Annotated in this window: 38 protein-coding genes, 4 tRNA genes and 1 other RNA gene (1 of these 43 running past the window's edge); 33 read left to right on the forward strand and 10 right to left on the reverse strand. The window is 42.7% G+C overall.

The annotated features are described in order from the left end of the window. The 5 genes from tamL to PGR74_RS10890 all read left to right on the forward strand — a co-directional run. On the forward strand, window positions 1–2,158 hold the 3' portion of the coding sequence (gene tamL / locus PGR74_RS10870; RefSeq protein ID WP_082027438.1) for a translocation and assembly module lipoprotein TamL. 224 nt of this gene lie to the left of the window's left edge; 2,158 of the gene's 2,382 nt are visible here — the last part of the coding sequence; its start codon lies beyond the left edge, outside the window; its stop codon occupies window positions 2,156–2,158. Between the two features lie 215 nt (window positions 2,159–2,373). Then, window positions 2,374–2,757 carry a helix-turn-helix domain-containing protein gene (locus tag PGR74_RS10875; RefSeq protein WP_052634402.1) on the forward strand — a complete coding sequence of 128 codons (384 nt, stop codon included), beginning with the start codon at window positions 2,374–2,376 and terminating at the stop codon, window positions 2,755–2,757. A 366-nt stretch (window positions 2,758–3,123) separates the two neighbouring features. Then, window positions 3,124–3,537, forward strand: a complete 414-nt coding sequence (locus tag PGR74_RS10880; protein ID WP_041502429.1) for a hypothetical protein — start codon at window positions 3,124–3,126, stop codon at window positions 3,535–3,537. Beyond that, window positions 3,512–4,807 carry a DUF3440 domain-containing protein gene (locus PGR74_RS10885; protein ID WP_041502428.1) on the forward strand — a complete coding sequence of 432 codons (1,296 nt, stop codon included), beginning with the start codon at window positions 3,512–3,514 and terminating at the stop codon, window positions 4,805–4,807. The genes PGR74_RS10880 and PGR74_RS10885 overlap by 26 nt, the downstream gene beginning before the upstream one ends. Then, complete coding sequence (locus PGR74_RS10890; protein WP_041502427.1) at window positions 4,800–5,321, forward strand: IbrB-like domain-containing protein; 522 nt, start codon at window positions 4,800–4,802, stop codon at window positions 5,319–5,321. The genes PGR74_RS10885 and PGR74_RS10890 overlap by 8 nt, the downstream gene beginning before the upstream one ends. Before the next feature lie 383 nt (window positions 5,322–5,704). Here PGR74_RS10890 and PGR74_RS10895 read toward each other — a convergent pair. After that, window positions 5,705–5,792, reverse strand: a tRNA-Ser gene (locus PGR74_RS10895). A gap of 341 nt (window positions 5,793–6,133) precedes the next feature. Here PGR74_RS10895 and PGR74_RS10900 point away from each other — a divergent pair. Next, window positions 6,134–6,667 carry a DUF5063 domain-containing protein gene (locus tag PGR74_RS10900; RefSeq protein ID WP_041502426.1) on the forward strand — a complete coding sequence of 178 codons (534 nt, stop codon included), beginning with the start codon at window positions 6,134–6,136 and terminating at the stop codon, window positions 6,665–6,667. An 18-nt stretch (window positions 6,668–6,685) separates the two neighbouring features. Continuing rightward, window positions 6,686–7,288, forward strand: coding sequence for a 3'-5' exonuclease (locus PGR74_RS10905; protein WP_082027440.1), 603 nt, complete (start codon window positions 6,686–6,688; stop codon window positions 7,286–7,288). Here the strand turns inward: PGR74_RS10905 and PGR74_RS10910 are convergent. Continuing rightward, on the reverse strand, window positions 7,277–8,410 hold the full coding sequence (locus PGR74_RS10910) for a hybrid sensor histidine kinase/response regulator (protein WP_041502424.1): 1,134 nt from the start codon (window positions 8,408–8,410) through the stop codon (window positions 7,277–7,279). The genes PGR74_RS10905 and PGR74_RS10910 overlap by 12 nt on opposite strands. Continuing rightward, entirely contained in the window at window positions 8,400–9,488 is a 1,089-nt protein-coding gene (locus PGR74_RS10915) for a PAS domain-containing protein (RefSeq protein ID WP_041502423.1), read from the reverse strand. Before PGR74_RS10915 ends, PGR74_RS10910 begins: the two co-directional genes overlap by 11 nt. A 217-nt stretch (window positions 9,489–9,705) precedes the next feature. On the opposite strand from PGR74_RS10915, the gene ffs reads away from it, so the two are divergent. From ffs to PGR74_RS10930, 3 genes are all read left to right on the forward strand, one after another. Continuing rightward, an RNA gene (gene ffs, locus PGR74_RS10920) (signal recognition particle sRNA small type) lies at window positions 9,706–9,805 on the forward strand. Between the two features lie 12 nt (window positions 9,806–9,817). Further along, window positions 9,818–9,891 (forward strand) — tRNA-Thr (locus PGR74_RS10925). Between the two features lie 46 nt (window positions 9,892–9,937). After that, window positions 9,938–10,009: transfer RNA gene (locus PGR74_RS10930), tRNA-Thr, on the forward strand. 360 nt (window positions 10,010–10,369) lie between these two features. Here PGR74_RS10930 and PGR74_RS10935 read toward each other — a convergent pair. Beyond that, window positions 10,370–12,379 (reverse strand): urocanate hydratase, encoded by a 2,010-nt coding sequence (locus tag PGR74_RS10935; RefSeq protein WP_041504767.1) that lies wholly within the window; start codon window positions 12,377–12,379, stop codon window positions 10,370–10,372. Window positions 12,380–12,535: 156 nt separating this feature from the next. On the opposite strand from PGR74_RS10935, the gene PGR74_RS10940 reads away from it, so the two are divergent. Next, window positions 12,536–13,540, forward strand: coding sequence for a Smr/MutS family protein (locus PGR74_RS10940; protein WP_270517145.1), 1,005 nt, complete (start codon window positions 12,536–12,538; stop codon window positions 13,538–13,540). Between the two features lie 33 nt (window positions 13,541–13,573). Here the strand turns inward: PGR74_RS10940 and trxB are convergent, their stop codons facing one another. Continuing rightward, on the reverse strand, window positions 13,574–14,551 hold the full coding sequence (gene trxB, locus PGR74_RS10945) for a thioredoxin-disulfide reductase (RefSeq protein ID WP_235375034.1): 978 nt from the start codon (window positions 14,549–14,551) through the stop codon (window positions 13,574–13,576). A 203-nt stretch (window positions 14,552–14,754) separates the two neighbouring features. On the opposite strand from trxB, the gene PGR74_RS10950 reads away from it, so the two are divergent. The 7 genes from PGR74_RS10950 (at window position 14,755) to PGR74_RS10980 (ending at window position 25,167) form a co-directional block, all read left to right on the forward strand. Then, window positions 14,755–14,828, forward strand: a tRNA-Pro gene (locus tag PGR74_RS10950). Between the two features lie 896 nt (window positions 14,829–15,724). Next, window positions 15,725–17,194, forward strand: coding sequence for a bifunctional metallophosphatase/5'-nucleotidase (locus PGR74_RS10955; protein ID WP_160289127.1), 1,470 nt, complete (start codon window positions 15,725–15,727; stop codon window positions 17,192–17,194). A gap of 155 nt (window positions 17,195–17,349) precedes the next feature. Then, window positions 17,350–17,901, forward strand: coding sequence for an RNA polymerase sigma factor (locus PGR74_RS10960; protein ID WP_041502420.1), 552 nt, complete (start codon window positions 17,350–17,352; stop codon window positions 17,899–17,901). 76 nt (window positions 17,902–17,977) lie between these two features. Beyond that, a complete protein-coding gene (locus tag PGR74_RS10965) occupies window positions 17,978–19,138 on the forward strand; it encodes a FecR family protein (protein ID WP_052634400.1) in 1,161 nt (386 codons plus the stop codon). A gap of 76 nt (window positions 19,139–19,214) precedes the next feature. Continuing rightward, window positions 19,215–22,808, forward strand: a complete 3,594-nt coding sequence (locus PGR74_RS10970) for a SusC/RagA family TonB-linked outer membrane protein (RefSeq protein WP_052649343.1) — start codon at window positions 19,215–19,217, stop codon at window positions 22,806–22,808. An 11-nt stretch (window positions 22,809–22,819) separates the two neighbouring features. After that, window positions 22,820–24,244, forward strand: coding sequence for a RagB/SusD family nutrient uptake outer membrane protein (locus PGR74_RS10975; RefSeq protein WP_041502419.1), 1,425 nt, complete (start codon window positions 22,820–22,822; stop codon window positions 24,242–24,244). A gap of 23 nt (window positions 24,245–24,267) precedes the next feature. Then, the gene (locus tag PGR74_RS10980) at window positions 24,268–25,167 is read left to right on the forward strand and encodes a hypothetical protein (protein WP_052634397.1); all 900 of its coding nucleotides are present in this window, start codon (window positions 24,268–24,270) and stop codon (window positions 25,165–25,167) included. A gap of 43 nt (window positions 25,168–25,210) precedes the next feature. On the opposite strand, the gene PGR74_RS10985 is transcribed toward PGR74_RS10980, so the two are convergent. Then, complete coding sequence (locus PGR74_RS10985) at window positions 25,211–27,064, reverse strand: PCMD domain-containing protein (RefSeq protein WP_270517149.1); 1,854 nt, start codon at window positions 27,062–27,064, stop codon at window positions 25,211–25,213. 313 nt (window positions 27,065–27,377) lie between these two features. Between PGR74_RS10985 and PGR74_RS10990 the strand changes: the two genes are divergently transcribed. The 9 genes from PGR74_RS10990 to hisIE all read left to right on the forward strand — a co-directional run bounded on the left by PGR74_RS10990 (window position 27,378) and on the right by hisIE (window position 35,497). Continuing rightward, complete coding sequence (locus tag PGR74_RS10990) at window positions 27,378–28,151, forward strand: hypothetical protein (RefSeq protein WP_052634395.1); 774 nt, start codon at window positions 27,378–27,380, stop codon at window positions 28,149–28,151. Between the two features lie 289 nt (window positions 28,152–28,440). Next, window positions 28,441–29,298, forward strand: a complete 858-nt coding sequence (hisG, locus tag PGR74_RS10995; protein WP_041502416.1) for an ATP phosphoribosyltransferase — start codon at window positions 28,441–28,443, stop codon at window positions 29,296–29,298. A gap of 48 nt (window positions 29,299–29,346) precedes the next feature. Further along, complete coding sequence (hisD, locus tag PGR74_RS11000; RefSeq protein ID WP_041504769.1) at window positions 29,347–30,633, forward strand: histidinol dehydrogenase; 1,287 nt, start codon at window positions 29,347–29,349, stop codon at window positions 30,631–30,633. A gap of 3 nt (window positions 30,634–30,636) precedes the next feature. Continuing rightward, a complete protein-coding gene (gene hisC, locus PGR74_RS11005) occupies window positions 30,637–31,692 on the forward strand; it encodes a histidinol-phosphate transaminase (protein WP_041504770.1) in 1,056 nt (351 codons plus the stop codon). Continuing rightward, window positions 31,689–32,783 (forward strand): bifunctional histidinol-phosphatase/imidazoleglycerol-phosphate dehydratase HisB, encoded by a 1,095-nt coding sequence (gene hisB, locus PGR74_RS11010; protein WP_041502413.1) that lies wholly within the window; start codon window positions 31,689–31,691, stop codon window positions 32,781–32,783. Before hisC ends, hisB begins: the two co-directional genes overlap by 4 nt. 11 nt (window positions 32,784–32,794) lie before the next feature. Continuing rightward, window positions 32,795–33,373 (forward strand): imidazole glycerol phosphate synthase subunit HisH, encoded by a 579-nt coding sequence (gene hisH / locus PGR74_RS11015; protein WP_041502412.1) that lies wholly within the window; start codon window positions 32,795–32,797, stop codon window positions 33,371–33,373. 2 nt (window positions 33,374–33,375) lie between these two features. After that, window positions 33,376–34,092, forward strand: coding sequence for a 1-(5-phosphoribosyl)-5-[(5-phosphoribosylamino)methylideneamino]imidazole-4-carboxamide isomerase (gene hisA / locus PGR74_RS11020; protein WP_052634393.1), 717 nt, complete (start codon window positions 33,376–33,378; stop codon window positions 34,090–34,092). Between the two features lie 11 nt (window positions 34,093–34,103). After that, window positions 34,104–34,880 carry an imidazole glycerol phosphate synthase subunit HisF gene (hisF, locus tag PGR74_RS11025; RefSeq protein ID WP_041502410.1) on the forward strand — a complete coding sequence of 259 codons (777 nt, stop codon included), beginning with the start codon at window positions 34,104–34,106 and terminating at the stop codon, window positions 34,878–34,880. 5 nt (window positions 34,881–34,885) lie between these two features. Continuing rightward, window positions 34,886–35,497: a bifunctional phosphoribosyl-AMP cyclohydrolase/phosphoribosyl-ATP diphosphatase HisIE gene (gene hisIE / locus PGR74_RS11030; RefSeq protein ID WP_041502409.1), complete on the forward strand. Its 612-nt coding sequence runs from the start codon at window positions 34,886–34,888 to the stop codon at window positions 35,495–35,497. Between the two features lie 195 nt (window positions 35,498–35,692). Here hisIE and PGR74_RS11035 read toward each other — a convergent pair whose 3' ends face one another. Both PGR74_RS11035 and purE read right to left on the reverse strand, forming a co-directional pair. Further along, entirely contained in the window at window positions 35,693–37,756 is a 2,064-nt protein-coding gene (locus tag PGR74_RS11035; protein WP_041502408.1) for a helix-hairpin-helix domain-containing protein, read from the reverse strand. A gap of 276 nt (window positions 37,757–38,032) precedes the next feature. Continuing rightward, on the reverse strand, window positions 38,033–38,539 hold the full coding sequence (purE, locus tag PGR74_RS11040) for a 5-(carboxyamino)imidazole ribonucleotide mutase (RefSeq protein WP_041502407.1): 507 nt from the start codon (window positions 38,537–38,539) through the stop codon (window positions 38,033–38,035). A gap of 108 nt (window positions 38,540–38,647) precedes the next feature. On the opposite strand from purE, the gene PGR74_RS11045 reads away from it, so the two are divergent. From PGR74_RS11045 to PGR74_RS11070, 6 genes are all read left to right on the forward strand, one after another. Next, window positions 38,648–39,190, forward strand: coding sequence for a phosphoribosyltransferase (locus PGR74_RS11045; RefSeq protein WP_041502406.1), 543 nt, complete (start codon window positions 38,648–38,650; stop codon window positions 39,188–39,190). Between the two features lie 11 nt (window positions 39,191–39,201). Continuing rightward, window positions 39,202–40,194, forward strand: a complete 993-nt coding sequence (gene obgE / locus PGR74_RS11050) for a GTPase ObgE (RefSeq protein WP_041502405.1) — start codon at window positions 39,202–39,204, stop codon at window positions 40,192–40,194. An 88-nt stretch (window positions 40,195–40,282) separates the two neighbouring features. Continuing rightward, entirely contained in the window at window positions 40,283–41,326 is a 1,044-nt protein-coding gene (locus PGR74_RS11055; RefSeq protein WP_041502404.1) for a DUF2776 family protein, read from the forward strand. A gap of 300 nt (window positions 41,327–41,626) precedes the next feature. Then, window positions 41,627–42,355 (forward strand): hypothetical protein, encoded by a 729-nt coding sequence (locus PGR74_RS11060; protein WP_041502403.1) that lies wholly within the window; start codon window positions 41,627–41,629, stop codon window positions 42,353–42,355. A gap of 72 nt (window positions 42,356–42,427) precedes the next feature. After that, entirely contained in the window at window positions 42,428–43,120 is a 693-nt protein-coding gene (gene ubiE / locus PGR74_RS11065) for a bifunctional demethylmenaquinone methyltransferase/2-methoxy-6-polyprenyl-1,4-benzoquinol methylase UbiE (RefSeq protein ID WP_041502402.1), read from the forward strand. 513 nt (window positions 43,121–43,633) lie between these two features. After that, window positions 43,634–47,017 (forward strand): ABC transporter permease, encoded by a 3,384-nt coding sequence (locus tag PGR74_RS11070; RefSeq protein ID WP_270517159.1) that lies wholly within the window; start codon window positions 43,634–43,636, stop codon window positions 47,015–47,017. Window positions 47,018–47,149: 132 nt separating this feature from the next. Here the strand turns inward: PGR74_RS11070 and PGR74_RS11075 are convergent, their stop codons facing one another. Together PGR74_RS11075 and PGR74_RS11080 are read right to left on the reverse strand one after the other, a co-directional pair. After that, complete coding sequence (locus PGR74_RS11075) at window positions 47,150–47,539, reverse strand: immunoglobulin domain-containing protein (protein WP_041502400.1); 390 nt, start codon at window positions 47,537–47,539, stop codon at window positions 47,150–47,152. Between the two features lie 69 nt (window positions 47,540–47,608). Then, a complete protein-coding gene (locus PGR74_RS11080; protein WP_041502399.1) occupies window positions 47,609–47,986 on the reverse strand; it encodes an immunoglobulin domain-containing protein in 378 nt (125 codons plus the stop codon). Window positions 47,987–48,313 lie beyond the last annotated feature (327 nt).

The following is a 48,313-nucleotide window of genomic DNA, read 5'->3' on the forward strand; positions in this document are numbered from 1 at the left end:
TTCCGCTATTACGGGTCCTTTGTCTTATCCTCCGAACAATCCTTTGTACTCACCTTACGTGCGGACTCCTTTTCCGATAGGTTTGTGGGTGTATAACTGGAATATTAAGAAGAAAAAAGGTTTTAAATATTGGTTGTATAAACAATTAGCGAAAAAGCCTGTCTTGATTTCGGATGTTCAACCGGATTTACGGCTTAAGGTTGTCGATTATGCGGCTAAAGATTACGGTTATTTTGGAGTGAAATCCGATTATCGATTGATCTATAATAAGCGTAATCCCAAAAAGGCGAAAATCAGCTATCATGTATATATCCCTAAAGCTTATGTGTTGGGGGATATTCATTTGTGGGGATGGGAAGGGCGGATGTCGCGTATTCTTCAAAATACGTGGGGAAGAAGTTTGTTGGTCAAAGGAAACGAATACGATCTTACCACGTTGGAGGATGAGAGGGAACGGGTGGCGACCGTTTTACGCAATAGGGGATATTATTATTTTCGCCCGGATTATATAGAGATATTGGCCGATACGACGCAGGAGAGAGGAGTCGTTGATATTCGGGTTGCTTTAAAAAGGGGCGTTCCTCAAAACGCTCTCCGACCTTACAAGATCAATCAGGTCGATTTGATACTGGAGGATTCTTTCACGGGTGTGGTTCGGGATTCTTTTTATTTTCACGGGTTTAATATAGATTATGCGAAGCCTTTGCGAATAAAACCTAAAATCATAGCTTCCTCTATTCGTTTGTTGCCGGGGGAGGTGTATTCCGCCGCCCGGCAAAATAGGACGCAGGCTAATTTGATTCGTCTGGGGATTTTTAAATACGCGAATTTGGCCGTAACTCCGGCTGATACTTTGGTCAGGGATTCTTTCGGAAAATTGGATGTAAGGATTACGGCAGCTTATGATTTGCCGATAGAAACTGAAATAGAGGTTGATGTCTCTTCGAAATCCAATAATTTACTGGGACCAGGTTTGATTTTAAGCGTTACGAATAAAAATTTATTCCGCGGCGGAGAAAATCTATCATTCCGCTTGAATGGAGCTTATGAATGGCAAACGGGAAAAAAACAGGGAAAATCGACTTCGGGCCTGATTAATTCTTATGAAATCGGCTTGAATGCCGATTTATCCGTTCCTCGTCTGTTGGTTCCCGGCTTTATGAAACGAGAGAGGGATTTTGCGGAGAGGACACATTTTCAGTTAGGAGTGGATTTTTTAAATCGCCATACCTTTTTCCGGATGATCTCTTTTACCGGGGCTGCTAATTATAATTTCCAGTCATCTTTGAGGAAATACCATACGATTACGCCTTTAAAAATCAATTATACTTATCTGCTTCGGACCTCTTCTGCATTTGACTCGACAATGACGAATAATCCGGCCATCGCATTGAGTTTTAAGAACCAGTTTATTCCGTCTATGTCTTATTCTTACACTTATGACCGTGCGGCTACTTCTCGGAATCCGAATCGATTTATGTGGCAGAGTACGTTGATGTCCGCCGGAAATGTTTTGTCCGGAATTTTATTCTTGACAGGTAATCGTCAGGGGAGCGGTAAAACCATATTCGGTAATCCTTACTCTCAGTTTTTGAAATTGACATCGGAAATTGTCGTGTATCGTCGAATGACGGAAAAATCGTTATTGGCTATGCGTTTATTGGGGGGAATAGGATATGCTTACGGAAATTCGGAGGTGATGCCTTATAGCGAGCAATTTTATATCGGGGGAGCCAATAGCATCCGGGCGTTTACGATTCGTTCTATCGGTCCCGGCAGCTATCATCAGGAGAGTCGTAATTCGACGGCCTATTTGGACCAGACCGGAGATATTAAATTGGAGGGAAATATCGAATATCGCTTTAAGATCGGTTATCGTTTGAACGGGGCTATCTTTTTGGATGCGGGAAACGTTTGGTTGCTTCGAAACGATCCGAAGCGTCCCGGCGGAGAATTTAAATTGAAAGGATTATGGAAAGAGATTGCGTTAGGTACCGGATTCGGTTTGCGATACGATATCAGTTACATTGTTTTAAGGGCGGATTTAGGTATTGCACTTCATACTCCGTATAAAAATCCGGATAAACGCGGGTATTATAACATTTCTAAATTTAAAGACGGGTTGGCTTTTCATTTGGCCATTGGTTATCCGTTCTGACGGAAGAGGTACGTTAATTCAATAACGTACCTCTTTTCTATGTAGACACCACCAATCTATAACATTACCATGGGAATATTGGCAATGTTATCAATAAATTGTTATATTTGTAGTAGACAGATCACAAATATAATACAATTTTAATAGTCGCGCAAATAAAATTGGATTATTTGTAAGCTGTAAGTAAAATTTTAAATGATTCTAAATAAACTATTATGGGATTTTCAGAGAGATTAAAAGAAGTTATGGATGAGAAAGGCTACACGAACTATCGTGTCGCTAAGGAGTTGAATCTATCAGCTACCACGCTTTCCAATTATTTGAACGAGCGCACTAAGCCTGATATTACAAAATTGGAAGTCATCAGTCGTTATCTTGGCGTAAACAGAAAATGGTTGATTTCCGGGGAGGGGGAAAAGGAACGTTTAGTGGCGGAAGACGGGAAACCGGAAGAAGACGAGAATACGGTTAATAGGCTTTTGAATTTGTTGGAAAAACATACGGATAGTATCCGGGAGAAAGACCAACAAATATCTCAATTGATTAATACGGCAGAGTTGTTGATAAGTAAATTGCCTCCGTTAGGTAATGAAAAATAGATGTCGAAAAATCTTGGAATGGACGGAAGATCAATGATCTTCCGTTTTTTTATGTATAACGCTTACTGCTATAAGGCTGAATGTTTGTGCTTTTCTTTGTTTTTATTTGTCATAATTTTTATATCTTTGTAAAGTTTAAGTGGGTTGTATAGAATAAGGGGGATGGGATTATAAAACAAGTAGATTGATTATTACTCATGGTCCAGGGAATGGGTATATATTGGAACATGTGATCAAAAGTGTGGTAGTATAATATTCCGAAGGGGTGGAAGAATGGGCGTTTTAATCGTTGTGCGGTAGATGTTTATCATGGGTCATACGTGCCGGATTCCAGGTATAAAATAAACTTTTTATCATGAGAGAATTATGAAAATTGAGAAATTGACAGGTACGGAATCCCGATTGTATGAACTGGTTGCACCTTTGGTGATGAGTCCCAATGTATTGCGTCAAAATAACAACTATCCTTTTAAAACTTCTCGAAATCATGTTTGGTTTATCGCGTGTGACGAGCGGTGGGTGTACGGTTTCGTTCCGGTAGAACTCCGAACACAACAAGCCATTATTAATAATTATTATGTAAGAGGTGATGACACGCTTTTGCTTTCTTCTTTGATTAAGGAGGTCTTAAAAGCATTCGACCGGGAGTGTAAAATTACATCCGTGACGCTGTCCCGCCATGTTTCCGTGTTTAAAGAAAATGGTTTTCGTTCCGTGCGGGAGTGGAAGCAATATGTAAAAATGGAAAAAAGTAATGAAGATGGCAAGAAACGTTTATGAGGCGGTTTTGATTCGTTTGAGTAAGATCTTTGCTGACTTTGATAATGTTTACGTCTCTTTTTCGGGAGGCAAGGACAGTGGCGTCTTGCTCAATCTTTGTATCGATTTTATTCGGCGAAACAAGTTGAATCGTAAATTGGGGGTTTTTCATATGGATTACGAGGTACAATATGAAGAGACTACCCGTTACGTGGAACGGATGTTAAGTTCCAATGCCGATATCTTGGAGGTATATCATGTTTGCGTGCCGTTTAAAGTACCGACTTGTACTTCGATGTATCAGAATTTTTGGCGTCCTTGGGATGAAGAGAGTCGAGCTATTTGGGTGCGGAATTTACCTCGGGGAAGTTATACCCGAAAAGATTTTTCTTTTTATACGGAAGAGTTATGGGATTATGATTTCCAGATGCAGTTCGCTCGGTGGTTTCATGAGTATAAGAAAGCGGAAAGAACCTGTTGTTTGGTGGGAATCCGGACGCAAGAGAGCTTAAATCGATGGCGTTCGATACACGGGGAGAAGAAATATTATACTTATCGGGGAATGAGATGGACGCGTAAGCTGTATGATTATGTTTATAATGCTTATCCCATATACGATTGGTTGACCACGGATGTGTGGACTGCAAATGGTAAGTTTCATTGGGACTATAATAGGTTGTACGATCTCTATTATCAGGCCGGAATACCCATTGAGAAGCAACGGGTGTCGAGTCCGTTTATCTCTCCGGCTCAAACCAGCCTGAAATTGTACAGGGTACTGGATCCCAATACCTGGGGAAAAATGGTGAATCGGGTGAACGGAATAAATTTCGTCGGGATATATGGCGGAACTTCTGCTGTCGGTTGGCAGTCCGTGAAATTACCTCAGGGACATACGTGGGTGAGCTATATGGAATTTCTGTTGCAAACCTTACCGGAAGAGACTCGACAGAATTACTTGGAAAAGTTGTCCGTGAGTATCGATTTTTGGAGGAAAAGGGGTGGTTGTTTGGCAGATAAAACGATAGAGAAATTGCGTGAAGCCGGAATAACGATAGAAGTAGGAGAAAAGAGTAACTATAAAACATTCAAAAAGCCGGTTCGCATGGAATACCTTGATGATATTGATCTGCCGGAGTTTAAAGATTTACCCACGTTTAAGCGGGTCTGTATCTGTATTTTGAAAAATGATCATGCATGTAAATACATGGGATTTGCATTGAATAAAAGCGAAAAGGAGCGTAAAAAACGCATAATGGAAAAATATCAATCGTTGTTACACTATGAGTGATTACATAAGTCCCGTATATAAAGTGATAGCCGTGCCGGTTGAAAAAGTGTGTGCCAATAATTACAATCCGAATATCGTCGCACCTCCTGAAATGAAGTTATTGGAACTTTCTATCTGGGAGGATGGTTATACGATGCCCTGCGTATGTTATTACCTTGCCGAAAAAGATGTGTATGAGCTGGTGGACGGGTATCACCGTTATCAGGTATTGAAAAACTCAAAACGTATTTACGAACGGGAAAAGGGTTTGTTGCCGATTGTCGTGATTGAAAAAGACTTGTCGAACCGGATGGCTTCCACGATACGGCATAATAGGGCAAGAGGATCGCATAGCATCGAGCTGATGACGGAGATTGTTTCCGAATTGACAAAAGCCGGTATGTCGGATGAGTGGATCCTTAAAAATATTGGTATGGATAAAGACGAGTTGTTACGATTGAAACAGATCTCCGGTTTGGCTGAACTCTTCGCCGATAAAAACTTCAGCATTCCCAAGAGAACTTTGCTTAGATAATTAAGTGATAAAGACAGTTTAGGGATTCGATGATCTTGTAATTAGGAGGTTAAACGATTGACCGCTTCCGTTGCTTGTAAGTTGTAAATCAAAATCGAACACGTGGAGACGGGGATGACTCGGGAGTTGTACTCCCTCGAGAACGCGTTACGACCCCCGTCTTGCGCTTCGTTCGAATCCCTTTAATGTAAAAAAAGAGAATCGGTTTATTGCCAATTCTCTTTTATTTTTAGCTACTTAAGCGGAGAGACGGGGATGACTCGGGAGTTGTGCTCCCTCGAGAACTCGTTACGACCCCCGTCTTGCGCTTCGTTCGAATCCCTTTAATGTAAAAAAAGAGAATCGGTTTATTGCCAATTCTCTTTTATTTTTAGCTACTTAAGCGGAGAGACGGGGATTCGAACCCCGGATACCCTTTAGGGGTATACACGCTTTCCAGGCGTGCCAGTTCAGCCACTCCTGCATCTCTCCGGATGCGGAGGCAAATATAGAAATAATTTTCTATTAACAACTCCATTCTTATCGATTTTTAACGGAAAATCAACAACGAAAATGAAATGGAAGGCGTATCAATAGTACAATTTAGTGGGGAGATATGATATGGGGATTGGAAAAGAGACTACTAGCATTAGGGTAGGAGAGAATCCCTGGTATACAATCTTGGGATTACACGTGAATGTAGATTGTTGCTAGTCTCGGTGCGGTTTTCTTCGTGATGAAGTGAACCGCACTTTTCTTTGAAACTTTTGAATCGGTCTATATACATAGTCTGATATATTTGGTAAATTTGTGGTGAATTTAATAAAATGAATATGGACGATTTTCAGCATGTCGGTTATAGTAAAGAGGTAATCGAGTTCGTGGCTGTGGCAAAGGAATTTTGTGATTTTGTTGAAGCTGCCGCGGGTGGAGGGCGAGAGCTTTTTCTTTCCAGATTGCAAAAATTTATTCCTTTGATCTATTTGAAGGGGAGTTTATTGCCTCGTTGCGAGAGTGACGAGTTGGGACTGTTGGAGGATACGGTAACCGAAGAAGATTATAATGCTTTGTATGCCGCGCTTCATCAATTGATGGGGGAACAGGATGAATACCTGGAGGTATTTGATGATAATATGCAATATAGCGAGACTCCGATTGTTAATTCTATAGCGGAGAAAGTTTGTGATGTTTATCAAGACCTGAAGAATTTTATATCGGCTTACAGGCATGGAATGACAGATGTGATAGAGGAGGCCTTGTGGCAATTGAATAATAGTTTTGAACTTTACTGGGGACGGGCATGTGCAAGTGTTTTAAGAGCTGTTCATGTAGCCGTTTTTCGAATAATGGATAATGAGGTTGAGTGATTCATGGGGAAAATTGTCATGCAAGAATATAAAAGGAAGATAGAGCCCGATGAGGTTGAAGAGTTTCCTGTTTTTTTATATAGGGGAGAAATTATCGTGGTGGATAGACCGGAACAGGTGGCTGCTGCTGTTGCAGATTTAAGAGATAATGCTGTTTTAGGTTTCGATACGGAAACCAAGCCTTCTTTTAAGAAAGGGGTTGTTCATCAAGTGGGGTTATTGCAATTGGCGTCGAAGGAACGGGTTTATTTGTTTCGGTTGAATAAATGCGGTTTACCTTACTCTTTACGGGAATTATTGGTGAACGAGGATGTTTTGAAGGTCGGGGTGGGAATCCGGGATGATATTCGGGCATTACGTAAAATGGCTGATTTTTTACCGGCTTCTTTTGTGGACTTGCAGTTGTTTGTAAAAGCCTTTGGTATTGAAGAGATGTCGTTTTCTAAATTGATGTCTATCGTCTTTGGCGTGAAGATTTCAAAACGGCAAAGAACATCGAATTGGGAAGCTCCCGTGTTAACGACCGCACAAATACGTTACGCGGCAACGGACGCTTGGGGGGCTTTGAGAATGTACGAGGCTTTACGTTCCGGAGAGAAGCAAAATATCTTACTTTATTGATCGCAAAGGTTTTATGGGAACAGAGAAATAGAAAGTCGTTCCTTTCCCTTCCGTTGATTCGAACCATAGTTTCCCGTGATTCAATTTTACGAATTCTTGGCTGAGTTGAAGACCTAATCCGCTGCCCTTCTCTTTCTGGGTCCCGAATGAAGTAATATAGCTCCCTTTATCCAATAGTTTACGTTGGTCTTCCCGTTTGATGCCTTGTCCGTTGTCCTTTACGGATATAATCAATTTATTCTCGTTCTGTCGGCAGTCAACATGTATCTCTCCGTCGGGATAGGTGAATTTTATGGCATTGGAGAGCAGGTTGCGAATGACCGTATTTATCATATTCGTATCGGCATAAGCTTCAAAATGTTGTTTTACCTCGTTAAAGATCGTGATCCCTTTTGCTTTGGCGACGTTATCCAAGAGGGCGATAACCTGTTGGATCGTGGCAGTTAAATTGAACTCCCGCGGGTTCGCTTCCAGTCTCCCGTTTTGGCTGTTGCTCCATAACAGAAGGTTCTCCAGAAGAGAGAAAGCTTCATCCGTGGTTTCTATTACCATCCGTAGCAATTGGCGTATATTTTCATCCGGGATTTTGTTTTTTTGATTGTCAATTGCTTCCAGGATCATTTTGATAGTTCCGATCGGTGCCCGTAAATCATGGGCAATGACGGAATAAAGTTTATCTTTTGCCCGGACTACGTTTTGGAGTTTTTCATTTTGTCGTTCAATGATCCGTAAAGATTCCAATAGCAACAACTGATTATTTAATCTGGTGAGCAGTTCCTGTTTACTTAGTGGCTTGGAAATGAATTCGACACCTTCATATTGAGATACCATGACAAATTCTTCATGTTTATTACCTGTAGTCAGGTAGATGATTGGGATTAATTTCGTTTGTGGGTCGGATTTCAGTGTTTGAGTAATTTTCATTCCTTCCCCGTTTACGTGTGTTAAAGCTAATATGATGATATCCGGGGATTTTGTTTTAACAATGGGAATAACTTCTTCACCCACGGGAGTCGTGATTACATTAAAAGCCTCCTGCTCGAGAATATATTTTGTTTTTTCGAGATTTGAGGCTGAATCGTCCGCGATAAGTATGGTGTATTCGTGGTAATCAATGTGCATGGGTAGTGAATTTGGGATCTATTTTTAACAATAGTTCTTCATAACGATGGTTGAACGCGAAAACCTTTTCGTGTATGCTATCCATGGAACCGTTACAATCCGATAGTTTACAATTGGACAATCCTTCCTTTATAGCAAGCCAGATCGGGTACATGTTTTGATTGAAGGCTCGTAATTCCGATTTGAATAATTCAAATTCTTTATAATATTCGGAAATATCGTGCCCGATGATATGGAGCTCTACCGAGTTTTTTTCAAGTCGAATGGAATAAATATGCCATTTCATCCATAACGTTTCTTCCCCTTTCTTTAATGGAGTGTTTATAGACAAGACTAATTCCTGATTATCCTGAAGATCTTCTATATCTTGGGTATAGGGAATCAGTGCGGGGATTAGTTCTGTAAATTTACAGCCGAGGACACTTTCCGGGTTTTTTCCGAAAAGGGAGTAGAATCTTTTATTGGAATAGTTGATATGCAATTTCCGATCGAGACGGAGGATAAAATCAATTTTGTTTTCGATGAAGTCTTGGTACAACGTGTGGTGCTTCACTAATTTGGAAAGGATAAGTTCCTTTTCAAGCGCACCTGAAAATACGCTGGCCACTTGGATTAGAAAGCGGATATCTTCCTCTTGCCATTCGTCCTTGCAATCCACTCTGCTAAGACTTAAAAACGACAGAAGATGACTGGAGATGAAGAGCGGAAGAAGAAGAGCGCAACGAACATGAGTCGCTTTCAGGATATTTTTTATACTCGGATCCGCGACGTCGTCTATATTTTTGATGTAAATATAATTATCTTCATCAAGTTGTTTTGCTAATTTTTTATCGAGTAAGAAAATGTTTTGGGACATATTGTTTTGGATGGAGGTCATCCCTTCCCTCAGCCATTCGTGAGAGATAGAAAAACTCATGTCGTGTTTTATATCAATGATATGTATTCGGTCTGCTTTCTCGTGTTCTCCCAATTTTTTAAGTGCCAGTTGAATATTCTTTTCTGATTCCAGATTTGCGGCAAGCAAAACACTTAATGCTGAAAGAAAATCCGAATCCGATGAATGTATATTGTTCTGCATATATTGTATCGATATTTTTTATTCTTTACTTTTGTTTTTACTTTTATACTTCATTCGGGTAGAACATGTTACGTTAAATCTGTTTTTTGCATTCTATTCGCATCCTTTTTCAGATTAAGGTTTTTATATTCAGATTCTTATCTTAAGGTTAAATTCTATGTAAGAAAAATCTTTGAAAATGTTTGGTACGAAAGAAGAATTTTGTACTTTTGTGCCCGGGTAAGTCCTATGCGACCAGCTCCTGTCGAACTCCCCCAGGGTCGGAAGGCAGCAAGGGTAGATGGTTGTAGCGGTGCGACATAGTAAGCTTACCCGTTTTTATGAAATTCGCCTCTTTAGCTCAGTTGGCCAGAGCACGTGATTTGTAATCTCGGGGTCGTTGGTTCGAATCCGACAAGAGGCTCAAGTGAAGGAAATATCTCCGGAGAAGGAGAATAAGGGATTTAAATGCTGTTGTAGCTCAGGGGTAGAGCACTTCCTTGGTAAGGAAGAGGTCTCGGGTTCAAATCCCGATAACAGCTCAGAAAGCCATCAGAAATGATGGCTTTTTTTGTTTTATAATCCCCCGGGACGGTTTTTGGGTGGCATTTTGATCCTTGAAAACCGTTCCCGATTTGTGTGTACGAGAATTGTTGTTCGTTAAAAAAAGCGGCCACCGGGGAGGGAGGCCGCTATGTCAAGGATTATACAAAGATCACTTCAGTGCGTGTTCCGTGATCTATTGATAAAAACATTAAATAATCGTAGTGTGCTTTCGTATCAACATAACCACATCCTTGACCAAACAAATATACGATTTTTTTATATTTCGGCAATATGAAATTAAAAAAAATCGTGCGGAAGAAATTATCCGCATGATCCTTTAACGTTTTATTTATTGATTAAAATAAAGATTCGATGAGTTGGTCGTCAGCTAAATTGGGGAGTGTGACTTTCAGATTCGGGTTATTTGCCATGGCCCGTTTGATCGCAAATATGGCCCCCTCGTTACGGGCCCAGCTGCGACGGGAAATTCCGTTATTGACATCCCAGAACAGCATGTTCTTTAAGCGTCTGTCGCTATCGCTACTTCCGTCCAGCATCATTCCGAACCCGCCATTGATGACTTCACCCCAGCCTACGCCGCCGCCGTTGTGGATGGAGACCCAGGTTGCTCCGCGGAAAGAGTCTCCGATGACATTTTGAATGGCCATATCGGCGGTGAAGCGCGAGCCGTCGTATATATTAGACGTTTCGCGATAGGGAGAGTCCGTGCCGGATACGTCGTGGTGATCCCGTCCCAGAATAACGGGAGCGGATATTTCTCCATTCGCGATGGCTTTATTGAATGCTTCTGCAATTTTTATACGTCCTTCTGCATCTGCATACAGGATACGTGCCTGAGAACCTACCACTAAATGATTTTCTCCCGCGGCTTTAATCCAACGGATGTTGTCGGCCATCTGTTGCTGAATTTCTTCGGGAGAGTGAGACATGATCCCTTCCAATACTTGTGCGGCGATCTCATCGGTCTTGGCAAGGTCTTTCGGGTCGCCGCTGGAACATACCCAGCGGAACGGACCGAACCCGTAATCGAAACACATGGGGCCCATGATGTCCTGAACATACGAAGGGTATTTGAAGTCTCCGTTCGGTTTTACGATATCGGCACCTGCTCTGGAGGATTCCAATAGGAAGGCGTTACCGTAGTCGAAGAAATAAGTATTGAACCGTTCCACGCATTTGTTGATGGCTGCCACGTGACGGCGTAAAGATTCCTGAACTTTTTGTTTGAATCGCTCCGGTTCTTCGGCCATCATGCGTTTGCTCTCTTCGAAACTGATTCCGACGGGATAATAGCCGCCTGCCCACGGGTTATGCAACGAGGTTTGGTCCGAACCCAATTCAACGGGGATATCTCCTTTTGCGAAATGTTCCCAGACGTCTACAATATTTCCTTGGAATGCAATGGAAACAACTTCTTTTTTCTCTCTGGCTATTTTTACCCTTTCTACCAGTTTGTCCAGATCATCGATGACTTCATCTACCCATCCCTGGTTGTAACGGGTTTGAGTGGCTTTCGGATTGATCTCTGCGGTAATGCTGATACATCCGGCGATATTCCCTGCTTTGGGCTGAGCTCCGGACATACCGCCTAATCCGGCGGTAATAAAGAGTTTACCGGCTAATCCTTCCCCGTGCCGTGAAATTTTGCGTCCTGCATTCAACACGGTAATGGTTGTTCCGTGAACAATTCCCTGGGGACCGATGTACATGAACGAGCCGGCAGTCATCTGTCCGTATTGAGAGACTCCCAGGGCATTGAAACGTTCCCAATCATCCGGTTTGGAATAGTTGGGAATAACCATTCCGTTCGTTACAACCACCCTCGGTGCGTCTTTGTGTGACGGAAATAATCCCATGGGATGTCCCGAATACAAGACGAGTGTTTGTTCGTCCGTCATTTCGGACAGGTATTTCATGGTCAATCGGTATTGGGCCCAATTTTGGAACACGGCCCCGTTTCCCCCGTAAGTGATTAATTCATGCGGATGTTGGGCGACGGCTATGTCCAGGTTGTTATTTAACATCAACATGATGCCGGCAGCCTGTAAGCTTTTGTGCGGGTAATCGTTGATGTTGTGGGCGTACATTTTATAGTCCGGACGAAAACGATACATGTAAATACGTCCGTATTTTTCAAGTTCATCTGCAAATTCGGCTGCAAGAACGGCATGGTGCTTGGGATCGAAATAACGCAATGCATTTCGGATGGCTAATCGCTTTTCTTCTTTCGTGAGAATATCTTTCCGCTTCGGGGCATGATTGATTTCAGGCTCGTAAGGCTTTGGGGCGGGTAATGTATCGGGAATACCCTCCGTGATGGATTTTTGAAATTCTTGTAATGTCATTATTATGTATTTTTAACTTATGATCCAATTCAAGGGCTAAGTTAATAATTTCTAATGTTTTTTTTCGCATTCATGCCGTTTTTTTTACTTGCAGCTCTCTTTTATATTACCTCTACGGGAAAAATCTTATTTTTGCAAAATAAAATAAGGAATACGATGAATGTAAGAATAGGTGATATCGTTCGCTTTATTTCCGAGAAACAGGAAGGTAAGGTTACCGGAATAATTGATGCGAACAGCGTAAACGTATATTGCGATGAGTATGGTTTCGAGATCCCGGCTTCGATAAACGACCTGGTGGTCATTCGCTCGGATTTTCATGCGACAACCGTTTCTGTTGCGACAGATGTGCCGGTTCAGGCACAAAAGGGAGTGGAGATGTCGTCGTCGGACACGTTGTATTTGGCTTTTGTTCCGGAGAATTTTAATAATTTGAACGAAAGTCGTTTCGATCTTTATTTAGTCAACGATACAGATTTGGTATGCTTGTGTTCCGTTGCTTTTTATGATGGTAAAAGATACAATGGGATTACGGCCGGGAATTGTAATCCGGATGCTGCTTATCTTGTCGGTAATTATTCTTTGAAGGAGTTGGACGGGGTGAAAAGCATTCAAGTGCAAGCTATTTTTTATCAAAAGGGGTATTTTACCTTCAAAAGTGCGATTGATGCGCCTGTGAAACTGAATCCGGTTTCTTTGTGTAAGGCTGGCGCTTATAAGCACGTGCGTTGGTTTGAACCGGTAGCTTTCGTTCGCCCTCTCGAAAGGGATAGTTCGATGACGGAGCGAGTCGATTTGGAGGCGAGACCGTTGTTGCAGGCCTCCAAAAAAGAAATCGATGAGTTGCCGGGAAGGAGACCTGCAAAACAAATGGTGGGAAACATGCTTGAAATAGATCTTCATATTTCTCAATTGCTTGAGACGACAGCGGGTATGGAAAGTAAGGATATGCTCGAATATCAGTTGGATGTATTTCGTAAAACTTTGGAGGAGTATAAATTACGTCGGGGACAAAAAATTGTTTTCATCCACGGAAAAGGGGACGGAGTTTTAAAACAACGTATTTTATGGGAGTTGCAGACTAAATATAAACGCTTTCAACATCAGGATGCTTCTTTCAAGCAGTATGGTTATGGAGCAACGATGGTAACGATAAAATAACAAAACACCGGGGAGATCTCCCGGTGTTTTATTTTAAATTCCACACTCCAATTCGCTTAGATAACGCTCCGCGTCGATTGCGGCGCGACAGCCGCTACCGGCGGAAGTGATCCCTTGACGGTAGATGGGGTCCATCACGTCGCCCGCGGCAAAAACACCGGGGATGTTGGTTTTCGTGGTTACACCTTCCGTAAGGATATATCCCTGTTCGTCCAATTGCAAGTATTTTTTGAAAATATCCGTGTTGGGAGTATGACCGATGGCTAAGAAGAAGCCGTCTATTTTGATCTCTTTCGTGCATTCTTCCGGAGTCCCTTTCCGGTAAACGAGCCGGGCTCCTTCCAGCCCCATATCGGAGCCGAACAGTTCAACGGTATTGTGCTCGAACAATACCTCGATGTTAGGTGTGGCGAAGACTCTCGCTTGCATGGCTTTCGAGGCTCTCAGGTAGTTTTTTCGAACAACGAGATACACTTTGCGACATAATCCTGCGAGATAGGTCGCTTCCTCGCATGCCGTATCTCCTCCTCCGACGACAGCCACGTCTTTATTTTTATAAAAGAATCCGTCACAGGTGGCGCAAGCACTGACTCCTGAGCCTCTGTAGGCTTCTTCCGACGGTAGTCCCAGATACCTTGCCGTGGCTCCGGTGGCAACGATAACGGCGTCCGCTTCTATTTTTTTCGTGTCATCGACCGTTATTTTGTGCGGGTGACCGGAGAAATCAACCTGGGTAACAATACCGAAGCGTATATCGGTTCCGAACCTTTCGGCTTGTTTTTTCATGTCTTCCATGAGGACGGGACCGCTGACTCCTTCCGGGTATCCGGGGAAGTTTTCAACTTCGGTGGTAGTGGTTAACTGCCCCCCCATTTGTAATCCGGTGTATAGTACGGGAGCGAGGTTGGCTCGTGCGGCGTAAACGGCAGCCGTGTAACCGGCTGGTCCTGAGCCGATGATAAGGCATTTGACTCTTTCGGGAATCTCTTCTGATGACATATTTGTATTCATTGGTTTCTTATTATGTTTTCCTTTACCTGCAAATTTATCAAATTAAAATCGGAACACCAACTTTTATCACCTACGGTCAATTGGTCATTCGCGTTAATTCTTTTAGAATGAAAATATTAACTACCCGCTTGTGCTTGATAAATATTTTTTGTACCGGAATGCATCTATTCTAAAATTTTTTTTCTAAATTTGCACCTGCATTTCGGGATGTAGCTCAGCCCGGTAGAGTCCACGTCTGGGGGGCGTGTTGTCGCAGGTTCAAATCCTGTCATCCCGACTACTGAGCATCAAGAGGTTAGACCAAAAGTCCGACCTCTTTTATTTTGCGGGTGCGATATATTGTAAGCTGACTAATGCCTGGCCCCGAAAAATAAAGAGAGAGGATTTCTATGCCAGCGGGAATAGTGTAGCGATGAGACACCGATGCCGGTCCGCGAAAGAATATCGATCGTTTATTGGTTATACTCTGTACGATGACAAGAGTGAGGAAAGATGAAGCGTCTATCCTTTAAAGGAAGTTTTTTAGCGATAAAACTTTTGAGTGGCCGTCCCTTTTGTTGTAATGCTAAACTTTTCGTGTAAGTATATGTGTAATTTTATAATAAATGATTTAAATTATTGATTATTAACACATGCCGGGCGGTTTGGTCTTGATCTTTTTGTGAGTGTTTATTTGGGTGGGGGTATTTCTTATTTTCTCTTTATGTGATTTGATTTCTATTTAAACGTGTGAACTTCGATCGGGATGTTAATGCGGGTATTGTACGATTGTGTGATGGCTGATTTTAGTCGTAAAGACCTTGTTTTAGATGTAGAAAAGAATGAATATAAATGAATAATTTCATGAAAATAGTGTTTTTTTAAATTTTAATTTCTACATTTGCATATCTCACTCAAGTAATAATACGTGCATTGCATAGGAAGATAGTGCCTCCGGTGTGCAATTGCACGTTTTTTATTAAATTTTGAGTGAGATCTTTATTTAATACCGGAGGCTTTTACAATCTTCTGTGTCGTTTGAACGTTGGACTGAAAATATTGTTATATTTTTGTATAGCAACTTTTGAAAATTCTAATTTTGAGGCGGGGCCGTGACGGTTACCCGCCTTTTTTTGTTGTTTCCCCGTTATTTTTGTTTATTTTTGTTTAGGATTAATTTAAAACAAAATGGTCGTGAAACAGAGGAAAAGCTTTAATCTTTATTTTATACTACTCGTTGTTGTAGTGATGTTTGGATGTTTTAACAACAAGAAATCATCCAAATCAGGAGATGCCGAAATCGTTATTATTTCTACGAATGATATGCACGCTCAGATCAGCCAATTTCCTAAATTTGCTACTTTCGTGAAGGAGACGAGAGAGAAGTTTCCTAATGTAATATTGGTAGATGCGGGAGATCGTTTTTCCGGCAGTCCTTTCGTCGATCATGCTAAAGAGAGGGGAAAGCCGATGATCGAATTGATGAATAAAGTGGGATACAACCTTGCAACGATGGGAAATCATGACTTTGATTACGGTCAAACGGTATTAAGAAAACGACTTTCCGAAGCGCAATTCAAAGTGATTAGCGCCAACATTCGCTCGGATGGGAGCGAGTTGGGACAATTACCGCCTTATTTGTTCGTGGAAGAGGCCGGGATAAAACTCTGTTTTTTAAGTTTTATCGAAATCAGTCCGACGAGTCATATCCCCGCCACGAATCCCGAGCATCTGGAGGGTATTACATTTGCCGATTTTACGGGTGAGGCAGATACCTACCGGAAATTGAAGAACGAGTGTAATGCTTTTATCGGACTTACACACCTGGGGGTATATGCCGATTCGGTGTTGGCCGCGATCATGCCGGAATTAGATGTTATTATCGGGGGACATTCCCATACGCTTTTGAAAGAACCTAAAATGGTGAATGGGGTCATGATCAGCCAAACGGGAAGTCGATTGCATTATGCCGGAGTTACGGTGTTAAAATTTGAGAAGGGTAAGTTAACGGATAAATCCTACCATGTAGTCGATTTGGCGAATATCGAAACTCCGGATGCTGAGGTTGCCGCTATGATTGAAAGTTACAGCAATGATCCTGATTTTAAGGTTGTGGTCGGGAAAGCGGCCGAACCAATGAAATATAAGGAGAACGTTGCCTCTCTGGTAACGGATGCTATGGCCGACCGGGCGGAGTGTGATTTTGCATTTTATAACTCCGGGGGGATTCGTTTAAATACTATTCCGGCAGGAGATATTACGAAGGGAATGATTTATCAGATAGAACCTTTTGATAATTATGTGGTGAAACACGAGCTTTCCTTGCCGGAAATGAAGGCGTTGGTTTTGAATCGATTCAATAGTGAAACGAGTAATGAATATCGTCGTGTCGATCTTTTTATTTCCAAGGGAAGTTATACGATTTTGCGGGATAAGACGGGAAAAGGCGTGGATGTGGTTTTTAAAGATAAGAACGGTCGTAAATTGAACGAGGGGCGGCGGTATAAGATCGGATTGAGCAATTACGTGAGTACTACTTATGATTTTTCGGGAAAGGGTAAAGGAGAAAAATCCTTATCGATCACGGAGGCGGTAATGCAATATTTACAAAAGGCGGGACCGGTGGTTTATAACAAAAAGCGTACATTTATAAATCCTAAGTAAGAGATGGAGGATTTATGGATGAAGTGATGGGAGGATTTAATCACTCGATTATTAAATCGCGCGTACTTTTTCGATATTGTAGAAATTAATTGTTTATTTTGTTGCGTTGACTATTTTGTATATTTTCGTCAAATGCAGAAATAAACGGGTGGTGTATGATAAATCGGGATGAGCGTAATCTTTTGGAAAAAATCAACAAAGGGGATGAGTCTGGCTTAAAAGAACTTTTCGACTTGTATTATAAACCTTTGTGTGTTTTTGCATTGAATTACATTGATTCGTATGAGGAGGCAGAAGATGTGATCCAGGAGTTATTCGTGAAGTTTTGGGAGAGAAGGGAAAAAACGATGTTTCAAGGTTCCTTGCGTTCCTATTTGTTTTCGTCTGTTCGGCACAATTGTGTCAAGTTGGTAAAAATCAGACGGAAATATCAATTTGATGAATTGGAGCCTTACGGAGAGATGCTGGATGTCCAGTATACTGCCGAGGCCATAGAGGAGGAGCGGGAAAAATTATACGCGGAAATTGAAAAATTACCCGAACAATGCCGTAAGGTATTTGAAGCGGTCGTATTGAGAGATATGAAATACAAGGAGGCGGCGGAGTATTTGGATTTATCCGTAAATACGGTGAAAACACATTTGTCAAGGGCTTTAAAACAGTTGAGGAGTTCGTTGAACACGATTGTGTTGGTACTGCTTCATTAAAAAAAATCAAAAAAAATTCGTTATTAATTCACCCATTTGAATCGTTTTGGGCTTATCCGTATAAAAGCCTTAAAAAATGGATGAGATAAAAGTTATCGAATGGGTCGTTTTATACTGCAAGAAAGAGTTGACTTCTACGGATGCGAGCGAGTTGAGGCGTTGGTTACGGGAGGATCGAATGCACGTGGAGATTTTTCGGGGGTACTTGAAGAGATATCGTCGGGGCCGGCAACTGGCCTTTTGGGATACGGCGGATACGAGTGAGGCTTGGTGTAAGATTGAGAAAAAGATCAGGCGTTCCGATACCGGGAAGAGGAGATGGATTACCCGTTGTTATCCCTATGCGGCCATGCTTGTTTTGTTACTTTCCGTTTCGCTTTACTGGTACATGCAACAAAATGCGGACACTTCCGGGGAGAAAAGCATGGCTGTTTTGCCGGGTTCTTCCAAGGCGGTATTGCTGTTGTCTGACGGGAAGCAGGTAGATCTTTCCCGGGATTCTTTATTTCGATTAAACGAGGTGAACGGGGCTGTGATAGAAAAGGATACGGCGGGCAAAATCCGATATGTCGCGAAGGGTGAAGAGGCTGGGGAAAAGATTTGTGTAAATACAATTCTTGTTCCTCGCGGGGGAGAGTATTTTTTACAGCTGTCGGACGGGACGAAGGTTTGGTTAAATTCGGATTCGAAGTTAGTTTATCCTGTTGTTTTTGGTAAAGAGAATCGAAGCGTACGATTGGAGGGAGAGGGCTATTTCGAGGTGGCAAAAGACGAGTCCCGGCCTTTTTTGGTTCAGAGCCGGGGGGCACAAATAAGGGTTTTAGGAACTCATTTTAACGTATCGGCTTACGAACAACAAGAGAAAGTGGTAACGACTTTGGTTGAAGGTTGTGTGCGGATATCTAACGGGCGGGATTCGTTGTTGTTGAAACCGGGAGAACAAGCTGTTTCCGATGCTACGAAAATAGATGTAAGGCAGGTGGACGTCAGAACATACGTTGCTTGGAAATCGGGTGTTTTCGAGTTTGAGAAGATGGAGTTGCAACAAATTACCGCCCAGTTGGGGCGTTGGTATGACGTGGAATTTATTTATTCCGATGAATCTTTACGTCATATTCTATTTACCGGGGCGGCCGATCGGCACCGGGATATGAGTGTTATCCTGGGGATGATAGAGAAATTGTCAAAAATTCAGTTTATTAAAAAAGATAGGATTATTACTGTTTCTAAAAAATGAAAGGAGTGCGGCTAACACTCCTTTCCGAACTCCTGTCGGCTAAACAGGAGTTGATTTTAACGTAAAAAACAAAATTATGAAAAAAAAGAGTAGATGGTACACGTTTGCACGGGGAAAATGTGCAAACAAAATCATGAAAATTATGAAATTAACGTGGCTATTGATGTTTGTCTTTACATTGCATCTGGCGGCTGAAACTTCGGCACAGCGTGTGGTTAATGCGAAATTCTCAAATAAGGCTTTGAAAGAGGTCTTGCGGGAGATCAAAACACAGACCGGTGTTTATTTTATGTATAATAACCGGGAGGTGGATGTCGATCGGACAGTAAGCGTGGAACTGAATAACATGTCTTTGGAATCGGCTTTGGCTAAGTTGTTTAAGATCTTGCCTTACCGTTACGAGATCACGACGGGGTATGTTTTGATTTTGCCGGACCGGGGTGTTAAAACGGATTCCGTCATTGCGAAAAGAGAGATAAAAGGAGTCGTGCAGGATGAGGGAGGATTGAAGTTACCGGGAGTTACGATTCTATTGAAAGGAACGACCGTGGGAACGGTAACGGATATTGACGGAAAATTTAAAATAAGTGTTCCGGCCAATAAAGAGATTTTCCTGATTTTCTCTTTTATAGGAATGGAAAAACGGGAAATAAAAGCCGATACCGCTTTTATGAAAGTAATTTTGAAAGAGTCGGTGGAGGAGGTGGATGAAGTGGTCGTAACCGGTTACCAACAAATTGATAAGAGAAGGTTGTCCAGTTCGGTGACTTCTATAAAAGGAGAAAATATATTAATGGGCGGGGCCATTTCTGTGGATCAGATGTTACAGGGACGTTTAGCCGGTGTTACTGTATTGAACCAGACCTCGACTCCGGGAGCTGCACCGAAAATTCGAATTAGAGGATCATCCTCTATCACGGGAAACCGCGAGCCGATTTGGGTGGTCGACGGGATTATTTTGGACGAGCCCGTACAGATTTCTACAGAAGAGTTGAATAGCATGGACAAAGTAAATTTGATCGGGAATGCCATCTCCAGTTTGAATCCGAGTGATATAGAACGGATCGATATATTGAAAGATGCGAGTGCGACGGCCATTTATGGAGTGAAAGCCGCAAACGGCGTAATCGTGGTGACCACGAAAAAAGGACGGGAGGGCAAAGTACGTATTAATTATTACGGCGGGATCTCTATCATGACTCCTCCTTCTTATAAGGTTATGCGCTTAATGGATTCCAAAGAGCGGATTGAGATGTCGGAAGAGATGCATGAAAAAGGATTGGAATTTACCTCTTATAAACCCACTCATATGGGTTATGAAGGAGCACTGATGGATTTGTGGAACAAGACGATCTCTTACGATGAATTTCGGCAACAGGTAAAAGAGTTGAAAGAGTTGAACACGGATTGGTATGATCTTTTATTTCGTACTTCGGTCAGCCATCAGCATTCGATTTCTGTTTCCGGTGCTTTCGATAAGGGAGATTATTACTTTTCTTTGGGATACGCGGACGACCAGAGTGTGAATAAAAAGGAAGACGTGGATCGTTACAATGCGATGATCAAGGTAAATACCCGTTTCACCGATCGTTTCAGAGTGGGTATGAACCTGAGTGCTGCTTTGACCAATACCAAGCGACCCCATAATTCCATTGACGTGTATCAATACGCGGCGCAGACGTCGAGAGCGATTCCTCTTTATGATGCAAACGGTGATTTGTTCTTTTACGATAACGGAATAGGTTATTCCGACATGATCCCGTTTAATATTTTGAATGAGTTGTCCGAGAGCGGAACAAAAGTAAAGAATCATGCTGTCAGGTTGAATCTGACAGTGGATTGGAATATTTTGTCGTATTTGAAATTTAGTTCTTTGCTGGGTATTTCCACGAATAATAATTACCAGACCTATTGGGCTGGTGAAAAGTCTTATTATGTTTCGATGAAGCGCCAGACGCCTTACGGAACACCGCTTCCGAAAGATCCGTCGAACGATTTTCTGGATAGGTGTGAGATCCCTATGGGAGGAGAGCTTGTCAACGAGGATACGCGTAACGTTCGTTATACCATAAGAAACAGTTTTACCTTTTACAAGGATTTCGGAAAACATAATGTAACGGCGATGGTCGGAAGTGAGATCTCTTCTTCCAAATACGACGCCCTGAAATCTACCCAATGGGGATACCTGCCCGAACGTGGGAAAAAGTTTGCCCAAGTCGATCTGACAAAATGGAGAAAATTGGCTCAGAATATAACCAATACGCCGGACGTGATCACGGATAATCTGACTAATATTGTATCCTGGTACGGTACGTTTACCTATTCTTATGACGATAAGTATATTGCCAATTTCAATATTCGGACGGACGGATCCAATAAGTTCGGACAGGATAAGAGTGTTCGTTTCTTACCGGTATGGTCTGTTTCCGGGAGGTGGAATATGCATAATGAGAATTTCATGAGGGGGATAAATTGGTTGGATGAGTTTGCCGTACGCGCATCTTACGGTATTCAGGGTAATGTACATCCCGATCAGACGCCGAACCTGATCGTGCGCATGGGAACTTTGGATGATGTTTCCAGGGAATACGAATCGACCTTATATAAATTTCCGAATAATAATTTGAAATGGGAAAAGACTAAATCCTACAATCTGGGTATAGATGTCTCTTTCTTTAAAGGATTGGTATTCGGTACGGTAGAGGTGTATAAAAAGAAGGGAGTAGACCAGATCGTACAGAAAATAATTGCTCCTTCTACCGGGGCGAATTATGTGGCTATTAATGATGGTGACGTAAATAATTCGGGTTGGGAGATCAGTGTAAACGTGAATCCGATTCGTACGAAAGATTGGGCATGGGGAATCTCTTTTAATACGGCGAAAAATTATAATAAGGTTACTAACGCGGGTGAGGCGGAATCCGTATCTTGGAGCGATTATATCAACGGGACCTTAGTACGGAACGGCCGTTCGATCAATAGTTTTTATGCTTATCGGTTTAAGGCGTTGAATGATAAAGGGCTTCCTACGTTCTATGGAGAGTCGGAATCGGATGAAACCGGGAAAAAGGTGATCAATTCGCAAGAAGAAGCCTATGCTGCTGCTTTTGTATACGCCGGACGGAGGGAACCGACGTTTGCCGGAGGTTTTTCAACGGATTTAAGATATAAACGATTCAGTTTGAATGCTCTTTTCTCTTTTGCTTTAGGTAATAAGGTCCGTTTGAACGACCTCTATTTGTCGTCCGGACAAGCATTGCCTTTCCCTCAACAGAATATGTCGAGCGAATTTGTGGATCGTTGGCGCCAGAAAGGAGATGAGGATTATACGAATATTCCGGCTCTGTCCGATGACGATATGGCATTTACCACTTATGAAAGAAAGTATCCGATAGCCAATAACCGATGGGATATGTATAATAAGAGTGATTTGAGAGTCGTATCGGGAGACTTTTTGAGATGTCGTTCTTTGACGCTGCGTTATAATTTTCCCGAAGAGTTGCTGAAAAAGGTGTGCGTCTCTTCGGCAAGCCTGAGTTTTGACGTGACGAATCCTTTTGTGGTGAAGAGTAAAGACCTGAAAGGACGAGACCCGGAACAAGTAACCATGGGATCCGGGACTGTTCCTCCTCAAAGGGGATACTCGTTAAGATTGAATGTTTCATTTTAAAATCGCCTGTGATGAAAAAACATAATTTATTGTATATTATATCTATCCTATTGTTCGGAGCTTGTAGTGATTTTCTGGATGAAAGTTCGCAGGACTTGTTAATTCCCAAAACCGTTCAGAACTATAAAGAATTTTTATACGGGGAAGGTTTGAACAATAAGCTTATCCTATGTGATTACTTGGATGTGATGACGGATGATGCGGAAGAGTATATTAATTTAAAGAGACTTGATCGGGAAGACAAGCGAGCCAGGTTCTGGTCCTATTATTCCTGGCAACAATATCCTGAATTGCAAATGAATAATGCGCTGATGGAAGATCAGGCCTGGGGGGAGTATTATCATCGGATATTTGTGGCAAATGTGATTCTTGATAATTTAAATAGTATGGAAGGTAGCGGGAAGGAGAAAGCCGATCTGGCCGGAGAAGCTTATTTCCTGAGAGCCTGGTCCTATTTTATGCTGGCTAATTTGTACGGTAAGCCTTATATTAACGAGGAGCAGGCTGCCATCGATTTTTGTGTACCGATCAACTCCGCGACAGGCATAGAAGACAGATTGTTATCCCGTTCCTCTGTTAAAGCGGTGTATGATTTGATGGAGGCGGATATTAAACGTTCGATTGCTTCTTTTAGAGAGGCTGAAATGGAAAAAACGATTTTTCGACCGAATTTATCCACCTCTTATTTGTTGGCTTGTCGGATTGCTTTGTTCAGGAAGGATTATGACCGGACAATTGCTTATGCCGATTCGGTCATAATGACGACGAATGCCGAATTGTTTGATATGAATGGAAGCTATTCGAATCAGAGATTTATGTCTATAAAAAACGGAGAGATACTGTTTACTTATGGCAATCTCTCGACCCAGAGTCAGGCATTTCTTTATGGTTCTTCTTACGCGGCTTCTTTTATTCCCTCGGGAGAGTTGATGAATCTCTATCCGGCTACCGATAAGCGGAAAACGACCAACTTGTTTTTTGACAACACGAAGAAAAAACCGTTGAAATTTTACGGGGCTTCTTCCGATGGAGTTTATGCTTACGCTTTCCGTTTGTCGGAGGCTTATCTGAATCGGGCAGAGGCTTATGCCAATAAGGGAAACATAGAAAATGCCATGCGGGATGTAAATGCTATCCGGGAGAAGCGAATTTCAGGGGATTACACTCTTTCGGCCACGACGGCGGCACAGGCTTTGAATTACGTGAAGGAGGAACGTCGGATGGAATTCTGTTTCGAGGGATTCCGTTGGTTTGATTTACGTCGTTGGGATCGTCCTGAGATCGTACATCGATATACATCGGTAGAGAACCCGAGCAACTATACCGAGTATGTGTTGAGAAGAGATGATCCGGCTTATACCTTGCCGATACCGCAGAAAGAGCGGGATATGAATCTTTCCATAGAGCAAATAGACCGTCCGCAACGGAGAAAATGATGAAAACCAAAAATTAGATGAAGATGAAAACAATACAATTAATACTGTTTTGTGCATTGGTATGTTGTTTGAATGCTTGTTCCGATGAGGATAAGATTCATGCTTCCGTAGGAGATAGCTGGTATAATTTAGAGGACGATCCGTCGGATCCCGTTCAACATTATATTTATGAATTTTACAAAACCTACCAGACGATTATAGTAAAAGATCCGGATATTCGGGATTACCGTTATAACTTTAAGAAGAAGAACAATATCAGAGTAGTCTCTCCTCTTCAGGAAAAGGAGCTCCTTGAAAAGGGGTTGTCTTTGGTAAAAGACGTGTTTGTCGATGTTTATACCGAGGGTTTCTTAAAGGAATACCTGCCTTATTCCGTGATCATGGCCGACTCCATTTTCTTTTTGGGGATGGAGGATCAGACTCCCAGTTATCATGCTTTCGTAAGCACGAACTATGTGGCGATTGCCGGTATTCGTCCGGAGATGGACAGTTACACGGATGCCGATATCCGGGAAATTCGAGGAGAGGTGAACGGTAAATTCTGGAAGGATTATTTACTGGCCATCAAAGGTGTATTTCAGATTCCGGAGGAGTTTTATGAAGTGAGTGAAGAGTATTATAAGCAATCCGATTGGGACTGGGATGTGGAAACCCCGGATGATGTCGACTGGCATGAAATGGGATTTGTCTCCTATGATCCGGGGATGACGAATTTTGATCCGGATCCGGATTGGGGAGGTTGGTGGATTCAGGCACCATCGAAAGATATCGATATTTCTCAATGGTTGGAGTTCGTTTTCAGGGTAACGAAAACGGAACGAGATGCCATTTTTGAAGCATATCCCCTGATGAAAAAGAAATACGATATATTGAAAGAAGCGATGAAACAATGCGGTGAGTTCGATATCTCATCACTTCAGTAGGTTGGTGGTAGCAAGGAGGCGGCCTTTAGGGCCGCCTCTCTTTTTATTCGGAAATTATTTCCATGTGTTTGATCCATAGCGTACTTTCGGCTCCCATGAATTGATCCCCGTCTTTACTGGGGGTACAAACGATAGCTAATTTGTATTTTTTCGAGGGATCGAATGTTCCGTTACCCGTTTCCGTGAAATTGATGGTTCGTTCGGTATAGCTGCTTGTCGAGTTCCCGTCGATAAGGCTTGCTTTCATGATTACGGAAGGGGAAGTATTTATATTGCTTCCGTCTAAGGTTTCATCGTAAGAGCTTACTTCATACAGGTAAGCGTTGATGGAACAAGTATCTTTTGCATTCGGCATCTCTACGGCCGTATTGATCGTGGAGTTTCCGTTCGATACTTTTTCCGTTTTATAATAAAGTGCTCCCGGGGTGTATTTATAAGAAACTTTCAGGGATACCGGTTTTTTCCGGTAAGGAACACCGAATTTGGTGCTTTTCAGTTGATCTAAAATGTTGAGTTTGAATTCACCGTTGAACAACGTTCCGGCTGTCATGGCAGGAACCATACCGCTTGGAGACGTTTCGCTAACGGTTTTTCTGGTTATGACCTTTGCGGCTCCGTCTTCAGCTTTTGAGACGGGGTAAGGCTCCACGGGAATGCCCATGATGGAGAAGAGAGAGGCTGCCGTGTTGGAAGAGGTGAGCCCTGCAGGTTCAAAATATTTACCAATGGAATTCCAGTTTTCCATCGTATATACCAGGTCTTTATCCTCTATTTTTACAACGAATAATTTTTTTATGCTGTTCTTACGAACGTCTTCGGCTGTAATGTAGTAGGCTACATAACACTCCGGGGTGAATTTAGAAAAATCGATAGCTGTCTTATTATCGATTGGGGTAGTGCTCTTATCTGCGGCATTATAAATTATAACGGAGTCCAAAGTTGCTCCTGCCGGGATCTCTATTTCAGGGAGTAGAACCAATTGCTCGGTCGGGGTGGAATCCCATACTTTGAACGTGTAGTTGGACCCGCTGACCGCGATCGGATCGAGTAGAACGTTACTGTTTATGGTAATCGTAGCTTTCATGTCCGTACTCTCCGTTACGCTCTCTCCGTCAAACGAAACGTTAACGGTTAAAGGGCCTGCTTTTACGATTAACGAGAGTTGTATGTTGTTACCGACAATTACTCCGTTGACATCCGCCTGCACTTTTCCGATTCCCTGTACTTCTATCTCTTGGTCTATTGATTTGAAGGAATAATAACGTCCTCTTTGAAGGACAGGAAGGGTATCTAATTTTATCGTTCCTAACGACATGCCTGAGAAAGAGAAATTATTTATCTCCAATTGGATACGAGATTTCTCTTTAGTGGAAGGACGCGAGGTGTAGATTCGTTGGGTCATAACCACGGGCTCGGTCAGGTTGGAAACTTTGATGGTCATCTCTCCTTTGTAAGTTTTGTTATAAAAACTTGTAGCATCTATACTTTCCCCACCCATGTCGGTTATCGTAATCGTGGCACTTAGGATCCCCGCTTCGACATTTCCTGTCAGTTGTACATCGTATCCGGCAATACTGTCGGTTACGCTTCCCTCAAGCTTACTGTAATAAGCACTTTTGCTTACCGCTTCAAAAGTTGCATTGGGAATAGCGAATTCCGGAACACCCGGCACGATATTCAGTAGTTTGATCGTACTCGTTTCATCGGTCTCTTTTATGATATTGACGGCGGCATTCGATGGGAGGTTTTTTCCGTTGGCAGTAGCTTGAAGCTTGTCGGAAGAGTAAGTGGCGACAATGTCGTCGATGGTAGGCGGAGCTTCCGGTTTGTCGTCATCATGGCAAGCGGAAAAAATGCTCATGCCTAAAATTAAAATAAGGAGTAATTTGTTTTTCATAAGTCATTAATTATTAATTAAATTTTTATATTATAAATAACCGTACCTTCTATCAAAAAACGTTCCTTTTTTGATAGGGAATAAAATAAAGAAAATGAAAAAGGTTATAATTGTGTGTTTTTATTTAACATTCGTAGTATAATAATGCATGATGCACGCAATTAGATATATAGGAAAATAAAATGTTAAAAAACAAGGGGAAGTTTAATTTTTGATTATTTTTGCATGTTTTTTGCTGCTAATAAATTCGTCGTACTGGAAAAAAGAAGGTTTAATGATGAAAAACAATATGTTTAATTAATATTTAATGACTATGAAAAACAAACTTTTGTTATTATTGATTTTAGGTGTTACGTTCTTTTCGGCGTGTAGTGATGATGACGATAACGATCATGCTCTTGTCGGTACTTGGAAATTAGGAAGCGTGCAAACGGACGATGGTGAGACGTTCGTTTCCGGTCCTTTGTCTTTCCAATGGGTAGCTGAGGAGGGAACCACTTTTCCTATGTTCGGAATTCCTTTCCCGATAGAGTCTATTTCCGGTATGGCCGAAGGATTTGGAAGCATACTTTTAGCACAGGTATTGAAAGATGTTACTTTCCAGAAGAACGGACAGGTGGTAGCCACTTATTCCGATGCCGGAGTAAGTCTTGACGAAGCAGTTACTCCTACCTGGAAAACATCTGAACCGAAATATTTGAGTTATAAGATCGTATCCGGAACTAAAATCGCTCTTTATCCCAATATCGTTAATATTTTGGCTGAGGCTGATTTGAGTTTGGAGTCTTTGGGAACCCTCGGGTTGTCGCAAGCCGACTTGCAAACGCTTATGACTTTTGTCAATAAGGTGACGACAGAGGGAATTCCTGCAACTTACAAAATGACTGATCAGGATAAGAAGCTCGAGATTTCTCTTGATAAGGCTTTCTTTGATCAGGTAATGGCTTTGCTGCCGGTACTTTCCAAATTAATTCCGGAAGATTCAACCGATGAGACGATTGCAATGATCAAACCGATAGTGGAAGCACTTCCCGGAGTTTGGGCTAAAACAACCGAATTCAAAATAGGAATCAGATTGGAGAAATAGTTTTTCCGATAAAGAAGATAAAAATCCTGCCGTTAAAACCGCAGGATTTTTTTATTATGGATGGTTTTTATAAAAATAGTTTTATATTTGCAGCGATAAAAGACAAAATATGAGAACAAATTTACATCATATCCATCATCATTACCATCACTGTGTTCAGGTGAGATGATGCTGTTGTGCTGTAATTTGAAATAGAAAGTATAAACGAGCTCGCCTGGATTCAGGCGGGCTCGTTTGTCTTTTATTCTTTTGGCCTTCCCGGATTCAGCGAGTTTTTAAATCAAAAATTATGACGAGATTGAAAATTGCTGTTCAGAAATCGGGACGATTGTATGACGATTCTTTAGCTCTTTTGCGGGAGTGCGGAATCTCGATCAATAACGGGAAAGATCAGTTGATAGCTCAAGCGTCCAATTTTTCATTGGAAATTCTCTATCTGCGAAATTCGGATATTCCTCATTACGTGGAGGATGGTATTGTCGATTTGGCCATTATCGGTGAAAATACGTTGATAGAGAAACAATCCCGGGTTACGAAATTATTGGATTTGGGATTTTCCTCCTGTCGTGTTTCCATCGCTATCCCGAAGTCGGAGACTTTTACGGGACTTTCTTACTTGGAAGGAAAGCGAATTGCCACTTCTTACCCGAATACGTTGAATGCTTTTTTGAAGCAAAACGGCTTGCGGGCCGAGATTCATGTGATTTCCGGATCCGTGGAGATCGCCCCGAATATAGGTTTGGCGGATGCCATATGCGATATCGTGAGTTCCGGCAGCACCTTGTTTAAAAATGGCCTTTCCGAGGCGTATACTTTGTTCCGTTCTACCGCGGTATTGGTGTCGAATCCTTCTCCGGATCTGGAAAAACAGATGTTAGCGAAGCAGTTGGTTTTTAGGATGAAGGCCGTGTTGGCGGCAAAAAGCAATAAATACATTTTGTTGAATGCCCCGGAAGTGCGTCTGGATGAAATCTGCAGAATATTGCCCGGAATGAAGAGTCCCACGGTTATGCCTTTGAGACGGTCCGGTTGGTATTCTTTGCATTCCGTGGTAAACGAGAATCAGTTCTGGGATTCGATCGATCGATTGAAGGAGGCCGGGGCGGAGGGAATATTGGTCGTTCCGATAGAAAAGATGATCGAGTAATTTGATCTGCGTTTATGATGTTTATAAAGCTAATTTAATGATATAGATATGGAAAAGATAGTATATCCTACAAAAGAAGAATGGAAGGAGTTGTTAAAGCGTCCATCGGATCAGACGGTTGATTTGGAAAAGGTGTGTGATCTTGTTTTTGAGGAAGTAAAGCGAAATGGAGACGAGGCGTTAAAAAAATATACCCGGTATTTTGATCGGGTAAAACTGGATGATTTTGAGGTTACGGAAAAAGAGTTTGATGAGGCGAATGAGTCGGTAAACGAAAAATTGAAAGTAGCTATTCGGGAAGCAAAGGAAAATATTTATCGTTTCCATGCTTTGCAAAAACCGTTGAAAGTCGAAGTCAAGGATGAACGGGGCTTTTGCTGCTGGCAGGAAGCAAGAGCCATACAACGGGTCGGGTTGTATATTCCCGGGGGGAGCGCTCCTTTATTTTCTACCGTCCTGATGCTGGCTGTACCTGCGCGGTTGGCCGGGTGTGAGGAGGTTATCCTTTGTACTCCGCCGTCTGCCGATGGTAACGTAAATCCTGTCGTGTTATGGACGGCTGCCTTGTGCGGGGTGAAGAAGGTATATAAGGTGGGAGGAATTCAGGCGATAGCGGCCATGACAATAGGAACTTCTTCGATCGGACGGGTCGATAAGATCTTTGGTCCGGGGAACCGGTTCGTGACTGCGGCCAAATTACGTTCCGGGCGTTATGGCGTAGCGATAGATATACCTGCCGGACCTTCGGAATTGATGATTGTTGCGGATGATTCTGCCCGGCCCGGCTTTATTGCGGCCGATTTATTATCTCAAGCTGAACACGGGCCGGATAGTCAAGTGTTTCTCCTTACTGACCGTGAAGATTTATCGAAAAAGGTTGAGGTCGAACTAAAACGACAATTGGAAGAACTTCCCCGGAAGAATTTGGCAACAAGGGCGTTGGAGAACTCGAAATGCATCGTGTTGGAGACGATACGGGAATGTATGGAGTTGGCCAATTGGTATGCTCCCGAACATTTAATGCTTTGTGTTCGGGATTATGGACGTTGGCTCGCGGAGATCAAAAGTGCAGGTTCTGTTTTTTTAGGAAATTATTCTCCCGAAAGTGCGGGTGATTATGTATCGGGTACGAATCATACCTTGCCGACTAACGGGTTTGCCCGGGTGTACAGTGGGGTGAATCTGGATTCTTTTATGAAAAAAATCACGTTTCAGGAAATATCTTCCGAAGGTTTGTCCGTGTTGGGCGAAACGATCGAGATCATGGCGGAGTACGAGCGACTTTGGGGACACCGGAACGCGATAACCGTACGAATGAATGCTGAAAAAGAGTAGAATATGTTTGAAAGTATTATTCGTGGCTGTATAAAAGAGTTGGAAGCCTACTCGTGCGCTCGTGCGGAATTCGCCGGCGAACAAATCCTGTTTTTGGATGCGAACGAGAATCCTTTTGAGACGGGGGTTAATCGTTATCCGGACCCTTTTCAACAGAAATTGAAGAAACGCTTGGCAGATCTGAAGCGGGTTTCTACGGATCAGTTGGTCTTGGGGAACGGTAGTGACGAACTGATCGATTTGTTGATCCGGACAGTTTGCGAACCGGGGAGAGATCGGGTAATCCTTTTTGATCCGGGGTACTCTATGTATGAGGTTTGTGCCCGGATCAACGGGATAGAGGTTTTGAAATTGAGGTTGGATGAGGCGTTTATGCCTGAATGGGATAGGGTGGAGTCCTGTATGGACAGTAGGAGTAAAATCATCTTTTTCTGTAATCCGAATAATCCGGTAGGAAATGTTTTGCCTGTCGAGCGGATATTGGAGGTCGCAAAAAAGTATTCCGGATTGGTTGTGGTCGATGAGGCTTATATTGATTTTGCAGATCAAAAATCGATGATAGATCGATTGTGGGATTATCCTAATGTAGTTGTTTTGCAAACGTTATCCAAGGCTTGGGGAATGGCCGGCTTGCGCGTGGGGTTACTTGCGGCGCATCCCGGGTTAACCCGTTATTTGAATCGGGTAAGATTGCCTTATAATGTAGGCTCTTTGGTGCAAACGGAAGCTTTACGAATGTTGGAAAATACGGAATTCTTTCAAAGGTGTTTAGATGAAATAAAACGGGAAAGGGAGAGGCTTTATGATTACCTGAAACGGAATGCCCTTTTTGACCGGGTTTTCCCTTCGGAAGCTAATTTTATTTTAGTATGTAGCAAAGAATATGAATGTTTGTATCTGGAGCTACTGAAACGGGGAATCGTGGTCAGGGTCCGGCGGATGCCTCCTCGAATAGAGAACGGACTACGTATCTCGGTCGGGACCTCGCGCGAAAATGATTTTTTTATGGATGTGTTGTCTGAATTGGAAGACAGGTATTTAAAACAGGGTTATTTATGAAAAAAATATTATTTATTGATCGGGACGGAACGATCATAGAAGAACCTCCGGGTGATTTTCAGGTGGATCGAATGGATAAATTGCGCTTTAAGCCGGGAGTTATCGGCGCTCTGCGGAAAATAACAGAAGAAACGGACTATCGCCTGGTGATGGTTAGTAATCAGGATGGTTTGGGAACGACTGCTTTTCCTTTGACCGTTTTTATGCCTCCGCACGATTTTATGTTAAAAGTTTTGGCGGGTGAAGGGATTGTTTTTGACGAGGTGCTGATAGACGGTAGTTTCCCGGAAGAGAATTCTCCTTGTCGGAAACCCGGAACCGGTATGGTGAAGAAGTATATCGACGAATGGTTGGACCGGGAGAACTCTTATGTGATCGGGGATCGTTTGACCGATATGGAGCTGGCGTCGAATATGGGACTAAAGGGAATCTTGTTCGGGGAAAAGAAAGCGGAAGGGTGTCCGGAAGCAATAGTTTGTTCTTCCTGGGAGAAGGTATATCGTTATCTGAAATCCTGTTCCCGTCGGGTAAGTTTATCCCGTGAGACTTCCGAGACGGAAGTTCGGGTAACGTTAGTCTTGGACGGAGCTGGAGAGAGTGATATCCGTACGGGCATAGGCTTCTTCGATCATATGCTGGAACAGGTAGCTCGTCATGGAGGAGTTGATTTGATTGTCGTGGCGAATGGTGATCGGGAGGTGGATGAGCATCATACCATCGAAGATACGGCTATTCTTTTAGGGCGGTGCTTTGCGGTGGCCTTAGGAAGTAAAAAAGGCATAGAGCGTTACGGTTTTGCTTTGCCGATGGACGACTCCCGTGCCGAAGTATTACTTGATTTCAGCGGGAGGGGATATCTGGTTTGGGAAGTCCGGTTCGAACGAGAATACGTGGGGGAGTTCCCAACCGAGATGACCCGGCATTTTTTCGAGTCTTTTTGTAGGGAAGCCGGATGTAATCTGCATGTGGTGGCTAAAGGGGAGAATACCCATCACTTGATTGAAGCCATATTCAAAGCTTTTGGGCGCTGTATCAATACGGCGATAAAAGTGACGGGAACCAGTATACCCTCTTCTAAAGGACAACTTTAACGGATAGAGGTATGGTGACAATTATCGATTATGGAGCGGGAAATGTTTTTTCCGTGCAGACTGCTCTTCGGCGCTTGGGTGAAGAGGTCGTTGTTTCTTCGGATCCAGAGGTCGTCTGTCGAGCTGAGCGGGTTATTTTTCCCGGAGTAGGACAGGCTGCTACTGCTATGGAGCAATTGCGGGAAAAGGGATTGGATAAGATTCTTCCGGGACTGAAAGTACCGGTTTTGGGTATTTGCCTGGGAATGCAGTTGATGTGTACTTTCTCGGAAGAGGGAGATACCACGGGGTTGGGTATATTCCCGTTGGAGGTGAAACAGATGAAGAACGGAAAAAAGATTCCTCATATGGGTTGGAATCGAATATACGGTTTGCATTCCGACCTGTTTCGACGGGTAAGGGAAATGGAGTGGAGCTATTTTGTTCATTCCTATTATCTTCCTTGTAACGAGTATCAGATTGCCGGTTGTGATTACGGGGGAGAGTTTTGTGCAGCCGTTCGGAAAGAGAATTTCTGGGGGTGTCAATTTCACCCGGAAAAGTCTTCCGCCATGGGAGAAATGATTTTACGTAACTTTTTAATGTTTTGAATATGGAGATTATACCGGCAATAGATCTTATGGGTGGACGATGTGTTCGCTTAAGTCAGGGAGATTACGATAGGTGTTGTGTTTATACCGGGGATCCGGTTGATATGGCCTTTTGTTTTGAAAAGGCAGGAGTCCGGAGGCTTCATCTGGTAGATTTGGATGGAGCCCGGAGAGGAAAAATCGTACATCTCGATTTATTGAGGAAGATTTGTTCTTCGACCCGTTTACAAGTGGATTTCAGCGGGGGAATAAAAACCGGAGAAGAGGTACAACGGATTTTGGATGCGGGGGCCCGGTGGGTAACCATCGGGAGTATGGCTCAAACAAATCCGAAGGAGGTTAGGTGTTGGATCACGAAGTACGGGACCGATCGAATTATAATTGCAGCGGATGTCCGGAAAGAACAGGTCTGTATCAACGGTTGGCAACGTAGGTCGGATAAAACGATTTATGACCTGATCGAACAATACGATGGCGTGTTGAGGAACCTGATGTGTACCGATATTGAACGGGACGGAATGTTTTCCGGGCCTTCGTTAGAGTTGTACGGTAAGTTGCGGACGAAGTATCCGGGAATAAATTTAATCGCTTCGGGGGGTATAAGTTCGGGCGAAGATGTAACGGCTTTATTTCGTTTAGGGATAACTTCGGTTGTTATCGGGAAAGCTTTTTACGAGGGACGGTTGACTTGGGAAGAGATGGTACGGATGAAATTATAACAAGACTTGGTATGGGATTAGCAAAAAGAATTATTCCTTGCTTGGATGTAAAGGCGGGATGTGTCGTAAAAGGGGTTTGTTTTCAGAATTTGAAAAATGTCGGAAGTCCGGTGGATCTGGCTCTTTTTTATTCTGATTGGGGAGCAGATGAATTGGTGTTTTTGGATATTGCGGCCAGTACTGACCGGAGAGGAACGGTGTCAGAGTGGGTGAAGGAGGTTGCGGAAGCAATAAGTATTCCTTTTACCGTGGGAGGCGGCATTGCCTCGGAACGGGATGTTGAAGTTTTATTAAAATGCGGAGCCGATAAGGTTTCTATTAATTCGGCGGCAATCGGGGATCCCGGCTTGATTCGTCGGCTTGCAACTAATTTCGGGAAACAATGCGTTGTCATTGCTATTGATGCCTCTGTAAGAGAGGGAGAATGGAGGGTATTTAGTCATGGAGGGAATCGGGAAACGTCTTTGATTTTGCGGGAATGGGCACGGGAAGCGGCTGATTTAGGGGCTGGAGAACTTTTGTTTACTTCCATGGATCATGACGGAACCTGTCGGGGGTTTGCTTGTGATACGATAGCTGCCTTGGCTAACGAGTTGACCATACCGATTATTGCTTCCGGTGGGGCCGGGAAGTACGAGGATTTTTATGATGTTTTCACGAGAGGAGAGGCGGATGCGGCTTTGGCGGCAGGTGTTTTTCATGACGGAAGGATTAAAATTCCGGGATTGAAATCCTATTTGGCAACGAAAGGAGTCGAGGTAAGAAATGTATTATTCAATAAGATATAAATGTTATGTTAGATATCGGTCGTTTAAAATTTGATAAGTCCGGTTTGATTCCGGCTATTATTCAGGATGTGAATACCCGTGTCGTTTTGATGCAGGGGTATATGGATGAAATCTCTGTCAGGCGGTCGTTGGAGACCGGGAAAGTGTGTTTTTTCAGTCGTTCCCGGCAATGTTTGTGGACGAAAGGTGAGGAGAGCGGGCATTTTTTGTACTTACGGGATATACTTGTGGATTGTGACGGGGATTCATTATTGGTAAAAGTGAAACCGGAGGGTCCGACTTGTCATACGGGACAAGATACTTGTTGGGGTGAGGAGAACGGTTCGGATAATTTTTTATTATACCTGGAACATTTTTTGCAAAAACGTAAGAATGATTCTCCCGAGGATTCTTATACGGCAAAATTGATTTCAAAGGGAATAAATAAGGTGGCCCAGAAGGTGGGAGAAGAGGCTGTGGAGCTGGTTATAGAGGCAAAAGACGAAAATCGGGAATTGTTTTTAAATGAAGCGGCCGATTTGCTGTATCATTATTTGGTTCTGTTGATGGCAAAGGGATATGAGTTGGAAGATGTGATAAACGTGTTGAAAGAAAGACATAGATGTAATAGGATTTAGTGATTTAGTGATTTGGTGATTCTGTGATTGAAAGATTAGATTTGAATCACCTAATCTTTCAATCTCCTAATCCACGCATTCATTTTGATTGCAGATTGTGAATTGAACACGGCTTTTTAATTTACCATTTGCAATCTATTTTAATCCCTCAATCTCCCAATCCCTCAATCCCTCAATCTCTCAATCTCAGAATCTTTAAATGGAGATGCGTATTTGGAAGGAGAGGTCGAATAGCTTATTATCATTGACTCGGGTGAGAGAGGAACTGAGGTATTCTTTTGCGGGATAGTATACCATTCCTGCTTTCAAGTAAAAAGTAATCGATCGGAGAGCTTTCCAGTTCAGGTTCAGATAGGAGCGAATGCCTTTGTCCTGATAGGCCGGAAAGGAGTAGCCGTACAATACGTTATGTTCATAGGCATAGATCCGGGAATGGTATCCGTCCGTGTTGAAATAGGCTATACGGAATTGGGTTTTGACGTTTTGCTTACGGATGGAGAATATAAAGTCTTGATAGATAAGTACTCCTTCCTCTTTTCGTGTATCTTTTTGATAATGAATATAGTCCAGACGACTACGAAATTCGAGAAAAGATAGGCTTTTGTTGGAAAATTGGAATCTGAGCTCGTTTCTCTGCCGTTGAACACGGGCTAATGTTTGTCTTACCGGATTTTCGGGCTTGGATTCGTGTTTAACGCGGAAATAGCATTCCCATTTGCGATAATAATAGGTGAGGTCGCATACTATTTCTTGACCGGAACCGGGAATCGTGGCCTGATAGCGGGGGGCAAAAAAGCGAAACCAGTCGTAATAGAGATTTATTTTCAGGTTTTTCACGGGAGAGCTTTCTATGCCGATATAGATTCCTTCTTCATTGGAGGTGTTGGAGTATTCGGCAAATCCCTGGTTATAATGGGAACGGTAATTCTTGTCGTAATGGCGGTATATGATGCAGGCGGAGGCTTTGGAAAATCCGCTGTAACGTAGTCCGTGAATGGTTCCGATGGCGCCCTTATCGCTTAGAGCAAACTCTCCGAAAAGGTAAAAGCTTCGAAAACCTGTTTTGTAGTCCAGACTGCTTAGAAATCGTTTGTTGCCGGTATCGTTATAACGTTGGTATGTGCGGTTTCCAACGGATAGTTGTGGGGTGAAGTCGTAATATAAGGCGTGGATGCCGATTCGAAAACGTTGATGATTCAGGTTAAAGGAACCTCCGGTCGTGAACTCTTTTAAGGTGTGCTTTTTTTTACACTCGGATAGGTTTCTATGATAGCCGCTTTGATAGAGAGAGGCTGTTTCCAGTTCTTCCGCATCAAGGCTGTCCCGGTTGATAATATTTCCGTCCTTTTTTTTGTAAGAAACGAACAGAATGGTTTTGATGTTTTTGTGCGGGGTCATGTATATGCCTATTCCTCTCAGAAAATGATTCTCATCGGTAGAGGTATAGGGGGCGATACCGTTTCCTGATTTTTCGTTGTTCAGAGAGGCTCCGGACTTTCCGACGGAGAATCCGTGCCAGGCGACCAGACCTTGTCCCCATTGTAATTTGTAATCCCCGATAATGATTTTTTGAAGCCAATGTTTGTTGGTTAACATCAAATGTGCGGATAAAAAGTCGAAACCGCTTTTTTGATATCTCGTGAAGTAGCTTTCTCCCGGGTCGTTCTCGAGCGTAAGACCTCCTGCCCAACGGGAACGGTTTCCTATTTTGTATTTTAACAGGGTTCCGAACGGTGGCCCCCGGAATTGTTTTTCCTGAGTTTTTTTTAAGTCTTTCTCTTTGAGGAAAGCCTCCCGCGTATATTTTCGGTAACCTGTTTGTGTGGGGTATGTTGTTTTGAGTCTGGCTAATAATTCTTGTTTAACGCGAGTTTTTTTCTTGAAAGCGGGTGTCGTGGCAGATGTACCGATTCGAATAAAGGGGAGAATATTGGTCAGATCCCTTTTTCCAATGCCGGTAATTAACAGGAGTTCATTCGGATGCTTGAAGGCTCCTATTTTGTTTCGGAAAATTAGGATTTGGTCGATTTGACTATCCGAGAGGAAAAATAACATTTTCAGGCTATCGAATCCGACCGTATTTATATCGAGGGGATGTTGTCGAAGATAGAACAGGGTGGTAAGCATCTCTTCGTAGTTTTCCTCTGAATCGAGAATGCCGTTCTCTTCCAGAAGTTTCTCTATATCGGATGTCTCTTGGGCAAAACAGTCCCAACATGGAAGGAGAAACAGACCGATGAGGAGGAGTACTCGTTTCATGATATACCAATTGTAAATGAGGTCTTAATCGTAAAAGAGTGTGTGAACAGACACACGGGAGCTATTCTTTTTTCAAAGTTATGGAAAAATGGAATACGTGTATTCCGTATGTGGTGTTAAATGGTATATTTTTGGATGAATGTGACGGGTTGTTTTTAAAACAAATCGGGGCTACGGGTCAATTTATGGCGGGATAACGGTAATCCCGGGAAAAAGTCGGGACGGAACCAACTCTCTGTAAAAATAAATCCGGTTTATTTTAAACCGGATTTATTTTTAGTTGGTTTTATAGTCGTATTTTACTTGTGCCAACTCTTTGTTGGCATCGACAATCTTCTTTTTAAGTGATTCTTTGAACTCCACGATTTTGTTTTTTAGTTCGGCATCTCCGACCGCTAAAATTTGTGCGGCTAAAATTCCGGCATTCATGGCACCGTTGATGGCTGTTGTTGCCACGGGGATTCCCGGGGGCATCTGGGCGATGGCTAACAGGGCATCCATGCCGTCGAGAGAAGCGTTAATGGGAACTCCGATAACGGGTAGGGGGGTCATTGCGGCTATGACACCGGGAAGGTGGGCGGCCATTCCGGCTCCGGCAATAATCACCTCGATGCCTCGTTTCCCTGCATTCTTTGCGAACTCTTCTACTTCTGCAGGTGTGCGGTGGGCCGATAAGGCATTTATCTCGAAAGGAATACAAAAGTCGTTCAATACTTTTGCAGCCTTTTCCATAACGGGCAGGTCCGAGGTACTGCCCATAATAATACTTACTTTTGGGTTCATATTTTTACGGGATTTTAAATTCAAAATTGTACTTTTGCGCAAAGTAAATAAAAAAAAACGAATTCGGGACGAATTGGCCCGATCTTCAATGGATTAAATTAAACAGGAATGAAAAAAGTCAGATTGCACGATAAGGAATTTCAAGTTTCTATTGAGGCGGCTGCGATTGATAGGGAGATCGAACGGGTTGCAGGAGAGATTAACCGTGATTTGCAGGGGGAACGTCCGTTGTTTTTAAGCATATTGAACGGGGCATTCATGTTTACTTCCGATTTGTTGAAATGCATCACCTTGGAGGGAACGGAGGTCAGTTTTGTGAAGATCGCTTCTTATGCCGGAACTTCTTCTACCGGTCGGGTAAAGGAGTTGATCGGGTTGAATGAAGATATAACGGGACGTACGCTTGTGATCGTAGAGGATATGGTCGATTCGGGTAAGTCCATGGTACATCTGAAGGAGATGTTATTGAAGAAGAGTCCCAAACAGATCAAGATTGTAGCGATGTTTTATAAGCCTAAGGCTTTGGTGCATGAATTGACTGTCGATTACCATTGCTTTGCCTTGGAAAATGATTTTGTCGTGGGGAGAGGGTTGGATTACGACGGTTTAGGGCGTAACCTCCCGGACTTGTATACGTTGTGTAAAGATTAAAACTGATTATAATGGCAGCAACCAATTTTGTTGATTATGTAAAGATATATTGTCGCAGCGGGGCAGGAGGTCCCGGTTCAACCCATCTTCACCGGGATAAGATGACGGCCAAGGGTGGACCTGACGGGGGAGACGGCGGCCGGGGGGGGCATGTGATATTAAGAGGCAATCGAAACTATTGGACGTTGATCCATTTAAAATACCAGCGGCATATTTTTGCCGAGGATGGGAAGAGCGGTAGCGAGTGTCGGAGTACCGGGGCGAACGGAAATGATGTCGTCATTGACGTGCCGTTGGGAACGGTGGCACGGGATGCGGATACGGGTGAATTGATCTGTGAAATTACGGAAGAGGGGCAGAAATGTATCGTTGTTGCCGGCGGCCGCGGCGGATTAGGAAACTGGAATTTCCGTTCGGCCACGAATCAGACTCCGCGTTTTGCCCAACCGGGAGAACCTCGCGTCGAACGGACGGTTATCATGGAGCTGAAGGTTTTGGCGGATGTAGGATTGGTCGGTTTTCCGAATGCCGGAAAGTCGACCTTATTATCGGTGGTTTCGGCGGCAAAGCCTGAAATCGCTAATTATCCTTTTACTACTTTGGTACCTAATCTGGGGATTGTGAAGTATCGGGATGATCGCTCTTTCGTGATGGCGGATATTCCCGGAATTATAGAGGGGGCCCATTTGGGAAAAGGGTTGGGAATTCGTTTTTTACGTCATATCGAACGAAATTCCGTTCTGCTGTTTATGGTTCCCTCCGATAGTCCTAATATTCATAACGAGTATAATGTTTTGCTTAATGAATTGAAACAGTATAACCCTGAGCTATTGGATAAAAGACGCGTGTTGGCCATTACCAAATCGGATTACGCGGATAAGGAGTTGATAGCGGAGATGGAGACGGATTTACCGGATATCCCCTATGTTTTTATCTCTTCCGTCACCGGGCAGGGAATTACAGAGCTTAAAGATCTGCTTTGGAAGGTATTGAATGAAGAATAAAGGCTTAATTTAGGGAAATTTACGAAAAAATCAGGAACATAGGGGAGATATGACCTCGTATATTCATTGAATTTTAAAAGAATTGGATATGAATTACGGCATTAGTATTTTGTTCAGAGGAATTCCCGTGTTTATGGCATTAATATGTTTTTTCCTGGGAGGTTATATTTTTTATTACGGAAGCGATACGGCTCGATTTGTTGCGGGACCGGTCGTTTTTTCGTTGGGAGTGATTTGTATGGCGTTATTCGCAACTGCGGCGACAATCATTCGACAATTGATCCACACGTATAAACCTGTTTTTAAATATGTATTGCCGGGGTTCGCTTATTTGCTGGCATTCGGTACGATCGCTTTCGGCATATGGATATTCAGTGCACACGATATGCCGGAATTGTTTGTTTCCGGTCATGTGATTTGCGGGGTGGGATTGATATCCGCCTGTATCTCTACCGCGGCGACTTCTTCCACCGAGTTTGCACTTATTCCCACGAATTCCCATACTCCCGGTAATAAAATTAATATTCAAGGATTTTCGGCGAAAACGGAAAGTGTTTTGATTGCCCTGGTTATTTTGTTTTCGGCCGTAGCTTGGGTGTGGGCTATTGTCCTGTTATCCGATTCTTCGGATTCGAATTCTTTTGTTGCGGGTAGCGTTATGGGGGGCCTTGCTTGTATTTGTACCAGTTTGATCGGTTTGGTGGCGAGTATTGCCCGGCAGATACGAAATGACTATACCGACCGGGATCGCAAATACTGGCCTATGTTGGTTTTTTTCATGGGTAGTGTTTGTGTGGTATGGGGATTGGTCGAGTTGTTTGCCGCTTCAGCTCCGGTGAATACGACCGGTTTTATTTTGATCGGTTTGGGGTTGGTTTGTTTCAGTATTTCCAGTAAGATCCTTTTATTGGCTAAGGTATGGAAACAGGAGTTTAAGTTGGCAAATCGTATTCCTTTAATCCCCGTTATAACGGCTTTGCTTTGCTTGTTCTTAGGAGCTTTTCTATTTGAAGAGGCTATGTTGGATGGGGCGTTTTTTGTTCCTGCCCGCGTGCTTGTCGGATTAGGGGGAATCTGCTTCTCGTTATTCTCCATCGTCAGTATTTTGGAGAGCGGAACTTCCGGGAAGTAAAATGTAAATGTACAATTTGATATATAGGCAATTGAAAATTAATTTTCAGTTGCCTTTTTTTTATGGAAAATATTTTGACAGGAACGGGATACATTTTTTTATGAAAGAATTTACAAATTAAAAACAGAATGATACCTTTATCCCAAAGTAAGATCAAAAGAATAAGTATGGACAAAGGAAGTTCTAACCTTCAGTAAAAAAGAGTTGGAAATTTCTGCTTGTGATTTTTATTTCGATTTGAATATTTTTGAATCGTTGTTCGGGTTTATCGAAGTAATTTCAGGTTAAAGAAAAAAAAGTATGAAGTGGTTATTGACTGTTGGTTTTATTTTTTGGTTCGGTTTTATTTTTGCTCAGGAAGAAGACGAATTGTATTGTGCGCAGAAGTTTTCCGGGAGTGAGAACATTCAAAAGGTGCGGGTTAATATGGATATTGATTCGAGCGGTAAGGTCGGGTTGGATATAAAATGGGTATTTCCGCGACTAAAGGCGGAACAGGATAGTTTGCTTTTGGAGATGAAAAAGTCGGAGAGTGAAAGACACAAATGGATATTGGATCACGTGGCGTGTGGAAAATTGGAATTGAAGAATTTTCGGTTTTTCGAATCGGAGGGGGACGAAGTACAGGAGATCGGTTATGAGATAAAAGGAACTCTAAGTGGTTTTTGTCGTAAAATTGGAGATCGGCTTTTCTTTTCTCCTTTTTCTTTTTCCGGGATAAAGAATCTTCGTTTGTCTCCCGGAGAAGAGGAGGTGCGTTATCCGGTTGCTCAAAAAGATACGATTTCCGTGCGTATACCGGAAGGTTATGTCGTGGAGATGGGAATTTCTCCGGTTTTTTTGTATAGCCCTTATGGGGAGTACTCTACGGAGATATCATGTTTTAAAGACAATCTTTATTTGAAAAGAAATTTTGTGTTGAATGCCGGAGTTTACCCGAAAGAGGCTTACGAGAGTTTTCAGTTATTTATTCAACAAGTACAGTTGCAGGATCGACTCCAATTTGTATTAAAACCTCAAAATAAATAACGGAGAGGGTTGGTGTGATTCAAATCTCGTTTAAATTTGTATTTTTGCTCTGTTGAAACTAAATAAAAGAAGATGGCGAAAAAAGAGAGGGTACAGGAGATGTTCAACGGAATTGCGCCGAAATACGATTTGCTGAATCATCTTTTATCGATGGGGATTGATAAAAGGTGGCGGAAAAAAGCAATGAAGGTGGTCGGAGCGGGATGTAAGGACATTGTTTTGGACGTGGCTTGCGGGACGGGCGACTTTTCGATGGAGGCCTTGAAACACGGGGTAAAGAAGGTGATTGGAGCCGATATCTCGGAAAATATGTTGACTGTTGCCCGGGAGAAGGCAAAGGAACGGAAATTGACGGAGCAATTGGACTTCCGTTACGGGGATAGCGAGAACTTGGAGTTCCCGGATAATACCTTCGATGCGGTAACCGTGGCTTTCGGAGTGCGGAATTTCGAACATTTGGAAAAGGGACTGACGGAGATGTACCGAGTATTAAAGCCGGGAGGAAAGGTGGTGATATTGGAATTTTCAACACCGGAGCGTTTTCCCATGAAGCAGTTGTATCGTTTCTATTTTAAAAGAGTACTTCCTTGGATCGGAGGCATCGTTTCCGGGAATCGAAAGGCCTACGAGTATTTGCCGACTTCCGTTTTTGCTTTTCCTCAAGGGGAAGCATTTTTGAAGATTATGCGTTCATGCGGTTATCGACAGGTCACTCAGTGTCGGCTGACTTTCGGTATCGCCTCTCTCTACGTGGGGGAAAAATAAGAGTAATTTACGATGGAATGATTTCGTGATGAATGGATGTAAAAGATAAAAAATAAATTCGATTTTGTGTCAGATGGTTTTATGGAATTATTGATACAACCATTTCGCATTTCTTGTTGTCTTTACCTACGGGGTTTCCTGTTACTATTTGGTAAGTTTCTGAATCACTTGTTTCTACATTGTTTATCGTTAACATTGCTTTTCCATCGTTATCGTAACTTATAGATAGGTGTAAATTGTAAATAGGATATCACTTAATTTTAGAATTCCTTGTTCTTTTTATTTACAATTGATGGGTATAAAGCGTCGCATAATACTTGTTTTCCTAAGTGTAGTTTATAAAATATGTTTTTATGACATATGTTTTATATTTTATATTTATTTATTCTTATCTTGTGGTACGATTTTAATATTTTAGTATTCTTTATTAATAGAAGGAATAAAAATGTGGTTGCTCTATTAAAATATTGAAAACAATAAGATGAGATTTAACTGTTAAACAATAGACGGGAGATGAATTTTAGGAATATAAATTTAGTTGCGGGTTACGAGCGAAAGATGATAACAAGGAATTTCGTTTTTATTCTTTTGGCTTTTTTGTTAGTGGGAGGTATTTTGGGTTTTCACGTTTTCGCTCATAGCTACTGGCGTGTCGATTCCTACGCTTTTCGGGCGGATATTCCTTCCGCCATCCCTTACACGAACGCTTACCTCTTCTGCGTGTTTCAGGCTTTTTGGGCCATTTTTGTGGCGGGAGATTTTATTAAACGCGAACGGTCGAAAAACACGAACGAGGCGTTGCTGTCCCGCCCGGTCGATAACATGGAATACCTGCTTGGGAAAGGCTTGGCCGTCGTGGAACTTTTGATCATGTTAAATGTCGTGTTGATGGTATTGACCGGGATGCTTCACGTTTTCGTGACAGACTCTGTCTTTTCTCCCTTGTTGTACCTGTTTTATTTCCTCACGCTGACGTTGCCGACGATTCTTTTCACCACGGCCTTGGTCGTCTGCGTGAAAATGTTCGTTCGTTCGCCAATTTTTGTTTTGTTGGGGTTGTTACTCTACCTGTGGGCATCGTTAGCCTTGCTTCCTTTTCTCGCTCACGGTGTTTTTGATTTCACGGCTTCCCGGGTGCCGAATATTTTCTCGCCCTTGGCGGGTCATCCCGGGATAGGGAGTTACCTGTTGCAGCGTATGATCTTTACCTGGATTGCCCTGGGCTTATTCGCTCTCTCCGTTGTCGGCTTTAAGCGATTAACCGGGAGGTGGAGACGGGCCGGGTTGATTATCACCTTTTGTTTTGTGGCGGGTATCGTGACGAGTTTTATTTATCTTTTTCCTTTCACGTGTCAAAGCGAGCTTCGGGAACACTACCGGGCTATTTACCGGGAGTACGATAACGCCGCTAAAGTGAACACGGTGGAGCACGAGATCACGTTTCGACGGGAGGGAGAGCGTTTATCGTCGGATAGTAAACTCTTGATCGAGAACCGTAACGTGACAGTAGTAGATACGGTATTGTTTTACCTTAATCCGGGTTTGGAGCTTTCCAGTTTAGTAATTGATAGCAAGGAATTGTCTTTCGAGCGGAAGGATCAGGTGATCGTGGTACCGTTTAGGATGGAGCCGGGATCTCGTTCGCTCGTCGCGATGAAATATTCCGGTAAGATCGAGGAGAATATTTGTTATCCGGAAATCGATGACAAGGAGTTTACCGCCATGGATTTTAACAACATGCTGTGCCTTGGGCATCGTTTTTTCTTTTTGACGGATGATTTCGCCTTGTTGACCCCCGAGTCGCTCTGGTATCCCACGACGATCCCTGTCGTGAACGTGGGGTTCCCGTGGATCTCCCGTCGTGATTACACGTTGTACAAGCTAAACGTGATAAATCCCGATAGGAAAACGGTGCTCTCGCAGGGGGAGATGTCCGAGAAAGGCGACACGACCTGTTTCAATAACGAGCGAAATCTTTTCGGGATCGGTTTGGTGGCGGGTGATATGGATAAAGAACAATTCCAAGCCCAAGATTTTTTAAGCGAGTATTATTATCCTCGTGGGGAGTTTCCTTGTTCAGGAGCCTTTTGGGCGTCGGAGGAGGGAAAGAGTCAAGCTGCTGAAAAGATCAAGTGGCAATTTGTCACGTATTACGGTTACCCGTGCGATAGGGTCGCTCTCGTGGAAGTTCCCGTCTCTTTTTGCACGTTTATTCGGCCGTGGAGAGAAGGGACTGATTACATTCACCCGGAACTTTTTCTTGTTCCGGAACGGCGAACAAGTCAATTGGGAGGTGGCGAGGAGGTGATTCAAAGAAGGATACGGAATGAACAGTCGCGTTTAAGGTCAAAAGGAATAAAAGATACCCCGTTGCCAGACATTGAGGCCGATATCATTGTAAATAATTTCAGTATGCATTATAAAGCGGGGCCAGTACGGGAATTTTTCTCGTGGTTGCCTCTCGTGAGAAAAGATAAGGATCGTAGTTCTCTCACGGCAGATTCCTGGAACAAGTACGAGTGCTCCTTCCTCGGGAGAGAGGGGACCCTGTTGTTGAGTTCCTCCTGTTATCCCATGATCAACTCGATCTTTAAGGCGATGAAGCCGGATAAAATAACGGGTATTACGGAGGTCAAAGTGGCAAGAGACATGGAAGCTATCGAGTATTTTTCCGGGAATAGCCTGGAGCAAGCTTTTCAGTCGGGGGCGAAAATTCCCGGGATGAAAGATGTCGTGAGAGTGAAGGGCGTCGATTTGTGGAATCGTTTGCGGAATTTGACGGGGGATTCCTTGATCCGGTTTGTCGATGATTTCGAGAAACGCTATAAATACCGGGAGGTGGATTTTGACGTGTTTTGTGACGAGTTGAATAGTCGCTTTAATATAGATGTTTATCCCGTGTTGAGCGTTTGGTACACGGGCAAGGGTGTCCCGGCGTTTGCTATCCGGGATATCGAGATTAACGAGAACCGGAATGAAAAGCAGGCGACGATTTATTTCAAAATTTGGAACAAGAGTGACGTGGAAGGTCTCGTCCGTGTGGATTATCAATATATAATGCAAACGGGTCTTGCCCGAAAGGGCGTGTTGCGATACGTTGCGGTAGCTCCCCGGGCTTGTGAAGAGGTCGCTCTGGCCGCTCAATTGAAAGGTTATTCGAATTATTTTTTTCTCAGTACCGGTTTCTCGAGAAATATCCCGGAAGAATTTTCTGTTTGGAACCCGGGTAAGGCTTGGGTGGAGCGAGACACGATCCGGGAGATCGACACGACTTATTTTTCTCCCGTGAATGAGATTATCGTGGATAACGAGGATGAGGGTTTCGTGATTCGAGAAGAACGATCTTCATATTTTGAAAAACCGGGTAAGGATAAAAAGTATAATCTTTATCCCCCGAAGCAATCCGAGTGGCGGTGGACGCTATTTGTTTCGGATTACGCTTACGGTGATGTGGTGAAAAGTTTTTACAGTAAAGCGGGGGGCAGCGGTAAATCCCGGGTGGAGTGGAATGCTTCAATCGGGGAAGCCGGAACATACGAGCTGTTTATCAAGCATGTTCCCACTAGTGGAAGTCCTTTGTCATTTCAAAAAGATTCACCGGTTGAATACTCTTTTTTTCATGATGGTGTGGAAGATAAAATATTTTTTATCCCTCCCGATGAGACGAAAAGAGAGTACGATTTTACGGTTAAATTACGTCCGGCTGTCGGGGGAGAAGAGGAGACTAAATTGAATTATTCGACAGAGGAGAAAGGCTCTGATTTTTTTAACGGATGGATTATTTCTGGGAAATATAAACTTTCTCTGGGTAATGTAAAAGTGGTGCTTTTAGACAAGGGAATTTTGCCCGGTAAAGTATTGACTGCCGATGCTGTGAAATGGGTGAAAATAGATTGACGATAGTGGATTTAAAGGTTAGATTAATAGCTGATACTATTAAATAGAGTCGGGACAAAGAAAAAGAGGCTGCTTGTCAAACAGACTCTTTTCTATGGGTAAGACATGAACTCGATTTCGAGCCAGATGAATTTATCGTTTTTTTGATACATGTACCGTGCAAGTCGTATCTACTCTGCCTATTATATTTTCTGCTTTTATTTCATAAACTCCGTTGTCTTCTTGCTTTGCCTTTACTATCGTTAACGTTGCTTTACCCGTTGTTGTATCGTTTTTTATCGTTGTTCTATCGTTGTTGTATATTCTACGGTTTTCTTTATACCAACGAATTTCGGGAGTTGGAGTTCCTTTGACGATAGCTTCAATCTTAATTGTTCCGCCTTGCGGTACTGTTTGGTCGGATGGTTTTTTGATAAACTTCGGCATGGAATTTTCTGCATTACTTGTCGCATTTGTCGTGCAAATATAGCCTCCTGTGAGCGCCATGAATAATGTCATGATAAATAAAATCTTCTTTTTCATGGTTAAAAATTTATATATTACAAGTTTAGTAAATAGGATGGATTTATAAAGACTAAATTCAACTCAAAATTATAATACAAGAATTTCGCAAGTTGCACTAACTTTGCCTAAATCGTTTTCTGCCACCACTTCGTATACACCCGAGTCGCTGATTTTTGCGTTTTTTATCGTTAATGTAGATCTTCCATCTTTGTAGTATATGGAATACTTATCGCTCTCGACGATTCTGCGGCCATGTTTATACCAACGAATTTCGGGAGTTGGAGTCCCTACAGCTTTGGCCTCAATTTCAATGTTTTGGTCTGTTGATGCAGATTTTCTGGGTGGCGGTACGGAGCTAAATTCTGGCATTGTTTCTCCTGAACTACTTGCTGCATTTGTCGTGCCAATATAACTCCCCGTGAGAGTCATGACGAACATCATAATGAATAGAATTTTCTTTTTCATAATTAAAAATTTTATGTGTTATATAATAATAACAAATTAACTAAAAATAATTATATATATCAAAAATATTATTTGATATTTTATTTAAATATATATAAGTATAAGACTTATAAAATTAAAATAATAATAAATAAGCTAATTGATGGAGAAAATCTAAAATTTGCGAGAAGATAGGTGTATATTGGATTGATAGCACATTGTACCCTTCCCTGTGGGTTATAAAAAAAGAGAGCGGGAGCTCTCTTTTGTGTTTTTACCATTCGACGTTGTCGCGGTTGACCGGCATGGTCATGCAGCGGGCTCCGCCTCCTCCGCGGGGGGGGTCGG

The sequence above is a fragment of the Sanguibacteroides sp. AM78-02pH3A genome (assembly GCF_027666085.1).
In the GTDB taxonomy this organism is placed as follows: Bacteria; Bacteroidota; Bacteroidia; order Bacteroidales; family Marinifilaceae; genus Gabonibacter; species Gabonibacter massiliensis.

Bases quoted from the DNA above. Each gene is read 5' to 3' on its own strand.
- PGR74_RS10890 (WP_041502427.1), top strand. From the start codon at position 4,800: ATGAGTGATTACATAAGTCCCGTATATAAAGTGATAGCCGTGCCGGTT.
- PGR74_RS10885 (WP_041502428.1), top strand. From the start codon at position 3,512: ATGAAGATGGCAAGAAACGTTTATGAGGCGGTTTTGATTCGTTTGAGT.
- hisB (WP_041502413.1), top strand. From the start codon at position 31,689: ATGAAAAAAATATTATTTATTGATCGGGACGGAACGATCATAGAAGAA.
- PGR74_RS10940 (WP_270517145.1), top strand. From the start codon at position 12,536: ATGAATGTAAGAATAGGTGATATCGTTCGCTTTATTTCCGAGAAACAG.
- PGR74_RS10900 (WP_041502426.1), top strand. From the start codon at position 6,134: ATGGACGATTTTCAGCATGTCGGTTATAGTAAAGAGGTAATCGAGTTC.
- PGR74_RS10985 (WP_270517149.1), bottom strand. From the start codon at position 27,064: ATGAAAAACAAATTACTCCTTATTTTAATTTTAGGCATGAGCATTTTT.
- PGR74_RS11070 (WP_270517159.1), top strand. From the start codon at position 43,634: ATGAATTTTAGGAATATAAATTTAGTTGCGGGTTACGAGCGAAAGATG.
- PGR74_RS10970 (WP_052649343.1), top strand. From the start codon at position 19,215: ATGAAAAAAAAGAGTAGATGGTACACGTTTGCACGGGGAAAATGTGCA.
- trxB (WP_235375034.1), bottom strand. From the start codon at position 14,551: ATGAATACAAATATGTCATCAGAAGAGATTCCCGAAAGAGTCAAATGC.
- ubiE (WP_041502402.1), top strand. From the start codon at position 42,428: ATGGCGAAAAAAGAGAGGGTACAGGAGATGTTCAACGGAATTGCGCCG.
- PGR74_RS10960 (WP_041502420.1), top strand. From the start codon at position 17,350: ATGATAAATCGGGATGAGCGTAATCTTTTGGAAAAAATCAACAAAGGG.
- purE (WP_041502407.1), bottom strand. From the start codon at position 38,539: ATGAACCCAAAAGTAAGTATTATTATGGGCAGTACCTCGGACCTGCCC.
- PGR74_RS11055 (WP_041502404.1), top strand. From the start codon at position 40,283: ATGAATTACGGCATTAGTATTTTGTTCAGAGGAATTCCCGTGTTTATG.
- PGR74_RS11080 (WP_041502399.1), bottom strand. From the start codon at position 47,986: ATGAAAAAGAAAATTCTATTCATTATGATGTTCGTCATGACTCTCACG.
- PGR74_RS10910 (WP_041502424.1), bottom strand. From the start codon at position 8,410: ATGCACATTGATTACCACGAATACACCATACTTATCGCGGACGATTCA.
- PGR74_RS11075 (WP_041502400.1), bottom strand. From the start codon at position 47,539: ATGAAAAAGAAGATTTTATTTATCATGACATTATTCATGGCGCTCACA.
- hisF (WP_041502410.1), top strand. From the start codon at position 34,104: ATGGGATTAGCAAAAAGAATTATTCCTTGCTTGGATGTAAAGGCGGGA.
- obgE (WP_041502405.1), top strand. From the start codon at position 39,202: ATGGCAGCAACCAATTTTGTTGATTATGTAAAGATATATTGTCGCAGC.
- PGR74_RS11035 (WP_041502408.1), bottom strand. From the start codon at position 37,756: ATGAAACGAGTACTCCTCCTCATCGGTCTGTTTCTCCTTCCATGTTGG.
- PGR74_RS10905 (WP_082027440.1), top strand. From the start codon at position 6,686: ATGCAAGAATATAAAAGGAAGATAGAGCCCGATGAGGTTGAAGAGTTT.
- hisH (WP_041502412.1), top strand. From the start codon at position 32,795: ATGGTGACAATTATCGATTATGGAGCGGGAAATGTTTTTTCCGTGCAG.
- PGR74_RS10915 (WP_041502423.1), bottom strand. From the start codon at position 9,488: ATGCAGAACAATATACATTCATCGGATTCGGATTTTCTTTCAGCATTA.
- PGR74_RS10935 (WP_041504767.1), bottom strand. From the start codon at position 12,379: ATGACATTACAAGAATTTCAAAAATCCATCACGGAGGGTATTCCCGAT.
- hisIE (WP_041502409.1), top strand. From the start codon at position 34,886: ATGTTAGATATCGGTCGTTTAAAATTTGATAAGTCCGGTTTGATTCCG.
- hisD (WP_041504769.1), top strand. From the start codon at position 29,347: ATGGAAAAGATAGTATATCCTACAAAAGAAGAATGGAAGGAGTTGTTA.
- hisA (WP_052634393.1), top strand. From the start codon at position 33,376: ATGGAGATTATACCGGCAATAGATCTTATGGGTGGACGATGTGTTCGC.
- PGR74_RS10875 (WP_052634402.1), top strand. From the start codon at position 2,374: ATGGGATTTTCAGAGAGATTAAAAGAAGTTATGGATGAGAAAGGCTAC.
- PGR74_RS10880 (WP_041502429.1), top strand. From the start codon at position 3,124: ATGAAAATTGAGAAATTGACAGGTACGGAATCCCGATTGTATGAACTG.
- PGR74_RS11060 (WP_041502403.1), top strand. From the start codon at position 41,627: ATGAAGTGGTTATTGACTGTTGGTTTTATTTTTTGGTTCGGTTTTATT.
- PGR74_RS10990 (WP_052634395.1), top strand. From the start codon at position 27,378: ATGAAAAACAAACTTTTGTTATTATTGATTTTAGGTGTTACGTTCTTT.
- hisG (WP_041502416.1), top strand. From the start codon at position 28,441: ATGACGAGATTGAAAATTGCTGTTCAGAAATCGGGACGATTGTATGAC.
- hisC (WP_041504770.1), top strand. From the start codon at position 30,637: ATGTTTGAAAGTATTATTCGTGGCTGTATAAAAGAGTTGGAAGCCTAC.
- PGR74_RS10965 (WP_052634400.1), top strand. From the start codon at position 17,978: ATGGATGAGATAAAAGTTATCGAATGGGTCGTTTTATACTGCAAGAAA.
- PGR74_RS10975 (WP_041502419.1), top strand. From the start codon at position 22,820: ATGAAAAAACATAATTTATTGTATATTATATCTATCCTATTGTTCGGA.
- PGR74_RS11045 (WP_041502406.1), top strand. From the start codon at position 38,648: ATGAAAAAAGTCAGATTGCACGATAAGGAATTTCAAGTTTCTATTGAG.
- PGR74_RS10980 (WP_052634397.1), top strand. From the start codon at position 24,268: ATGAAAACAATACAATTAATACTGTTTTGTGCATTGGTATGTTGTTTG.